Genomic DNA, 54,696 nt, shown 5'->3' with positions numbered 1-54,696 from the left:
GATGACCGCCGCGAAATGCTGGTGGCTGCCACCCTGCGTTGCCTGGGCCGCGACGGTCACGCCGGGATCTCCGTGCGCCGCATTGCCACCGAGGCCGGGGTGTCCGTGGGTTTGCTCAACCATCACTTCGGCAGCATCGAGGCCCTGATCGCTGAAACCTACCAGCGGCTCGCGAGCGAACTGACCGCTGCCCTGCTGCTGGAAATCGAGCAGGCCGAAACACCTGCGCAGAAGATCGATGCCTTCCTGGTCGGCTCGTTCTCGCCCAGGGTCATGGACCCGAAACTGCTCGGCGTGTGGGTGGTGTTCTGGAGCCTGATCCGCCACTCCGATCACGTCAGCCAGTCCCACGAAAAAAGCTACCGCGCCTACCTTGACCTGATCCGCCAGTTGCTCGACGGGCTGGCGGCCAGCGAAGGCTTCGTGATTCACGACACCCGCCTGGCGGCCATCGGCTTATCGGCGATGCTCGACGGTCTCTGGCTCGAGTGGTGCCTCAACCCCGAGACCTTCAGCGCCGCCAACGGGCTCCATATCTGCCGTTGCTGGATAAAGGGGCTGCGTCACGGAGCATTCGGCACCGACGACGTCCTGTGACGAGTGCCGGCCGAAGATCATCGCCAGGGTGCCGCTGACCGCGATCAGCCCGGCACCGATCATTAGCGACGTATCCATCAGCGTGCCCCAGACCAGGCTCGACAGCGCAAACGCCCAGATCAGCCCGGTGTATTCGAACGGCGCGAGCAAGGTCGCGGTGGCGCGGCGGAAACTGGCGAACAACAGGAACTGGCCGATACCGCCCACCAGGCCGGCGCCGAGCATGCCCAGCCAGGCGGGCGTCGGCGATGGTGTGTGGGTCCACGGCAACGCGACCGTCATGCAAATCACGAACACCACGTTGGTGATCAGCATCTGCTCCAGCACTGACGTCTGCTCATCCACCTGGCGCAACTGGATGTAGGTGAACGCCCAGCACATCGCCGCCAGCAGGGTCAGGACGATCGGCAACGGGTCGGTCATGTTGTCGGGGCGACAGGCAATGACCACCCCGACAAAACCGACGATCAGGCTGAACCACTGCCAGCCGCTGGCGCGCTCCTTGAGAATCACCGCCGCCAGCACCGTGACCATGATCGGCGCGGAAAAATACAGGGTGGTCATCTCGGCCAGGGTCAGGTCCCTGGCCGCCGTGTAGTACAGCACCCAGGCCACGATCGACAGCAAGCCGCGCACCACTAGCAGGCGCCGGCTCGGTGAGTGCCAGGCCTGCTGGATAACGCGCAAACGCCCCGCCAGCAACACTGCCACGACCACCACGGCGGCGCGCCAGAACAGAATGGTGACCACCGAATAGTCGGCCACCAGCCACTTGATGACCGCATCCTGCAGCGACAGGAATGCATAACCCAACGTGCACAGGCCAATGCTCTGCAGCGAGCGGTCAACTCTTGGCGAACTCATCAGGCTGACCTGCGCACGGGCGTCCCACGCCGCTCGGCAAAGGCAAACAGCGCTTCGATCAGGAACGTCAGGCAGACATACACACCGGCCACCAGCAGCAAGGGTTCGTACACCTGCAGGGTTTGTGCGCGGACCACGTTGGCGGCGCCGAGCAGGTCGATCACGGCGATGGTCGAGGCCAGAGCCGTGGACTTGAGCAGCATCACGGTTTCCCCGGCCAGGGTCGGCAGCAACAAGCGCATCGCCCGGGGCAAACGCACCCGCAGCAAGGACTGGCGCGCGGTCATGCCAAACGCCGAGGCCGCTTCCATTTCGCCCTTCGGCACCGCCAGCAGGCCACCGCGAATCACTTCGCCGACATAAGCCCCGACCGACACCACCAGGGCGAACACGATGTACCAGTATCCGTCGCGCAGGTACGGCCAGAGGAAGCTGCCGCGAATCAGCGGGAACTGGGCAAACAGGCTGCCCAGGCCGTAGTAGAAAATGTAGATCTGGATCAGCAACGGTGTCCCGCGGGTCACGCTGGTGTAGAACAGGCTGACCTTGGCGATCACCTTGTTTTTCGAGATCCGCGCCAGCGCCACCAGGATCGCCAACGCAAAACCCAGCACACTGGAAACCAACAGGATCGCGAGGGTGGTTTGCAGCCCCCGGCCCAACAGTGCCGCGTATTCAACTATCCACGCTGGAATCATTTCATTCTCTCTGCCGGTTCAGTCAACAAGAGGCATCCAGCGACGAATGCGTCGCTCCAACCGTCCCGAAAGGTAGTTCGACGCCAGCGTCACCGCGTAATACAACGCGGCAGCCGTGAGGTAGAACAACAGATAGTGGCGCGTCGACCCCGCGCCTTGCTTGGCGGTGTACAGCAGCTCGTTGGTGCCGACCACGCTGATCAGCGCACTGTCCTTGATCAGGTTGATCCACAGGTTGGCCATCCCGGCCATGGCGTAAGGCGCCATGATCGGCAGCGTGACCCGACGGAACAGGCCGAAACCGCTCAGGCCGAACGCCTTGGCCGCTTCGATCTGGCCGAAGGGAATCGCCTGGATCGCCGCGCGGAAAATCTCCGAGGCGTAGGCGCCCTGCACCAGCCCCAGCACCACGATGGCGGCCAGCGGACCGCTGACATTGACCACGCCGTAGCCGAGCCGGGTCATCAACGAATTGAGGAGCATGGAGCCGACGTAGTACAGCAACAGGATCAGCAGCAACTCCGGTACCGCACGGAACAACGTGGTGTAGCCGCGCATCAGCGCCGCAATCGGCTTCGGCGCGCCAAGCTTGAGGCAAGCCACCACCAGCCCGATGGCCAGCCCGAGCACAAAGGCCCCGGCAGAAATCTGCAGGGTCATCCAGAGCCCCTTCAACAGCGCACTGCCCCATCCCTGTTCGGTGAAATTGATCAGATCGAACATTGCCGGCATTTCACTCTCCAATTGGAGGACACGGCCCCCTGTAGGAGCGAGCTTGCTCGCGAAAAACGTCAACGATGACGCGGTCATTCAGAAAAACCGCGGCGCACTTGCGTTCATCGCGAGCAAGCTCGCTCCTACAAGGGGGTTGCGTTCAGTTCATCAGAACGCAGGTTTCACGCTGGTGCCGAAGTAGCTTTGGGAGAGGTCGTCGTAGTCCTTGCTCGCCAGCAATTGCTGGATGGCCTTGTCCAGTTTGGCCTTGAGTTCGGTGTCGTCCTTGCGCAAGCCAGCGCCCACGCCTTTGCCGAAGATCGGGTCATATGGCACGGTGCCGAGGTAGGCCAGGTCCTTGGCATCCGGGGTCTTGACGAACGCGGCCATGGCAGTGCCGTCGGCCATCATCAGGTCGATGCGGCCGGCAATCAGGTCGGCGTTGGCCGAGTCCTGGGTGTCGTAGTACTTAACGTCGGCGATTTTTTCGTAGTAGGTCTTCAGGTAACTGGCGCTCACGGTCGAGTTCTGCACGCCGATGATCTTGCCCTTGAGGTCATCCGGGTACTTCTTCACCGACGACTCTTTCGGGCCGACCACGGCAATCGCCGAATCGTAGTAGGCCTTGCTGAAGGCGATCTGTTTTTCGCGTTCTTCGGTCACCGACATCGAGGAAAAAATCACGTCGATCTTCTTCGCCAGCAGCGACGGAATGATGCCGTCCCACGCCACTTCCTTGATCTCGCAATCGGCTTTCATTTCGCTGCACAGCTTGTGGATCAGGTCGACTTCAAAGCCCTTCCATTCACCGTTGGCCTGCTTCTCTGTGTACGGCGGATAGGGTTCGGCTGCCACCGCGAACCTGATCGGCTGCGCCTGTGCCGCACTCATGCCAGCCAGCAATACGCAGGCCGCACCGGTCAACCAGTTTGCAAAACGTCGATTTCCCATGTTGTTTTCCCGTCTTTTTATGATGAGTTAGCGAGTCTGATGAGCGTTGACGAATTGTCGGCAGCGCTCGCTGCGTGGGTGTACGAACACTTCGTCCGGCGAACCGGTTTCCTCGATCAGCCCTTGATGCAGGAAGGCGACTTTGGAAGAGACATCGCGTGCGAAGGCCATTTCATGAGTCACCAGAATCATGGTCCGGCCTTCTTCGGCGAGGGAGCGGATCACCCGCAGCACTTCCCCGACCAGTTCCGGGTCGAGTGCCGAGGTGGGTTCATCGAACAGCATGACCTTGGGCCGCATGGCCAGGGCCCGGGCGATGGCCACCCGTTGTTGCTGTCCCCCGGAGAGAAACGCCGGGTACTCGTTGCGCTTGGCCGCAAGCCCGACGCGTTCGAGCAGGGCTTCGGCCCGTTCGGTGGCCTCCGCACGGCTTTCACGCAGGACCTGGGTCGGCGCTTCGATGAGGTTTTCCAGCACCGTGCGATGGGGCCAGAGGTTGAAGTTCTGAAACACCATGCCCAGGCTGGAACGGATGCGTACCAGCTGTTTGGCGTCCGACACCAGCGGTGCGCCGGGACGATTCTGGTTGAGGTGAATGCTTTCGCCATCGACCAGGATACGGCCCTGGTCCGGCACTTCGAGCATGTTGATGCAGCGCAGCAAGGTACTTTTGCCCGAGCCGCTGGCACCGATCAGGGAGATCACTTCGCCCTCGCGGGCGGTCAGGGAAACGCCCTTGAGCACTTCGATATTGCCGAAGCGTTTGTGCAGGCGATCGACCTCGATCATGGTCTTGGCCGCTGCCGGTTCGACGGTTGCGGTACTGGTCACCGTGCCGATCACTGGCCTCGGTGCTTCGCCGTTCAGCACCCGGACAAAGTCGCGAATGCGTTGGCATGCCTGGGCCAGTCGCTCTTCACTCAGGGTGAACGAAAGCCTTACAAAACCCTGGGCCGGCTCACCGAATGCCGCCGCATCCAGCACCGAGACACCGGCTTCGCGCAGCAGGCGCCAGGCGAACTCCAGCGACGTCAGGCCGGTAGCACGCACGTCGACCAGCACGAACATGCCGGCATCGGGGTTGAGCACGCTGATGCCCGGGCAATCGGCCAGGCCGGACACCACCAGATCGCGGCGCCGACGATAGATCTCGCGCATGCCGTGGGTGACTTCATCAAAGGCCTGCACGGCCTTGAGCGCCGCTTCCATGACAAACCCGGGCAGGCCGTAGAGCATGCTCAACACCAGGGTTTCGACATGATTGACCAGGGCTTCGTTGGCCACGACCCAGCCGATGCGCCAACCGGTCATGGCATGGGATTTCGACAGGCTGCCGATCACCACGCAGCGCTCGGCCATGCCCGGCAACGCTGCCAGGCTGAGGTGTTCGCGCTCGTAGGCGAGGCTCTCGTAGACCTCGTCGACCACCACCCACAGGTCATGGGCAATGGCGAGGTCGGCGATGGCTTGCAGCTCTTCGCGGTTGAGCACCACGCCAGTGGGGTTGTTCGGGTTGGAGAAGAAAATCGCCCGGGTGCGCGGGGTAATGGCCTTGGCCAACACGGCGGCATCGAGGCGGAAACCCGAGTCCGCCGCACAGGGCACCCGCACCAGCGTGGCGCCGGACGCCTTGAGCGTCGCTTCGTAGGTCACGTACATCGGATCGAAGGCGATCACTTCGTCGCCGGCACCAAGCAGGCACATTGAGGTGGCAAACAACGCGTTCTGCGCACCGGCCGTGAGAATGACGTTGGACGCCTGCAGTTCGCGGTCGGTCAACCGGCTGTAGCGGGCGGCAATGGCCTCGCGCAGGGCCTGGCGGCCGGCGATTTCGGTGTAGTGGGTATCCCCTTCGCGCAAGGCGTGGATGGCGGCGTCGGTAATGAAATCGGGGGTGGGGAAATCCGGGTCGCCGACGCTGAGGATGATCACGTCCTCGCCGTTGCGCTGCGCCGCATTGGCCGCGTAGTGAATATCCCAGGCGGCAACGCCTTGGCCACTGATCCGCTCAACAAAGGGTGAAAACCGCATGCCAGTGCCTCGTTCGAATTGAAGAAACGCAAGCCCGCAACCAGCCGGGGGAAGGTGGCCCCCAACATAGTCGAGACTGAACACTCGTTCAACAGAAAACTCGCGAGGCTTCGCGTTCAGCGCAAACAGGTCGTTTTCACGACAGTCGCGCCGTTTTTCAGCACGAGGTTGCCAGGCGCCGTGACCCCCATTGACTGAGCGTGCCGATGACCAGGGCCACGACAACCAGCGCCGCCGCGACGGCGAACGTGACCCGCATCCCCTGCGCGACCGCTTCCGGTGGTGCCTGCACAATGTTGCTGCTGGCCGTGGCGAAGGCGAACACCGCGCCCATCACGCAAGCGCCGGTGATCAACCCCAGGTTGCGTGACAGACCGAGCAGACCGGAGATCACGCCACGTTGTTCTGGCGCAATGTCCGACAGCACGGCGGTATTGTTCGCCGCCTGGAACAGCGCATAGCCGGCCGTGAGCACCACCAGCGGCGCGAGGTAGCCGAGTACGCCGAGGCTCATCGGCACGGCCGGCAGGATGGCTGCGCCGGCCAACATGGCAATCAACCCGACCGCACTCGAACGCTGCGCGCCCAGTCGGTCGACCAGCCGCCCGCAGGGCACACCGGCTAATGCCGCCACCAGCGGGCCGGCCGACATCACCAGCCCGACACTCACCGCCTTCAAACCCAGCGCACCCGACAGATAGAACGGGCCGACCACAAGGGTGGCCATGACGACCGTGGTCACCAGGGTGCTCATGGCGAACCCTGCGCTCAGCCGCGGGTTGCGCAACATCGTCAGTTTGACCAGCGGCGACGTGGCCGTCTGCTCGACCAACACGAACAGGATCAAGCCGATCACCGCGACCAGCAGCAGCGCGGTATTGAGCGGGCCGAAGCTGCCGTGCCCAAGGGTCATGGCCAGCGTGTAGGCCAGCAGGGTCAGGACCAATACCAGCGTGCCGAGTGCGTCGAAGTCTGGCCGATTGGACGTCATCTCGTGGCGATCCACTGGCAAAAAGCGCCAGGCAAGCCCGAGCGCCAGGACACCCAAGGGTACGTTGAGCAGAAAAATCCCCTGCCATCCCACTTGTGCGATCAGCACGCCGCCAAGTGTCGGCCCCAGGGAAGTGCCGACTGCCGACATCGTGCCGAGCACGCCCATCGCGCTGCCCATTTTTTCCTTGGGCACTGCCGCGCTCACCATTGCCATGGACAACGCCATCATGGTGGCCGCGCCGATGCCCTGTAACGCCCGGGCAGCAATCAACAGCCACAGACCGGGCGCCATTGCGCACAGGATCGAGGCAACGGTAAACAGCGCAATGCCGATCAGCAGCAACCGCCGCCGCCCAATGAGATCGCCGAGCCGGCCAACGCTGACGATCAACACCGTGATGCTCAGCAAGTAGGCGAGCACCACCCACTGCACGGCCTGGAACGACGCTGAAAACGCCTCGGCCAATGCCGGTAGGCCAACGTTGGCAATGCTGGTGCCCAGGGACGACAGCAACATGGATAACGACAGGCTGGCCAAGGCTCCCCGAATCGATATGGACTTCATTCTCTCGCGACTCCGCAAATAGGTTGTCCCAAGCCTAAGCTCGGCCATAACATGGCGGAAGACGCAGCATTTGCAGTTTATTCATGCACGAGACGCCACATAGCGACGAACCCATGTGGGAGCGGGCTTGCTCGCGAAAGCGGTGTGTCAGGCAATACACGTGTCAACTGACACACCGCATTCGCGAGCAAGCCCGCTCCCACAGGTATTTCCGATGCCAGACCTGAATCTGTTAATCACCCTGAACGTTTTGCTGGAGGAAGGCAGCGTGGCCCGGGCGGCGCAGCGTTTGCGCCTGAGCCCGTCGGCCATGAGCCGGGCGCTGGCGCGATTGCGCGAAACCACGGGTGATCCGCTGTTGGTGCGGGCCGGGCGCGGGCTGGTTCCCACGCCTCGGGCGCTGGAGTTGCGTGAACGCGTCGGTGTGCTCGTGCAGGACGCCGAAGCCGTCCTGCGCCCCGCCGAGGCGCTCGATCTCCATCAACTGACCCGCACGTTCACCCTGCGCACCAGCGACGGCTTCGTGGAAAACTTCGGACCGCAGCTCATCGCACGCATCCACCAGGAGGCGCCCGGTGTCCGCTTGAATTTCGTGCAGAAGCTGAACAAGGACAGCACCTTGCTGCGTGACGGCTCGGTGGACCTGGAAACCGGTGTGATCGGCGAATCGACCAGCCCGGAAGTACGCACCCGGATGCTGTTTCGCGATCGGTTCATTGGCGTCGTGCGCAAGGATCACCCACTGACAAAAGGTGCAATGACAGCTGTGCGCTATGCCGACGCCCGTCACATTCTGGTTTCACGCCGGGGTCACGAAAAAGGCGTCATGGACGACGCCTTGAATGAGCTGGGGCTGAAGCGGGACATCGTCACCATCGTTGCCGGTTTCTCTTCCGCGATTGCATTGGCGCGGGCTTCCGACCTGGTCGCCAGCGTACCGGAGCGGCACGCCGGCAACCTGTGCCAGGGGATGCATTGCTTTGCCCTGCCGTTCGCCACGCCACCGATCACGGTTTCGATGCTGTGGCACCCGCGCATGGACGCCGACCCGGCGCATCGCTGGCTGCGCGGGTGCGTGTGGGAGGTTTGCAGTCAATAACGCCACCGGAAAATTCAGTGTGGAACGCCAGGCTTGACCGCCACACCCTCCCCGGTCGAAGGCATTCAAGCGCTTTGTATCGAACTGTATTTCCCCCGGCCACCTTACACAGCGATACAAATCCGCCAGGTTCAGGACATATAGGCAGTACATGGCAATGAAAAAGTGGGGCGCATCGGAAAGCGCAGGTTTTCCGAGCATTCCAGCGACCCACTGACAGGAAAAACCACCATGATCAATGCAATCGAAACCGTGCTGTACACCGGCAAGACCCACACCACCGGCGGCCGCGATGGTCAGGCACGCAGCACCGATGGACGCCTGGACATCAAGCTTTCGCCTCCCGGCTCTTCGGGTGCCGGTACCAATCCTGAGCAACTGCTGGCGGCGGGTTGGTCGGCTTGTTTCATCGGGGCGATGGGCAAGGCGTGCGTCGCGCTGAAAGTGGCCTTGCCGAGCGACGTTGCGGTGGATGCCGAAATCGATCTGGGCAAGTCCGAAAACGCTTTCTTCCTTCAAGCCCGTCTGAATGTCAGCCTGCCGGGCCTGGACCCGACCATCGCACGCAAGGTGGTGGAACTGGCGCATCAGACTTGCCCGTACTCCAAGGCGACGCGCGGCAACATCGACGTCGAAATCAATCTGGTTTGACCGATGCAGAAAAGCCTGGCCTGACGTCTTGATACCGGTCAGGCCAGGCCTCTTGAACACCAAAATTGCTTGTAGGAGCGAGCTCGCTCGCGATGGTCTTGAGAGCGCCGCGTTTAGCCAGTAAGCACGCGTTATCGTTAACGACCATCGCGAGCAAGCTCGCTCCTACATTGCCTACTCCTTCAGGATCAGCAGCGGTTCGCCTTTCTTCACGATGTAGGTCGCCAGTTCCGAGGCCTTGCCCCCACCCACGTTCTTCGCCACATGGGCGACGCCTGCGGGAATGTACAACGAATCACCGGCCTTGAGCGTCACCGGTGCCCGCCCTTCCAGTTGATACTCGAAGGTGCCGCTGATCACGTGTGCCACCTCGACGCCCGGGTGGGCATGCTTGGGCGAAGTCACACCGGAATCGAAGTCCACGAGTACTTGCAGGACTTCGCGATCGGCGGCGCCCAGGTCTTCGTGTACCAGGTCGGTGCGATGCAGGCCCTGCTGCCAGCTTTTCATCGCCGGGGCCGGCTGTGCTTCCTGGGCTTGAGCGAGGCTCGCTGCGCTGGCAAGCCCTGCCGCGGCCAGGATCATGCCAAGCTTGCCGAGGGTGTGACGGGTGTGGGTACGCAACATAGTCTTTCCTCCAGTTGAACCACGCCAGGCCGCGCCGAAAGTGGCGCGATGCCGGTGGTTCCATTTGAAGGCCGCCGTGTATCGCCCGGGTGTCGGGAAACGGCGGTTTTGTATGCACGGGTAACGGCAGGCGTCGCCGATACCTATTGATACAAACCCACCGCTGCGGGCACGTCGCTGGTCTACTCCCCCGCCGCTCCCGAATCGGCCGCGCGACTGCCCTTGAACGCTTCGCGCCGGGCGTTGCGTTCGGCGACATAGGCAACACTCGGTTCACTGATCAGGTCGGCGCGGCGCAAGGGCTGCCCGCAATGCACGCACAACGGTCCGAGTCCGGCCGGCTCGCCGCAGCTGCGGTGGGTATACACCACCGCCAACCCTTCCTCGGGCGACTTGCACCAGGTTTCGCCCCAGGCCCGCAGCGCCAGGATCACCGAGTAGAACGCGTCGCCTTTTTCCGTGAGGTGATACTCGTAGCGTTTTGGCCGTTCGCTGTAGGCCCGACGCGCGATGATTCCGTCCGCTTCCATGCTTTTCAAACGCGCCGCGACCATTTGCGGCGTACCGCCGGTCTGCACCTGGATGTCGTCAAAACGATGGCTGCCCATGAACAGTTCGCGCAGCACCAGCACCGTCCAGCGGTCGCCCACGACGGATTCGGCCCGGGAAATCGGACACAGGGTTTCAGAAACGGTTTTTTTCACCGACATGCGGTATTGCCTCTTTCCTAGTTACTATGATTATCATATCTGCGTGAATTCCGAGCAACTACACTTCACCATCCACGGATATTTTGCGGAGAACCGTCATGTCCAACGCTACCTACCCTCTTGACCGGACTGCCTATCTGCTGGTCGATCCCTACAATGATTTTCTCTCCGATGGCGGAAAGATCTATCCCTTGATCGAGCCAATCGCCGAGCAGGTCGGTCTGCTCGACAACCTGCGTACGCTCGATCGCACCGTACGCGCGCTCAATATTCCAGTGGTCATCGTACCGCACCACCGCTGGGAAAAAGGCGACTATGAAAACTGGGACCACCCAAGCCCCACCCAGTGCAAGATCATGCATATGCATCACTTCGCACGCGGCGAATGGGGCGGCGAATGGCACCCCGACTTCGCACCGAAGGAAGGCGACATCGTCGTACAGGAGCATTGGGGGTCGAGCGGCTTTGCCAATACCGACCTCGATTTCCGCCTCAAGCAAAAGGGTGTCACCCACGTGATCATCGTCGGCCTGCTGGCCAATACCTGCATCGAGGCAACCGCCCGTTACGCTCAGGAACTCGGCTATCACGTCACCCTGGTACGCGATGCCACCGCGGCTTTCAAGCCGGAAATGATGCATTCCGCCCATGAGCTGAACGGACCGACGTTCGCCCATTCCATCGTGACTACCGAAGAACTCGTTGCCGTACTGGCACAGGCAGGTGCGTGATGCAGTTGACTGGCAACCTGCTGATCGGCGCCAGCGATGTCGCCGCCAGCGAAGGCACCCTGAAGGCGCTCAATCCTGCGACGAACCAACCGATTGATCCGGCGTTTGCGCTGGGGAGCGTGGCCGACGTCGACCGCGCCGCGGTCCTCGCCGACGAGGCGTTCGATGTTTATAGCCATACCTCGCTCGCCACCCGGGCGGCGTTTCTCGAGTGCATCGCCGACAACCTCGACGGGGTCCGCGAGGCGCTGGCGGCACGGGCCGCCCTGGAAACCGGCCTGCCCGAGGCGCAACTGGAAGGCGAGGCAATCAAGGCGGCCACCCAGTTCCGCCAGTTCGCCGATGTCGTGCGCAAGGGGCGCTTCCTGCAACTGGCCATCGACCCGGCACAACCCGAACGCCAGCCACGCCCGCGCATGGATCATCGCCTGCAAAAAATCGCCATCGGCCCGGTGGCGATCTTCGGTGCGAGCAATTTCCCCATCGCCTATTCGGTGGCCGGTGGCGATACCGCTTCGGCGCTGGCAGCCGGCGCGACCGTCATTCTCAAGGCGCACAACGCACATCCCGGCGCCTCGGAAATCCAGGCCCGCGCCATCCGCCAAGCGGTGCAAGACAGCGGACTGCCCGAAGGCGTGTTCTCCATGGTGCGTGGCAGCGGCAATGCCATCGGCGAAGCACTGGTCGATCATCCGCTGATCAAGGCCGTGACCTTCACCGGTTCCGAACAAGGTGGCATGGCGTTGTATCGGCGCGCGCAACAACGCCCCGAGCCGATCCCGGTCTTCGCCGAAATGACCAGCGTCAACCCGACCTTCATCCTGCCCCGGGCACTCGCCGAACGCGGTGCGCAGATCGGCGATGGGTTTGCCGAACGCATGCTGGTCAACGTCGGCCAAGCCTGCCTCAAACCGGCGATCCTGATTGCCATCGAAGGTGCAGGGTTTGCAGCACTGCGCCACGCCATGAGCAAACGCGTGAGCGAGGCTCCGGCACGCACGATGCTGACTCCGGGTATCCATGGCGCGTACCTGAAGGGCCTCGGCAACCTGGAGAACGCCGGCGCCCGCCTCGTCGCCGTTGGCTCGACTTCCACCGCCGAAGTCGATGGCCGCTCGGCGCTGTTCGAAGTCGATGGCCAACGCTTTCTCGCCGAACCGGCGCTTTCACAGGAAGTATTCGGCCCGTCCGCGCTGCTGGTGAAGGTCAGGGATGAGGAAGAGCTGTTACGGGTAGCGCGCTCATTCAAGGGGCAGCTCAGCGCGACCCTGCACCTTGAACAGGACGACTTGCCCCTGGCCCGTCGCGTGCTGCCAACCCTGGAGCGACGTACCGGGCGCATCGTGGTCAACGCCTTCGCCCATCCGCAGGAAGTGTGTTTTGCCACCGTGCATGGCGGGCCGTTTCCGGCCACATCCGACAGCCGTTTTACCTCAGTGGGCATGACCGCCATCGAACGCTTCCTGCGCCCGGTGGCCTACCAGGGTTTTCCGGATGCCCTGCTGCCAGAGCCTCTGCGCGAGGCAAATCCCTTGGGGCTGCCGCGCCTAGTGGACGGTCAATAAACAAAAATGCCTAAGCCGTACCATTAACTGTAGGAGCGAGCTTGCTCGCGATGGTCTCAAGAACGCCGCGCTGAGCCAGCAAGCACGCGTTTTCGTTGACGTCCATCGCGAGCAAGCTCGCTCCTACAACAACAACAACAACAACAACAACAACAACAACAACAACAACAGCAACAGCAACAACAGGTCAGTCAGTTGTTTTTCGCCAGCCGGGTTTCACCGCTGTCCCAACCGCCACCCAGGGATTTGTAGATCGCGACAATGGCCCGGTACTGGTCGGTTTCACCCAGTGCCTGGGCGTCCTCGGCGTTCAACCGTTCACGTTGTGCGTCCAGCAATACCAGATAGTCCACCACCCCTTCCTTGTATTGCGTCGCCGCCAGGTCGGCCGCCGCACGACTGGACTCGCTTTGCTTGATCAGCGACAGCAAGCGTTGCTGGCGTTTGCCGTAGTCGCTGAAGGCGTTTTCCGACTCTTCCAGGGCGAGCAGCACCTGTTGCTCATAGGTCGCCAACGCGCCCTCGGCTTCGGCGTTTGCGCCACGAATTCGCGCCCGCACGCTGCCCAGGTCAAACGCGGCCCAGGTGATGCTCGGCGCCAGGCTCCAGGCGCGAGCGGCACTGGAGCCAATCTGCGAACCACGCCCCGCCGTGAACCCGAGGAACCCGCTCAGGCTCACCCGGGGAAACAGGTCGGCGGTGGCCACGCCGACATCGGCCGTGGAAGCTGCTAACCGGCGCTCTGCCGCCAGCACGTCCGGGCGCCGGTGCAACAGCTCGCCGGGATCGCCAATCGGCAACGCCTTGGCGATGGCCGGCAAGTCCTTTGGACTCAAGTCGATGCTCAGCGTGTCAGGGCGTTCGCCCAGCAGCGTGGCGATGCGGTTTTTGTGGTGCACCTGCTCCGCCTGCAGTTGCGGCACGCTGGCCTCGACGGCCGCCAACCGGGCATCGGCACGCACCACGTCGAGTTCGTTACCCACGCCAGCGTCTCGCAGGCTCACCGTCACGGTGCGCGATTCACTCTGGTTCTTGAGGTTGGCCAGGGCAATTTTTTCCCGCAGTTGTGCTCCGCGCAGTTGACCATAGGCATCCACCAGTTCGGCGATCATGCTCACCCGCAGCTGGTACAGGTCCGCCGCCGTGGCGTCTTCCCGGGCATCGCTGGACTCCAGTTCGCGCTGGATGCGCCCGAACAGATCGATCTCCCAAGCCATGTCCAGGCCCAGATCGTAGCGCTCGGTGTTGACCCGATGCTCGGTCAGACCCGGCACCTGCGACTTGCCCTGCAGACTGCTGACACGGCTGGTGACCACCGGCAGATTATCGTTGCTGACGTCGTCGCGGATGGCCCGGGCGGCTTTCCAGCGAGCGAAGGCCACGCGCAGATCGCGGTTGCCGTCGAGCGCTTTGCCGACCAGCTGGTTCAGCGTGGTGTCATCGAACTGCTGCCACCACAGCGTTTCGAAACGCGTTTGATCGTAATTGGCCCCTTGTGCCGAAACGACATGGGCGGGTGCCGTGTCCGGGGTTTTGTAATCCGGCCCGACCGTGCATGCCGCCAACGCGGTGACCAGCAGACTCGGTAAAAACAGCTTTAACGCGTTCATCAGTGTGCCTCCGAATCAATAACCTTGAGCGAGTGAACCCGGGCCGCCTTGCGCGCGGCTTTACGCTCGATGTAGCGACGAATCAGGACGAAGAACACCGGCGTCAGCAGCAACCCGAAGAAGGTCACTCCGAGCATCCCGGAAAACACGGCGACCCCCATGGCCCGACGCATTTCCGAACCGGCTCCGGTGGACGTCACCAACGGGATCACCCCCATGATGAAAGCGATCGAGGTCATCAGGATCGGCCGCAGACGCATGCGGCAAGCATCGAGTACTGCGTCCAGCGGCGACAGGCCCTGGTCCTGCCGGTCCTTGGCGAACTCGACGATCAGGATCGCGTTCTTGCAGGCCAGGCCCACCAGCACGATCAAGCCGATCTGGGTGAAGATGTTGTTGTCGCCCTTTGAGATGATCACCCCGGCAATCGCCGACAACAGGGTCATCGGTACGATCAGGATCACCGCCAGCGGCAGGCTCCAGCTTTCATACAGTGCCGCCAACACCAGGAACGCCAGCAGGACGCAGAGCGGGAACACCAGCAACGCGGTATCGCCGGACAGGATCTGCTGGTAGGTCAGGTCGGTCCATTCGTAGGTCATGCCGTTGGGCAGTTCTTCCTTGAGCAGTTTCTCGATGGCTTTCTGGGCCTGGCCGGAGCTGAAGCCGGGCGCCGCCGCTCCGTTGATTTCCGCACTGATGAAGCCGTTGTAGTGCATGACCCGATCAGGCCCCGACGTCGGGCTGACCTTGATGAACGTGGCGAGCGGGATCATTTCCCCATGATCATTACGCACCTTCAACTGGCCGATCTGCTCCGGCTCCAGGCGGAATTGCTGGTCGGCCTGAACGTTGACCTGATAGGTGCGGCCGAAACGGTTGAAGTCGTTGGCATACAGCGAACCCAGGTACACCTGCAACGTATCGAAGATATCGCTGACGGCGACGCCGTGAGTCTTGGCCTTTTCCCGGTCGATCGCGGCGTCGACCTGCGGCACGTTCACCGTGAAGCTGGTGAACAGGTTGGCCAGCTCCGGAACGCTGCGGCTCTTGGCGATGACGTTCATGGTCTCTTTGTACAGGGCTTCATAACCCAGGTTGCCGCGGTCTTCGATCTGCAGTTTGAACCCGCCGATGGTGCCCAGGCCTTGAACCGGCGGTGGCGGGAACACGGCGATGTAGGCGTCCTGAATGCTGCCGAACTTGGCGTTCAGTGACGCGGAAATGGCCTTTGCCGACAGACTCGGGTCTTTGCGTTCATCGAAGGGCCGCAAGCCGATGAAGGCGATACCGGCGTTCGGGCTGTTGGTGAAGCCATTGATCGACAGGCCGGGGAACGCCACCGCGCTGTCGAAACCCGGCTCGTTCATGGCGATGGTGCTCATGCGCCGGATCACCGACTCCGAGCGATCAAGGCTGGCGGCGTCCGGCAGTTGCGCGAAAGTCACCAGGTATTTTTTATCCTGGGTCGGCACGAAACCGGTCGGCGTGGTACTGAAGCCCATGTACGTCATGGCGATCAGCCCGGCATACACCAGCAAGGCCACGCCGCTGCCACGAATGACCTTGGCGACGGCAACCACATAGCCATGGCTGGCCTTTTCGAATACACGGTTGAAGGGTTTGAACAGCCAGCCACCGAACAGACGATCCAGCACTTTGGAGAAACGGTCTTTCGGCGCGCCGTGGGCCCTGAGTAATACCGCGGCCAATGCCGGCGACAGGGTCAAGGAGTTGAACGCCGAGATCACCGTCGAGATGGCAATGGTCAGGGCGAATTGCTTGTAGAACTGCCCGGTCAAGCCCGAGATGAACGCTGCCGGCACGAATACCGCACACAACACCAACGCCGTGGCGATGATCGGTCCGGTCACCTCGCCCATGGCTTTCTTGGTGGCCTCGATCGGCTCGAGGCCCAACTCGATGTTGCGCTCGACGTTCTCCACCACCACGATCGCATCATCGACCACGATACCGATCGCCAGCACCAGGCCAAACAGCGACAGGGCATTGAGCGAGAAACCGAACAGGTGCATCACGGCAAACGTGCCGATCAACGACACCGGTACGGCGACCAGTGGAATGATCGAGGCGCGCCAGGTTTGCAGGAACAGGATCACCACCAGCACCACCAGGATCAGTGCTTCGAACAGCGTGTGAACCACCGCTTCAATCGAACTGCGGACGAAGATGGTCGGATCGTAGACGATCTCGTAGTCCATGCCCTCCGGGAAGCCCTTCTTCAGCTCGGCCATCTTCGCCCGCACCTGGTCGGAGACGTCGATCGCATTGGAACCCGGGCGCTGGAAAATCGGCATCGCCACCGCTTCCTGGTTATTGAGCAGTGCGCGCAGGGCGTACTGGTTGGAGCCGAGCTCAATCCGCGCAATGTCCTTGAGGCGAGTGATCTCGCCGTCCGGACCACTGCGGACAATCACGTTCTCGAACTCCTCCTCGGTGACGAGCCGCCCCTGGGAGTTGATCGACATCTGGAAGCTCGTGGCGTTGGGCGCAGGCGGTGCGCCCAATTGGCCGGCAGCGACCTGACGGTTCTGTTCGCGGACCGCGTTGACCACATCGGTCGCGGTCAGGTTGCGTGAAGCGGTCTTGTTCGGATCGAGCCAGATACGCAGCGAGTAGTCGCCGATACCGAACATCTTCACGTCACCGATACCGTTCAGGCGCGACAGCTCATCCTTGACGTTGAGGATCGCGTAGTTGGACAGGTACAGCATGTCGTAGCGCTTGTCCGGCGAGGTCAGGTGCACCACCATCGTCAGCTCGGGCGACGCCTTGTCCACGGTGATACCGATGCGCGTCACTTCTTCGGGAAGTTTTGGCTCGGTGCGCGTGACACGGTTCTGTACCTGCACCTGGGCGTTGTCCAGGTCGGTGCCCAGGGCGAAGGTCACCGTGAGGGTGAGCCGGCCATCGGCGGTAGACTGCGAATACATGTACAGCATGTTCTCGACGCCGGTGATGGCTTGTTCGAGTGGCGCGGCAACGGTTTCGCCAATCACCTTGGGGTTGGCGCCCGGGTAGTTGGCGTGAATGACGACGGTCGGTGGCACCACCTCGGGGTATTCGCTGATCGGCAACTGGAACAGCGCGATGGCACCGGCGATCAGGATCAGCAGCGACAGCACGGCGGCGAAGATCGGCCGCGTGATAAAGAACTGGGAGAACTTCATGGCTGTGTTCCTTTATCCGCGTGGTGAAACGGCAGCATCGGTTTTCACCAGCGCCGGTGACGGAGCGACGGGCTGATTACCCGCCTCGATGGCCTGCCGCTGACGGGCCAGGGTGGCGACGGTTTGCGCATCGGCCATTGGCGCATCCTGAGGCGCGACCACCGCGCCGGGACGAACCCGTTGCAGACCGTTGATGACGATCCGGTCGTCTTTCTGCAAACCGCTGCGCACAATGCGCAACCCTTCGAGCTTCGGCCCCAGATCGACGCTGCGGTACACGGCCTTGTTGTCCTGGTCGATCACCAGCACGAACTTCTTGCCCAGGTCGGTGCCCACTGCCTCGTCCTTGATCAGCAGGCCGGCATAGGCCGCGCTGCCCACCAGCTTCAATCGGGCATACAAGCCCGGGGTGTATTGGCCATCGGCGTTGTCGAACACCGCGCGACCACGAATGGTGCCCGTCTTGGGATTGACCTGGTTGTCGACAAAGTTCATCTGCCCCAGGTGGCTGTTGCCCTCCTCGTTCGACAGGCCCATGTACACCGGCGTGGACTGACTGCGCCGGCCTTCGCGGGAGAGTTGGCCGTACTTGAGGAACAGGCGTTCGTCGGCGTCGAAATAGGCGTAGACCTTGTCGGTGGAGACCACGCTGGTCAGCGCCGAGGTGTCGGCGGTGACGATGTTGCCAGCGGTGATTTCGGCACGGCTGACCCGGCCGGTGATCGGCGCGGTGACGCGGGTGAAGCTCAGGTTCAGGCGTGCGAGATCGAGTTGTGCCTGCACGGCATCGACGGCGGCCTTGGCTTCCTGGGCGGTGGTGCTGCGCGTGTCGGCCAGTTCCGCAGAAATGGCATTGCTGCTCAGCAGGCGCTGGCCGCGTTGCGCTTCGTTGCCGGTTCGAACCAGCGTGGCGCGAGTTTGCTGCAACTGCGCTTCAAGGCGATGCACTTCGTGCTCGAACGGCCGTGGATCGATCTGGAACAGCAAATCCCCTTTCTTTACCGACTCGCCATCCGTGAAGGCGACACGATCGATCTGCCCCGAAACCCGCGGGCGAACCACGACGGTTTCCGGCGCTTCCAGGCGGGCGGTGACCTCATCCCATTCAGTGATGGGTTGCTCGAGCACTTTGGCGACCGTGACATGCGGCGCACCCGGAGCCTGGGCGGCATCGGGTGCGTGGCCGCAAGCAGTGATGGTCGCCAACGCCAATGCAACAAGGGGATAACGCAAAGGTTTGAGTGACTGTTCCATGGGGGTGTCCGCCTGACGGTTTAGGGGTTGGAGAATTCTCGGCCGCACAGGGGGCAGCGACGAATTGAACGGAGTGAACTTGGCTATCATCATTAATGATGACTATCATGTTTAAGAACAAAAAAAACGAATACTCAGATCAAGCCTATGAATTAATTAGATTTTTTACTGGAAGCCGTCAGACTGACGACGGAACAGATGGAGTCCAATGCGGGCCCAAGCATTTGCGCCACCTGCAAGGCTCGGGTGGTCGGTTCCATTTTGTGGCCAATGCGTTTAAACAGAGGGTCGTTGAACAGCGTGCGCAAACGGCCCAATGCACCGCTGACCGCCGGTTGCCCCAGGCAAAGTCTTTCTGCGGCCCGACTGACATTGCGCTCCTGAATGAGCACCTCGAAAACCACCAGCAGATTGAGGTCGATACTGCGCAGATCATTACGTTTCATGGGCCAGCACCTTGTGAGGTGTTTTGACTTGAGCCACGGGCTCGGGACCGGCAAAGCCATTGCAGCGAATTTATATTACGACCATCATAAATACCAGCCCCCCCGCAAAAATTTGCCAGGGCGCTCGTCGGATGACAGGACCCACTCATGAAAGTGACAAAAGACCAGGCAGCGGCCAACAAGGAAGCGATCCTCGGCGCGGCCTCGAGGATGTACCGGGAAAAAGGCATCGACGGCATTGGCATCGGCGAGCTTTCACGCTCGGTGGGCCTGACCCATGGCGGCTTTTACGGACAGTTCCCCGGTGGCAAGGAGCAGTTGGCGTCGGAGGCCGTGAGCCGCACGTTCGAAACCAACATCGAAGACTGGCGAGCGGCCAAATCCATCCCCGAACTGCTCAAGGGTTACCTGACCCAAGCCCACCTGAGCAACTGGACCGAAGGCTGCCCGATCCCCGCCCTGGGTGCCGATGTCGCGCGCAACGGCGGAGCGGTCAGCCACTCGTTCACCAAAGGCGTGCAGACCCTGATCGAAACGCTGATGCCATTGGTCGACGGCGATACCTATGATGAAAAGCACCAGCAAGCCTTGCGCATCCTGTCATCGATCACAGGGGCAATACTGATCGCCAGGGCCCTGGACAACCCTCGATTGTCGGAGCAGTTCCTGCAATCGGTGATCGAGGCCTGGTCTGCCGACGCCCAGGCATGACAAGCCTGGTAAACCAGAGAGACACGTCATGAATGAGGAGTCGCCATCAGCGCTCCGGGCAACATCAACAAGACTGAACTAGCTTTACCCGCAACCACGGCCAACCGGCAAGGAGTTGTGATGCGCGCCTCAGCATTTTCAGTCGGTCAACCAGCCCCTTGGTTCTATTGCCGAACTCAACTAAGGGAACGCTTTTGTTTCGACACTATCGCCGGTCGGTATGTCGTGCTTTATTTTTTCGGTTCTGCGGCTGATCCGGCATCAATTAAAATTCTGGAAGGTATTCGGACCCATCGCCAGCGGTTCGATGACGATCACATTTGCTTCTTTGGTGTTTCCGTAGATCCGGATGATGAAAAGCTCAAGCGGGTAGAAAGTTCGATACCTGGCATGCGCTTCATTTGGGATTTCGATCGGTCAGTCAGCAAGCTCTACGGTACGTTGCAAACAGACGGCAGTATCAGGCAAATGACCTATGTGCTGGATCATGCGCTACGTGTCCTGGCCGTCGTCCCGATAGAAGCACCGGTTGATAACCATGTCCCCTTGTTGATGCGCTTTCTGGATAGATTGCCCGCACCGACTCCGCCACGCGCCGCCACTCCACACGCACCAGTCCTGGTGGTTCCCCGTATATTCGAGCCTTCGCTGTGTAAAGCACTGATACGTTATTACGACGAACGTGGCGGAGAGGAATCCGGGTTCATGACCGAGCAATCGGGTAAAACCGTCCAGATCACCGACCATAACCACAAACGACGTCGTGACTGCGTGATTGAAGATCAGGCTCTAACCAAAGCCTGTGTGTTGCGTATAGCCAACCGTCTGCTTCCACAGCTACATCAAGCGTTCCAGTTCAATGCCACTCGAATGGAGCGCTACCTGGTGGCCTGCTACAACAGCGAGGAAGGCGGGCATTTCCGGCCCCATCGGGATAACACCACGAAGGGTACGGCGCATCGCCGCTTTGCCGTTTCCCTGTTTCTCAATGCGGAAGAGTACGACGGTGGTTTTCTGCATTTTCCAGAGTATGGAAAAGTACTTTACAGCGCTCCAACAGGAGGGGCCGTGGTGTTTTCGTGCTCACTGTTGCACGAAGCCACCCCGGTAACCCAAGGTCGCCGTTATATGTTTCTGCCGTTTCTATACGATGATGCTGCGCGCGTCATTCGAGAAGAGAACCGCTCATTTATTGAAAGCTGACTCGCGCTAAACACCATTCAGCTTTCATCTGGGACCGGGCCATGACCGCCAAGGTTCATGGTCGCCGGACGCCCTCCGCTGAAGCAGGAGCCGGAGGGCGAGCCGGGGTACTTTTTTGCCGGCAATACCAACGTTACGACAACCTCCCCTATTTCAGATCGAATCGATCCAGGTTCATCACTTTGGTCCAGGCGGCGACGAAGTCCTTGACGAACTTCTGCTGCGCATCGGCGCAGGCATAGACTTCGGCCAGCGCACGCAACTGCGCGTTCGAACCGAAGACCAGGTCAACTCGGGTGCCCGTCCACTTCACTGCACCGGTTTTGCGATCACGCCCTTCATACTCTTGCTGGGCATCCGACACGGGCTTCCATTCCACGCCCATATCCAGCAGGTTGGTGAAGAAATCGTTGGTCAGCGTCTCCGGCCGTTGGGTGAACACGCCATGCCGGGTTTGCCCGACATTGGTGTTCAACACCCGCAGCCCACCCAGCAATACCGTCATTTCCGGTGCGCTCAGCGTCAGCAGTTGCGCCTTGTCGATCAGCAATTTTTCGGCCGGCACACGGTACTGTTGCTTCAGGTAATTACGGAAGCCGTCGGCAATCGGTTCAAGGTAGCCGAAGGAGTCGACATCGGTCTGTTCCTGACTGGCGTCCATGCGTCCCGGGCTGAACGGCACCGTCACACTGTGGCCGGCGTTTTTTGCAGCCTGTTCGACACCCGCACCACCGGCGAGCACGATCAGGTCGGCCAGGGAGATTTTCTTGCCACCGGTTTGCGCGCTATTGAACTCCTTCTGGATGCCTTCGAGTTTGGCCAGCACATTGGCCAGTTGCCCCGGCTGGTTGGCCGGCCAGGATTTCTGCGGCGCCAGGCGCAGACGCCCGCCGTTGGCACCGCCGCGCTTGTCGGAGCCACGGAAGCTGGAAGCCGCCGCCCAAGCTGTAGTTACAAGCTGCGAGACCGACAGGCCGGACGCCAGCACCTTGCTTTTCAGGCCCGCCACGTCGCTGTCATTGACCAGCGGATGATCGACGGCAGGGATCGGGTCTTGCCACAGAAGCTCTTCGTTCGGCATTTCCGGGCCGAGGTAACGCGAGAGCGGGCCCATGTCACGGTGAATCAGCTTGTACCAGGCACGGGCGAAGGCGTCGGCCAACTGGTCTGGATTGGCCAGGAAGCGCCGGGAAATCGGTTCATAGATCGGGTCGAAGCGTAGCGACAGGTCCGTGGTCAGCATGGTCGGATCGCGCCGTTTTGACGGATCGTGGGCATCCGGAATGGTGCCGGCGCCAGCGCCGCTTTTCGGCTTCCACTGGTTGGCCCCCGCCGGGCTCTTGGTCAGTTCCCATTCGTAACCGAACAGGTTCTCCAAGTAGTTGTTGCTCCACTGGGTTGGCGTGGTCGTCCAGGTCACTTCCAGGCCGCTGGAGATGGTGTCGCCGCCTTTACCGGTACCGAACGTGCTCTTCCAGCCCAGGCCCTGCAGTTCGAGGCCGGCGGCTTCGGGCTCAGGTCCGACATGATCGACGGTACCTGCACCGTGGGTTTTGCCGAAGGCGTGACCGCCCGCGATCAGCGCGACGGTTTCCTCGTCGTTCATTGCCATGCGCGCAAAGGTTTCACGGATATCTATCCCGGCGGAAACCGGATCAGAGTTGCCTTCAGGGCCTTCGGGGTTTACGTAGATCAGGCCCATCTGCACGGCTGCGAGAGGGGTTTCCAGAGTGCGCTCTACGGGATTTTGTCCGGCATCCTTGCCATAACGCACGTCGCCACCCAGCCACTTGCTTTCCGAGCCCCAGTAAACGTCTTCGTCCGGTTCCCAGACATCCGGGCGACCAGCGGAAAAACCAAAGGTCTTGAAGCCCATGGACTCCAGTGCAACGTTGCCGGCGAGGACGATCAGGTCGGCCCAGGAGATTTTGTTGCCGTACTTTTGCTTGATCGGCCAGAGCAGCCGACGGGCCTTGTCGAGGCTGACGTTGTCCGGCCAGCTGTTGAGCGGTGCGAAGCGTTGCTGGCCGGAACCGGCGCCGCCCCGGCCGTCACCGGTGCGATAGGTGCCTGCGGCGTGCCAGGACATGCGGATAAAGAAAGGCCCATAGTGACCGAAGTCCGCCGGCCACCAGTCCTGGGAGTCGGTCATCAGCGCAGTCAGGTCTTTTTTCAACGCCTGGAAGTCCAGGCTCTTGAAGGCTTCGGCGTAGTTGAAGTCGCCCCCCAACGGGTCAGACTTGGGCGAGTGTTGACTCAAGATCTTCAGGTTCAGTTGGTTCGGCCACCAGTCGCGGTTCGTCGTGCCACCGCCAGCGGCGTGATTGAACGGGCATTTCGATTCAGTTGACATGGCATCTCCTCTTTATTTTGTTTTCAGCTAACCACCTTTGAGCGTGGATCCGGATCACCGATTGATGAAATAGCTTTTCGGTATGGGATCCATAGCCTTAAGGCTATGATGGCCCCGTGATCAGTCGCTCCAGAACATCCATTAAAGTACCGCTCCGGGAAACTGTCGCTGCCACCGGGGAGATAGCTGATAAACAGTTCAAATCAGCACGAAGCTGCAGCAGCTCGCAAGAGCATCGGCAAGATCATGAACACCTGCCACAATGCATTATTGTTATTTGCTACAAGGATGTTGGCGATCGGAAGGATCGTTTGCCGCAAGAGGTTTCACCATGCTCCTCAAAATCATTGTCATCTGGATATTGCTGTCGATCATCGTCGCCGCCGTGTTCTGTCGCCTGATGCATAACGCCAAGGTTGCCGACCATGCGCTCAAGATCGCCAGGCCGGATCCTCAGCCCCAGGGTCAAAAGGTGGACAGCACTGCCATGACCCGGGATAAAAGTGGCGGCGACGATTCGGATTGCCACGCGGCCTGAAACATCCGGTGCGTTCCTGCACGCAATAAAAAACCGGCCTTTCAGCCGGTTTTTTTGTTTCGCTCAACAGCACTTCGGTCCGGCTTTACTGCCGTAACGGGCCTCCTGGCGCTCGCGGAAGAACGCCTCGTAGTCCATCACCGGTTTGTCCGGGTGTTTGGTCTGCATGTGCTCGACGTAGTTATCGTAGTCGGGCATGCCGACCATCAGGCGCGCGGCCTGACCGAGGTATTTACCGAGGCGACTCAGGTCATTGAACATGCTGCCCTCCTCGCCTATGCATTCGGCACGGCCTGGAATGGCGCTTCTTTATCCGTACGCTCCTTGCTGCCCCAGGCGGAGATACCGACCTTGAGCGCGAAGAACAGGATGCTGAACACCACGAACAGGAACAGCGCGGTCAGCGTTGCGTTGGTGTAGGCGTTGAAGATCACGTGCTGCATCTGGTCGATGCTCTTGGCCGGGGCCAGCACCTGACCGTTGGCCAGGGCATCGCTGTATTTTTTCGCCAGGGCGAGGAAGCCGATCGCCGGGTTGGCGTCGAACAGCTTGATGAAGCCGGCGGTGGTGGTGCAGATCAGCAGCCATGCCGCCGGCAGCAAGGTCACCCAGACATAACGCTGGCGCTTCATCTTGATCAGCACCACGGTGCCGAGCATCAGCGCGATACCGGCCAGCATCTGGTTGGAGATACCGAACAGCGGCCACAAGGTGTTGATACCGCCCAGCGGGTCGATCACCCCTTGGTACAGCAACCAGCCCCACATGGCCACGCAACCGGCGGTGGCGATCAGGTTGGCGGTCCAGGATTCGGTGCGGCGCAGGGCCGGCACGAACGAACCGAGCAAGTCCTGAAGCATAAAGCGCCCGGCACGGGTACCGGCGTCGACCGCGGTCAGGATGAACAGCGCTTCGAACAGGATCGCGAAGTGGTACCAGAACGCCATGGTGTTTTCACCCGGCAGAACACTGTGCAGGATCTGTGCGATCCCCACCGCCAGGGTCGGCGCACCACCGGCACGGGCCAGGATGGTGGTTTCACCGATGTCATGGGCCACCGCCTGCAACGCTTCCGGCGTGATGGCAAAGCCCCAGTTGCTGACCGCTGTCGCTACCGCCACCACATCACCGCCAACCACGGCAGCCGGGCTGTTCATGGCGAAGTACACGCCTGGCTCGATCACCGACGCGGCAACCATCGCCATGATCGCCACGAACGATTCCATCAGCATGCCGCCGTAACCGATATAACGGGCATGCCCTTCACTGGCGAGCAGCTTCGGCGTGGTGCCGGAGGCGATCAGCGCATGGAAACCCGACACCGCGCCACAGGCGATGGTGATGAACAGGAACGGGAACAGACCGCCCTTCCATACCGGGCCGGTGCCGTCGATGAATTGGGTCAGGGCCGGCATTTTCAGCTCGGGCATGGTCACCAGGATGCCGATGGCCAGGGCGACGATGGTGCCGATTTTCAGGAAGGTCGACAGGTAGTCACGCGGCGCCAGGATCAGCCATACCGGCAGAACGGCAGCGACGAAACCGTAGCCGATCAGCATCCAGGTGATCTGGATACCGGTGAAGGTAAAGGCTTTGGCCCACACCGGATCGGCGGCAATCTGCCCGCCCAGCCAGATCGAGCCCAGCAGCAACACAACGCCGATCACCGAGATCTCACCAATGCGGCCCGGGCGGATGTAGCGCATGTAGACGCCCATGAACATCGCGATTGGAATGGTCGCCATCACCGTAAACATGCCCCACGGGCTATCGGCCAGGGCCTTGACGACGATCAGCGCCAGCACCGCGAGGATGATGATCATGATCAGGAAGCAGCCAAACAGCGCGATGGTACCGGGGATGCGGCCCATTTCTTCACGGACCATGTCGCCCAGGGAGCGACCGTTGCGGCGGGTGGACATGAACAGGACCATGAAGTCCTGGACGGCACCGGCCAGCACCACGCCGGCGATCAGCCACAGCGTGCCGGGCAGGTAGCCCATCTGCGCCGCCAGCACCGGACCGACCAGTGGACCAGCACCGGCGATGGCCGCGAAGTGGTGACCGAAGAGTACGTGTTTGTTGGTCGGTACGTAGTCCAGACCGTCATTGTTGAGCACAGCCGGCGTGGCCCGGTTGGGGTCGAGCTGCATCACTTTATTGGCGATGAACAGGCTGTAATAGCGGTAGGCAACGAGGTAGATGGCGACGGCTGCGACTACGATCCACAAGGCGTTGATCGCTTCACCGCGGCGCAGGGCCACGACACTCAGCGCAATCGCTCCCAGGACAGCCACGGCAAACCAGGCGAGGTGTTTAGCCAGACGGGGCATAGAGGGTCTCCTGCCGACAGCTCGTGACTGCGGCGGTAATTTTTATAATTGTGTCCGCGGTGCGGAGCTGGCCCAATATCTGCGCATGCCGTCCACAAATAAATCCGCGTTACTACGTACGCGGCGTCTACGTAGTTCTACGTAGAACACGCCCTTCCCCCTTGTAGGAGCGAGCTTGCTCGCGATGGTATTCCAGGCGCTGAGTGGTGTCGGCTGTACCTTTTTCGCGAGCAAGCTCGCTCCTACAGGGCGTATCTTTGGCATATGATGCCGAGCCTTCGCGCGGGCAGGAGTCAACATGCAGCTCAAACACAAGATCGTCGCCCTCGGGATTCTGCCGCTGGTGCTGGCCATTGCCGTCATCTGCGCGCTGGTGATTTCCCTCAACCGCCAATTGGGCGATCAGCAGGCGCAGCTGATCGAAGACAGCATTCTGGCGAGCAAGCGCGCGGAACTGAAAAACTACGTGGAAATGGCGCAAAGCCTGATCGCGCCGCTGTACGACGACGGCCACGGCGACACCCATGCCCAGCAACAAGTGCTGGAAGAACTGCGCAAGCTCAGCTTCGGCATCAATGGCTACTTCTTTGTCTACGACCGCGAAGGCCGCAGCCTGATGCATGCACGGCAGTCGGAGCTGGTGGGGCAATACCTGTGGGACATGAAAGACCCCCACGGCCTGCCGGTGATTCAGGCGCTGCTCAAAAGCGCACAATCGGGCGAAGGCTTTCAACGCTACGCCTGGAACAAACCCTCCTCCGGCCAGGTGACCGACAAGCTCGCCTACGTGGTGATGCTCGATCGCTGGGGCTGGATGCTCGGCACCGGCATCTACCTCGAGGATGTCGAACGCGCCACCCAGCAGGCCCGTGCCGAAGTGGCCATGGGCATCCGCAAGACCATGATGGCGATTGCCGTGGTTGCCCTCGTCGCGGTGCTGTTCGTCTTCGCCACGGGCATGACCCTCAACGTCAGCGAGCATCGCCTGGCGGACAAGAAACTGCAGCGCCTGACCCAACGCATCGTCAGCCTGCAGGAGGAAGAACGATCACGGGTGTCCCGCGAGTTGCACGACGGCATCAGCCAGGTGCTGGTCTCGATCAAGTTTCAGTTCGAACTGGCCAGCCATCTACTGGAAAGCGGACAGGCCCACGACAAGGGCCTGAACACGCTGAAAGACGCCACCGAGCGCCTGGGCGATGCCATCGGTGAAGTCCGCAGCCTCTCTCACGACCTGCGCTCATCCTTGCTCGACACCCTCGGCCTGCCAGCGGCCATCGGCCAATTGGCCGCGGAATTCGAACAGCGCAGCGGACTGACCGTGACCTATGACGAAAATGAATTCGACTGCCAACTGGTCGACGGTGCCGCCGTCGCATTGTTCCGCATCGTGCAGGAAGGCCTGACCAATATCGAACGCCACGCCCGGGCCAGGCACGTGTCCATTACCCTGCGCGGCTGCGAACAATCAGTGCGGCTGACGGTGGTCGATGACGGCATCGGTTTCAACGTAGCCCAGGTCGAACGTCGCCAGGCCGGCATTGGCTTGCGTAACATCCGCGAACGCGTCGAACATTTTGGCGGGCGCTTCGATTTGATTTCGATGCCGGGCAGAAGTGAGCTGGACGTACGGCTGCCAATGAAACCGGACGCATAACGCTGACCCGGCCCAAAACTACAAGAGTGAATAGCTGCAATGAACCTGCCCTCCCCGATCCGCGTCGCCCTGGTCGACGATCACTCCCTGGTCCGCGACGGCATCAAGGCGCTACTGGCCGTGATGTCGCCCCTGGAAATGGTCGGCGAAGCGGAAAACGGCGCCGAGGCCATCGAGATGGTCGGACGCTGCCAGCCCGACCTACTGCTGGTCGACATCAGCCTGCCGGACATGAACGGCCTGGAACTGACCCGCGTGCTGCGCAGCCAGTACCCGTCGCTCAAGGTGCTGGTGCTGAGCATGTACGACAATTACGAATACGTCAGTGAATCGGTGCGCTCCGGCGCCAGCGGCTACGTGCTCAAGAACGCCCCTTCACGGGAAATCATCGCCGCCATCGAAGCCATCAGCAGCGGCGGAACCTTCTACAGCGCGGAAATCGCCCAGCGGCTGATCGCCGACAGGAACACCGACAACGAACTGACCCCGAGGGAAAGCCAGGTGTTGTCGAAGATGGCGCAAGGGCTGAACAACAAGGAAATGGCCCGGGAACTGGATATCAGCGTGCGCACGGTGGAGACACACCGCTTGAGCATTCGACGCAAGCTCAACATCGACAAGCCGGCGGCACTGGTCAAATACGCCATCGATCACGGGCTTATTTCCCGCTAACACCACGAACCCTGTGGGAGCGGGCTTGCTCGCGAAGAGGCCGGCACATTCAACATTGATGGCGACTGACACACCGCCTTCGCGAACAAGCCCGCTCCCACAAGGATCTGCGATCCATTGACTGCGTCGATAGTCACCATTGATTCAATGAAGTTCTCTTAAAAAATCCACGGCGTAACATCTGCTCCATACCAACCCATAAGCACCCCGGAGCACACCATCATGAAACGCCAGACCCTCCTCAGCATCGCTTTCTCGGTTTTCGCAGTTAACGCTTTCGCCGCTACCTCTGCTCAACCTGTGGTCGCTGAAGGCGGCTCGGATCGTCTGATTGAAAGCCGTGTGGCCGAGGGTGGCTCCGACAAACTTCTGCAAAACCGCGTCGCTGAAGGTGGCTCTGACAAGCTGCTGCAAAACCGCGTTGCGGAAGGCGGTTCCGACAAGCTGCTGCAAAACCGCGTCGCTGAAGGTGGTTCCGACAAATTGCTGCAAAACCGCGTAGCCGAAGGCGGCTCCGACAAGCTGCTGCAAAACCGCGTCGCTGAAGGTGGTTCCGACCGTCTGATCGAAAGCCGCGCTGTCTGAATGCAGTGCTTTACCGCAGGACTCAACGAAAAACCCGGCCTCATCAGCCGGGTTTTTTTACGCCTTTTATAAGTCCTTCCCGCCACCCATAGCGCCTCGCCGCACGCTTTTTATCGCCATCCAGCCAGAAACTCCATTAGGGGACTTGTGCTTCAGGTATTATGGTATACCATCAGACGCACAGACACCCAAACCTCTACGGAGCAGCTCATGAGTTTCGAAATCCGCAAGATCGTCAGCTATGTCGAAGAAACCTTTATTGAAGGCGGCAAAGCCACCGATAAGCCCGTGACCATGGTCGGTCTGGCCGTGGTGATGAAAAACCCCTGGCTGGGCAACGGTTTTGTCGAAGACCTGAAACCACAGATCCGCGCCAACTGCTCCGACCTCGGCGCGCTGATGGTTGAGCGCCTGGTGGGCATCATCGGCGGCGCCGAGAAGATCGAGGCTTACGGCAAGGCGGCCGTGGTCGGTGCCGACGGCGAAATCGAACACGCTTCGGCGGTGATCCACACCCTGCGCTTCGGCAACCATTACCGCGAAGCGGTCAAGGCCAAGAGCTACCTGAGTTTCACCAACAAGCGCGGCGGTCCGGGCACCTCGATCCAGATCCCGATGATGCACAAGGACGACGAAGGCCTGCGCTCGCACTACATCACCCTGGAAATGCAGATCGAAGACGCACCACGTGCCGACGAAATCGTCGTGGTCCTGGGTTGCGCCGACGGCGGCCGCCTGCACCCGCGCATTGGCAACCGCTACATCGACCTGGAAGAACTGGCAGCCGAAAAAGCCCAGTAACCGGCCAGCAGAACGACAACAAGAAGGCATTGCAGGAGCGCTCCATGATTCGGCTCACCGCTGAACTCACCCCGGCTGGCACCAGTTACCTGGCGACCGGCCAAGGCCAGCCCGTGGTCTTGATCCACGGCGTGGGCCTGAACAAAGAAATGTGGGGCGGTCAGATCGTTGGCCTGGCCACGAACTATCGCGTCATCGCCTACGACATGCTCGGCCATGGCGCCAGCCCGCGCCCGGAGAGCGGCACGCCGCTGCTCGGCTACGCCGACCAGTTGCTGGAGCTGCTCGACCACCTGCAATTGCCCAAGGCAACGGTGATCGGCTTTTCCATGGGCGGGTTGGTGGCGCGGGCCTTTGCCCTGCACTACCCGCAACGCCTGGAAGGTCTGGTGGTGCTCAACAGCGTGTTCAACCGCAGCGCCGAACAGCGTGCCGGGGTCATCGCCCGCACCAGTCAGGCTGCCGAACACGGGCCGGACGCCAATGCCGAAGCGGCGCTGTCGCGCTGGTTCAGCCGTGAATACCAGGCTGCGAACCCGGCGCAGATCGCCGCGATTCGCCAGACCCTGGCCGGCAATGACCCTCAGGGTTACCTGACCACCTATGAACTGTTCGCGACCCAGGACATGTACCGCGCCGACGACCTGGCCAGCATCCGGGTGCCGACGCTGATCGCCACCGGCGAACTGGACCCGGGCTCGACCCCGGAAATGGCCCGGCAACTGGCCGAACGCATTCCCGGCGCGACCGTTGCCGTCCTCGCCGAGCAACGGCATATGATGCCCGTAGAATCGCCGCGCCTGGTCAACCAGCTGTTGCTGGAGTTTCTGCAGACCGCGCACGCCAAACAAAACCAGATCAAGGGGATCGTTGCATGACACTCGCACGCTTCCAGATGTGCATCGGCGGTGAATGGGTCGATGCCCTGTCCGGCAAGACCTTCGAAAGCCTCAACCCCGCGCTGGCCAAGCCTTGGGCCGAACTGCCCGATGCTGACGAAGCCGATGTCGAACGCGCCGTGCAGGCTGCGCAGACGGCTTTCGACAGCCCGGCCTGGCGCGGCTTGACGGCCACCGCTCGCGGCAAATTGCTGCGACGCCTGGGCGACCTGATCGCCGATAACAAAGAACAACTGGCGCAGCTGGAAAGCCGCGACAACGGCAAGCTGATCCGCGAAACCCGTGGCCAGGTCGGCTATCTGCCGGAGTTCTTCCACTACACCGCAGGCCTGGCCGACAAGCTCGAAGGCGGCACCCTGCCGCTGGACAAGCCGGACCTGTTTGCCTACACCGTGCACGAAGCCATGGGCGTGGTGGCCGCGATCATTCCGTGGAACAGCCCGCTGTACCTGACCGCGATCAAGCTGGCCCCGGCGCTGGCCGCGGGCAACACCATCGTGATCAAGCCGTCGGAACACGCCTCGGCGACCATTCTCGAACTGGCTCGCCTGGCGCTGGAAGCCGGGATCCCGCCGGGGGTGGTCAACGTCGTCACCGGTTATGGCCCAAGCACCGGTGCCGCCCTCACCCGCCATCCGCTGGTGCGCAAGATCGCCTTCACCGGCGGCGCGGCCACCGCGCGGCATGTGGTGCGCAGCAGCGCGGAGAACTTCGCCAAGCTGTCGCTGGAACTGGGCGGCAAATCGCCGAACATCATCTTCGCCGACGCCGACCTCGACAGCGCGATCAACGGCGCCATCGCCGGGATCTATGCCGCCTCCGGGCAGAGCTGCGTCTCCGGTTCGCGCTTGCTGGTGCAGGACGAAATCTACGACGAATTCGTCGGCCGCCTGGTTGAACGCGCCCAGCGCATCCGCATTGGCAACCCGCAGGACGACAGCAGTGAAATGGGCCCGATGGCCACCGCGCAGCAACTGGCCGTGGTCGAAGGCCTGGTGGCCGACGCCATTGCCGAAGGCGCGCGTTTGCGCCTGGGTGGCAAGCGTCCGGATAACTTGGGCGACGGCTGGTTCTACGAGCCGACCTTGTTCGAGTGCGACCGCAATTCGATGAAGATCATGCAGGAAGAAGTCTTTGGCCCGGTGGCTTCGGTCATCCGATTCAAGGACGAAGCCGAAGCGCTGGCGATTGCCAACGACTCGCAATTCGGCCTCGCCGCCGGCATCTGGACCCGCGACCTGGGCCGTGCCCACCGCCTGGCCCGGGACGTGCGTTCGGGGATCATCTGGGTCAACACCTACCGTGCGGTCTCGGCCATGGCGCCGATCGGCGGCTTCAAGAACAGCGGCTATGGACGCGAAAGCGGCATCGATTCGGTGCTGGCCTACACCGAGCTGAAAACGGTGTGGATCAACCTGTCCCAGGCACCGATGCCTGATCCCTTCGTGATGCGCTAGGAGTCCTGGAAAATGATCGAACCCGGCATTTACAAAGACGTGATGAGTTCGTTTCCGTCCGGGGTCACGGTGGTCACCACCCTGGACCCGGCCGGCGGCATCGTCGGCATCACCGCCAGCGCCTTCAGTGCGCTGTCGATCGACCCGGCACTGGTGCTGTTCTGCCCCAACTACGGCTCCGACACCTACCCGGTGTTGCGCGACAGCAAGCAATTCGCGATTCACCTGCTGTCCGCCGAGCAGACCGCCGAAGCCTATGCCTTTGCCGGTAAAGGCAAGGACAAGGCCAAAGGCATCGAGTGGCACCTGAGCGAACTGGGCAACCCGATCCTGGCCAAGGCCACGGCGATCATCGAGTGTGAACTGTGGCGCGAATATGACGGCGGCGATCACGCGATCATCGTCGGCGCGGTGAAGAACCTGATCCTGCCCGAGCAACCGGTGACGCCGATGATCTACCACAAAGGCAAGCTGGGGCCACTGCCCACCCTGGCTTGACACAGACCCTGTAGGAGCGAGCTTGCTCGCGATGGTCGTGAACGATAACGCGTGCTGCCTGACAGCCCTTGGCGTTCTCGGGTTTTTCGCGAGCAAGCTCGCTCCTACAGGTAACCCTCTCTTTTCTCAGGAGCCGGCATGAGCCCAGCAGCCTCGCAATTGTTCCGTCAGCAGGCCTACATCAATGGCCAGTGGCTGGACGCGCCGGATGGCGCCTGTCAGGACATCTTCAACCCGTCCACCGGTGAACTGATCGGCCAGGTACCGAACCTCGGCGCCGAGCATGCGCGCCTGGCCATCGACGCCGCCAACAACGCCTGGCCAGCCTGGCGTGCGCTGACCGCCAAAGAGCGCAGCAATACGCTCAAGCGCTGGCACGCGCTGATGCTGGAAAACGCCGACGCCCTGGCCGAGATCCTCACCCTCGAACAAGGCAAGCCACTGGCCGAAGCCAAGGGCGAAATCCTCTACGCCGCGAGCTTCATCGAATGGTTCGCCGAAGAGGCCAAGCGCATCTACGGCGACACCATTCCCAGCCACAAGGGCGATGCGCGCATCGTGGTCAGCAAGGAGCCGATTGGCGTCGTTGCGGCCATCACGCCGTGGAATTTCCCGGCGGCGATGATCACCCGCAAGGCCGGCCCGGCACTGGCGGCCGGTTGCCCGTGCATCGTCAAGCCGGCTCCGGAAACACCGTTCTCGGCACTGGCCATGGCCGCGCTGGCGGAACAGGCTGGCATTCCGGCGGGTATCTTCAACGTGATTACCGGCGACGCCATCGCCATCGGCGGTGAGCTGACCGGCAGCAGCCTGGTACGCAAACTGTCGTTCACCGGTTCCACCGCCATCGGCAAACTGCTGATGGCCCAGTGCGCACCGACCCTGAAAAAAGTCTCGCTGGAACTGGGCGGCAACGCGCCGTTCATTGTCTTCGACGACGCCGATCTGGAACGCGCCGTCGACGGCGCGCTGATCGCCAAATTCCGCAACGCCGGGCAGACCTGCGTCTGCGTCAACCGCTTCCTGGTGCAGGCCGGAATCCACGATGCCTTTGTGAATCGCCTGGCCGAGCGGGTTTCGCAGCTCAAGGTCGGCAGCGGCTTCGACGCCGGAGTCACCCAGGGGCCACTGATCAACGAGCGTGCCGTGGCCAAGGTCGAAGACCACGTGCAAGACGCGCTGGCCCACGGTGCACAACTGCTGTGCGGCGGCGAGCGCCATGCGCTGGGCAACGGCTTCTTCCAGCCGACCGTGCTCACAGGCGTCACCACGCAGATGAAAGTCGCCCGCGATGAAACCTTTGGTCCACTGGCCGCCGTGTTCCGCTTCGATACCGAGGCCCAGGCCGTCGAGATGGCCAACGACACCGAGTTCGGCCTGGCTGCCTACTGCTATACCCGCGACCTGGGCCGCGCCTGGCGCATGAGCGAGGCGCTGGAGTACGGCATGGTCGGGATCAACGAAGGCCTGATTTCCACGGAGGTCGCGCCGTTTGGCGGGATCAAGTCCTCAGGGCTGGGCCGTGAAGGCTCGAAGTACGGCATCGAGGATTACCTGGAACTCAAATACACCTTGATGGGCGGCCTCTGAGCCCACGGGAGCTACGCAAATGAACAACGAAAAATACGAAAAAGGCCTGAAGATCCGCACCCAGGTTTTGGGCGAAACCTACGTCAATCGCTCCATCGAGAACGCCGACGACTTCACCCGCCCCCTTCAGGAAATGGTCACCGAATACTGTTGGGGTCATGTCTGGGGTCGAGAGGGTTTGTCGCTCAAGGAGCGCAGCATGATCAACCTGGCGATGATCTCGGCCCTCAACCGGCCGCACGAACTCAAGCTGCATGTGCGCGGCGCCTTGCGTAACGGCCTGAGTCGTGAGCAAATACGCGAAATATTGCTTCAGGTCGGCATTTATTGCGGTGTCCCCGCTGCCGTAGACAGTTTCCGGCTCGCCCGTGAAGCCTTCGCCGAAGCCGATGCCGAGGCCTCCAGTTAACCCTTGGCTGTTTGATCTGACCGAGCACATGGATTCCCGTAATCGCAGTGCTCCTTTTTGCATGGACAGCCACAATCAGAGCGGACCCCATGAAACGCCTGCCACTCGACGACAGCTTCAAGGTCAATCGCAACCCCGTCACCCTGCGCGAAATCGTGCTGGATAAATTGCGAAGCGCCATCATGAACTTCCAGCTTTTGCCGGGAGACCGTCTGGTCGAACGCGATCTGTGCGATCGCCTGGGCGTCAGCCGTACCTCGGTGCGCGAAGCCTTGCGTCACCTGGAATCCGAAGGCCTGGTGGAATTCGCCGATGCCAAGGGCCCGCGTGTCGCGATCATTACCCTGGCCGATGCCGTGGACATCTACGAGCTGCGCTGCGTACTCGAAGGGCTGATCGTGCAGTTGTTCACCCTGCGCGCCAAGGCCAAGGACATCAAGGCCCTGGAAAAAGCCCTGGAAGAAAACCGCAAGGCGCTCAAGGACGGCGAACTGCAACAGGTCATCGACTCGGTGCAAGGCTTCTACGACGTGTTGCTCGAAGGCTCGGGCAACCATGTCGCGGCCACTCAGTTGCGCCAATTGCAGGCACGCATCAGCTACCTGCGCGCGACCTCGGTGTCCCAGGAAAACCGTCGCGGCGCCAGCAACCAGGAAATGGAACGCATGGTCGAAGCGATCAAGAGCGGTGATGCGCTGGCCGCCCACCAGGCTTGCGTCGACCACGTGCGTGCGGCGGCTGCCGTGGCCCTGGACTACCTCAAGCGCAAGCAGGAAGAAACCGGCGCCACGCCGCAGATCACCCTGCCCATCGCCTTGAAAGAACCGCGCATAGGTCGCTGAGATGTTCAGCCCGAGCTTTTGCCCCAGGTGCGGCAGCGCTGATCTCGGTCAGCAGTTGCCGCCGGGCGATACGCACGAGCGCCTGATGTGCCGCGGCTGCGGCTACATCCATTACGTCAATCCGAAAATCATTGCCGGCTGCATCATCGAGCAGGACGGCAAGTACCTCTTGTGCCAACGCGCCATCCCGCCGCGCCCCGGCACCTGGACCCTGCCCGCGGGCTTCATGGAAAGCGGCGAGACCACCGAGCAGGCGGCCTTGCGCGAAGTCTGGGAAGAAAGCGGCGTGCGCGCGGAAATCGTCTCGCCCTACTCGATTTTCAGCGTGCCGAAGATCAGCGAGGTGTACATCATCTTTCGCGCCATCGCGCTGGAGATCACCGGGCAGTATGGTCCGGAAACCCTCGACTACCGATTCTTCGCGCCTGAGGACATTCCCTGGGACAGCATCTACTACCCGGCGATCCGGCAGATCCTTGAGCGTTATATCGAGGAGCGGCAGGCTGGGGTTTATGGCATCTACATGGGCAATGATGACAGCGGGAAGATTCACTTTATTCGCTGATAGTCTTTTTTTTCCGTGTGTATATCCATTTTTACGGTAACGGCAGCTAACGGTTCCGCCTTTACGGCGGGTTACTTGGAAAAGCGGAGCGCCGCCTGGCCCCAAGTAACCAAGGGCTCTTGCCCCTTTCGTTCGGTGCCTCGCCAAGGCTCGGCATGCCCTCGAGGGGGCAAGAAGATCAAAAAGTCAAAGCGAGGCGGCCTACCGGCCGGCCTGACCACAGATGAACGCGTTCCCCCTGTAGGAGCGAGCTGGCTCGCGAAAAACGCCGGGACACCGCGGGCATTCAGGCAGCCCGCGTCATCGTTGACGTCCATCGCGAGCAAGCTCGCTCCTACAAGGCCGAGCGTTAGCTCGGCAGGCTGAGCGGAGGCGTTCATCCGGGGATGGGCGCGTAGCGCCGTTCGACGCAGTCGAACCCATTGCATGTGGGTCGAGCGAAGCCGACCGGAGGGCAATGCCCCCGGATGAATGCCGGAGCGAAGGAACCCCGAGCCTTGGCGAGGGGCCGGACGTTCGGGGCGAGCGTTTTTTTGCTTACTTTTTTAGGCGCTTGTAAAAAAAGTGAGTCGCCGTAAGGGCGAAACCCAAAGTCGCCGTTACCGCAGCAACGGATATGTACACGCCTTCGCGAGCAGCTCAGATCACGATGGCATCAGAACGGACTCCCCGCTGAAACAATGTGAATCAGGGCTTTTCCGACTACCGTGTAGGATTCTGCGACAGCTTGGCGTTTGGTGATCCGGGAGCTGGCACGTATGATGCTTCACAAACTTCCGCAGATTAGAAGCCTATGTCCCTGATAGTTCTACTGCTTCTGCCTTTCATAGGCAGCTGTTTGGCGGCCGTGTTGCCGCACAATGCACGCAACGCCGAATCCCTGTTGGCCGGCCTGATCGCCCTTATCGGCACCATTCAGGTCGCGTTCCTGTACCCGCAGATCGCCCACGGTGGCGTCATTCGCGAAGAGTTTTCCTGGCTGCCCAGCCTGGGCCTGAACTTCGTCCTGCGCATGGACGGTTTCGCCTGGCTGTTCTCCATGCTGGTGCTGGGCATTGGCACCCTGGTTTCGCTGTACGCCCGCTACTACATGTCGCCGAACGATCCGGTGCCACGATTCTTCGCGTTTTTCCTGGCCTTCATGGGCGCCATGCTCGGGCTGGTGATCTCCGGCAACCTGATCCAGATCGTGTTTTTCTGGGAACTGACCAGCCTCTTCTCGTTCCTGTTGATTGGCTACTGGCACCATCGCGCCGATGCGCGGCGCGGCGCCTATATGGCGCTGATGGTGACCGGCGCGGGCGGTTTGTGCCTGCTGGCGGGGGTCATGCTGCTCGGGCATGTGGTCGGCAGCTACGACCTGGACAAGGTCCTGGCTGCGGGCGACCTGATTCGCGCCCATGCCCTCTACCCGATTCTGTTGCCCCTGATCCTGATCGGCGCCCTGAGCAAAAGTGCGCAATTCCCCTTCCACTTCTGGCTGCCCCACGCCATGGCCGCGCCGACGCCCGTGTCGGCGTACCTGCACTCGGCGACCATGGTCAAGGCCGGGGTGTTTCTGCTTGCGCGGTTATGGCCGTCGCTTTCGGGCAGTGAAGAGTGGTTCTACATCGTCAGCGGCGCCGGTGCCTGCACCCTGTTGCTCGGTGCGTACTGCGCGATGTTCCAGAACGACCTCAAGGGCTTGCTGGCCTACTCGACCATCAGCCACCTCGGCCTGATCACCCTGCTGCTCGGCTTGAACAGCCCGCTGGCCGCCGTGGCAGCGGTGTTCCACATCCTCAACCATGCGACGTTCAAGGCCTCGCTGTTCATGGCTGCTGGGATCATCGACCACGAAAGTGGCACCCGCGACATCCGCAAGCTCAGCGGCCTGTACAAGCTGATGCCGTTTACCGCCACCCTGGCCATGGTCGCCAGCGCCTCGATGGCCGGGGTACCGTTGCTCAACGGCTTCCTGTCCAAGGAAATGTTCTTCGCCGAAACCGTGTTCATCAATGCCACGCGCTGGGTCGAGTTGAGCTTGCCGATCGTGGCAACGATTGCCGGGACGTTCAGCGTGGCGTACTCCCTGCGTTTCACCGTGGATGTGTTCTTCGGTCCGCCCGCGACCGATTTGCCTCACACGCCCCACGAGCCACCGCGCTGGATGCGCGCGCCGGTCGAATTGCTGGTGTTCACTTGCCTGCTGGTAGGGATCTTCCCGGCCCAGGTGGTCGGCCCGCTGCTCGCGGCGGCGGCGCAACCGGTGGTCGGCGGCACGCTGCCCGAGTACAGCCTGGCCATCTGGCACGGCCTGAACGCGCCGATGATCATGAGCCTGATCGCATTGTCCTGCGGTACCGTGCTCTATCTGCTGCTGCGCAATCAATTCAAGCGCGGAAATTTCGACCGCCCGCCCGTCATCGGTCGCCTGGACGGCAAGCGCCTGTTCGAATACGCACTGGTCGCCATCATGCGCCTGGCCCGTCGCCTGGAGCCCCGCATTGGTACCCGGCGCCTGCAAATGCAGTTGTTCCTGGTGGTGCTCGCCGCCGTGCTGGCCGGGTTGATCCCCATGCTGCACAGCAGCCTGCACTGGGGTGACCGGCCGAAGATCCCGGGATCGATCGTCTTCGTCACCTTGTGGTTGCTGGCCATCGCCTGCGCCTTGGGCGCGGCCTATCAGGCCAAATATCACCGTCTCGCGGCCCTGACCATGGTCAGCGTCTGCGGCCTGATGACCTGCGTCACCTTCGTCTGGTTTTCCGCGCCGGACCTGGCCCTGACCCAACTGGCGGTCGAAGTGGTGACCACGGTACTGATCCTGCTGGGCCTGCGCTGGCTGCCACGACGGATCGAAGAAGTCTCGCCGTTGCCGGGCAGCCTGCGCCGGGCGCGGGTGCGGCGTATCCGCGACTTGCTGCTGTCGACCGCGGTTGGCGTCGGCATGGCGTTGCTGGCCTACGCCATGCTGACGCGCCAGACCCCCAACGACATTTCCTCCTTCTACCTGAGCCGCGCCTTTCCCGAAGGCGGCGGCAGCAACGTGGTCAACGTGATGCTGGTGGACTTCCGTGGTTTCGACACCCTCGGTGAGATCACCGTACTGGTGGCCGTGGCCCTGACCGTGTACGCCCTGCTGCGTCGCTTCCGTCCGCCGAAAGAAAGCCTGCAACTGCCGGCCCAGCAACGCTTGCTCGCACCGGACGTGGTCACCGACCTGGTCAACCCGCGTCACGCCAGCGACACCGCGCTCGGTTTCATGATGGTGCCGGCGGTGCTGGTGCGCCTGCTGTTACCGGTGGCGCTGGTGGTGTCGTTCTACCTGTTCATGCGCGGGCACAATCAACCGGGCGGCGGCTTTGTCGCCGGGCTGGTGATGTCGGTGGCGTTCATCCTGCAATACATGGTCGCCGGCACGCAGTGGGTCGAGGCGCAAATGAGCCTGCGGCCGCTGCGCTGGATGGGCACCGGCCTGCTGTTTGCCACGGCCACCGGCCTGGGTGCCATGGTGGTCGGTTATCCGTTCCTGACCACCCACACCTGGCATTTCTCGTTGCCGCTGCTGGGTGACATTCACCTGGCCAGCGCGCTGTTCTTCGACATCGGTGTGTATGGCGTGGTAGTTGGCTCGACCCTGTTGATCCTCACCGCCCTCGCCCACCAATCGGTGCGGGGTCACAAAACCGCTGCCCAGCCAAAATCCGTTACCGCCAAGGGAGCCGTCTGATGGAAGAAGTCATCGCAATCGCCATCGGCGTACTGGCCGCGTCGGGCGTCTGGCTGATCCTGCGCCCACGGACGTTCCAGGTGGTCATGGGCCTGTGCCTGCTCTCCTACGGGGTCAATCTGTTCATTTTCAGCATGGGCAGCCTGTTCATCGGCAAGGAGCCGATCATCAAGGACGGCATACCTCAGGACCTGTTGCATTACACCGACCCGTTACCGCAGGCACTGGTGCTGACCGCGATCGTCATCAGCTTCGCCATGACCGCGCTGTTTCTGGTGGTGCTGCTGGCGTCCCGGGGCCTGACCGGCACCGACCATGTGGATGGCCGGGAGCCTAAGGAATGATGGCGATGACCCACCTGATCGTCGCACCCATTCTGCTGCCGCTGCTGACCGCCGCGATCATGCTGATGCTCGGCGAGAAGCACCGGCCGCTCAAGGCGAAGATCAATCTGTTCTCCAGCCTGCTCGGGCTGGGCATTGCCGTGGCGCTGTTGCAATGGACACAAACCACCGGTGTGCCCGGTTCCATTGGCGTGTACCTGCCAAGCAACTGGCAAGTGCCCTTCGGCCTGGTGCTGGTGGTCGATCGCCTGTCGGCGCTGATGCTGGTGCTGACCGGCATCATCGGCGTCAGTGCCCTGCTGTTTGCCATGGCACGCTGGGACAGCGCCGGTTCGAGCTTTCACGCGCTGTTCCAGATCCAGTTGATGGGCCTTTACGGCGCGTTCCTCACCGCCGACCTGTTCAACCTGTTCGTGTTCTTCGAGGTGTTGCTGGCCGCGTCCTACGGGTTGATGCTCCACGGCTCGGGCCGGGCGCGGGTGTCGTCGGGGCTGCATTACATTTCGATCAACCTGCTGGCCTCTTCGCTGTTCCTGATTGGCGCGGCGCTGATCTATGGCGTGACCGGCACCCTGAACATGGCCGACCTGGCGGTCAAAATCCCCCTGGTGTCCGAAGCCGATCGCGGCTTGCTACACGCCGGCGCGGGAATTCTGGCCGTCGCATTCCTGGCCAAGGCTGGCATGTGGCCGCTGAACTTCTGGCTGGTGCCGGCCTATTCCTCGGCCAGCGCGCCGGTGGCGGCGATGTTCGCGATCATGACCAAGGTGGGCGTCTACACCTTGCTGCGCCTGTGGACATTGCTGTTCTCCGCCGAGGCCGGGGCATCGGCGTTCTTTGGTGGTGAGTGGCTGGTTTACGGCGGCATGGCGACCATCGTCTGCGCCGCCATCGCAATCCTCGCCGCGCAACGCCTGGAGCGCATGGCCAGCCTGAGCATTCTGGTGTCGGCGGGCATTCTGTTGTCGACCATCGGCTTCGCCCAGCCGAACCTGGTCGGCGCGGCGCTGTTCTATCTGTTCAGCTCGACCCTGGCGCTGAGCGCACTGTTCCTGCTGGCCGAACTGATCGAGCGCTCGCGCTCGGCCAACGAAGTCCTGCTCGAAGATGAAGCCGAACTGCTGCCCCGGCCACTGGAATCTCTGCATCCACCCAAAGGCACCAACCTCGACGACGAGCAAAAAGCCGTGGTCGGCCAGGTGATTCCCTGGACCATGGCGTTTCTCGGCCTGAGCTTCATCGCCTGCGCCCTGCTGATCATCGGCATGCCGCCGCTCTCCGGGTTTATCGGCAAACTCGGGCTGATCGGCGCCCTGCTCAATCCGCTCGGCCTTGGCAGCAGCGGCGACGAACCGATTTCCAACGCCGCGTGGGGCCTGTTGGTGTTGTTGATTTTGTCCGGGCTGGCATCGCTGATCGCGTTCTCGCGCCTGGGTATCCAGCGCTTCTGGACGCCAGCCGAACGCCCCTCGCCCCTGCTGCGACGCTTCGAATGCGTGCCGATCTTCGCGCTGTTGGGTTTGAGTATTGCGCTGACCTTCAAGGCCGATCCACTGCTGCGCTACACCCAGGCCGCCGCCGACGCCTTGTACAACCCGCAGCAATACGTGATGGCCGTGCTCGACACTCGCGTCGTGCCGAACCCGTCGGCCGCAGCGGCCCCGCAAGAGGTGCAGCCATGAAGCGCCTGTTTCCGGCACCGATGCTGTCGCTGGCCCTGTGGCTGCTGTGGCTGTTGCTGAATCTGTCGATCAGCCCCGGCAATCTGCTGCTGGGGGCGGCGCTGGGGTTTTGTGCGCCGCTGATGATGCGCAGGCTACGCCCGCTGCCGGTGCGCATCCGTCGTCCCGGGGTGATCCTGCGCCTGGTGCTGGTGGTCGGACGTGATGTGCTTGTGTCCAACCTTGCCGTGGCCTGGAGCGTGCTCAATGCCGGTCGCCGTCCGCCCCGCTCGCAATTCATCAAGGTGCCGCTGGACCTGCGCGATGCCAACGGCCTGGCCGCGCTGTCGATGATCACCACGGTGGTGCCCGGTACGGTCTGGTCGGAGCTGGCGCTGGACCGCAGCATTTTGCTGTTGCATGTCTTCGACCTGGACGACGAGGCGCTGTTCATCCAGCACTTCAAGGCGACCTACGAACGTCCGCTGATGGAGATCTTCGAATGAGCCCGTTGCTGTCGAACGCGATCCTGCTGAGCCTGTTCTTCTTTTCCCTGGCGATGATCCTGACGCTGATCCGCCTGTTCAAGGGGCCGTCGGCCCAGGATCGGGTCCTGGCGCTGGACTACCTGTACATCGTCGCGATGCTGATGATGCTGGCGCTGGGTATCCGTTATGCCAGTGACACGTACTTCGAGGCGGCGCTGCTGATAGCACTGTTCGGTTTCGTCGGCTCGTTCGCCCTGGCGAAATTCCTGCTGCGTGGTGAGGTGATCGAATGAATACGCCGTTGTCGTTGTGGGTGGAAATCCCGGTGGCGGTCCTGCTGGTGCTCGGCAGCCTGTTCGCATTGATCGGCGCCACCGGCCTGCTGCACATGAAGGATTACTTCCAGCGCATGCACCCGCCGGCCCTGGCCTCGACGCTCGGGGCCTGGTGCATAGCATTGGCTTCGATCATCTACTTTTCGGCGCTCAAGTCCGCGCCGGTACTGCACGCCTGGCTGATTCCGATCCTGCTGGCGATTACCGTGCCGGTGACCACCTTGCTGCTGGCCCGGGCGGCGCTGTTCCGCAAACGCATGGCCGGGGATGATGTGCCGGCTGAGGTGAGTAGTCGTCGAACCGAGAGCGGCAGTTAGACCAAAGATTTTTAGCGCCCGGACCGGCCCCTTCGCGAGCAAGCCCGCTCCCACATTTTGAGCTGTGTACGCAGATCAATTGTGGGAACGGGCTTGCCCGCGAAGGCGATAGACCTGTCAATACATCAGGACCGGCCTGTCTCAAACCCAGGCCACCGCCAACAACCCGGCCCCCAGTACCACACACAACGGCGAGTAAACCCAGGTGTCCAGCCGGGCAAACTCCGAGCCTTTGACCTCTTTGAAAAAACCCACCAGCTCCGAATCGCCAATGGCCCGGGCAAACAGCAAAATCGCGATCGCGCTGATCACCCACTGCAACGACCAGTGATGCAACGGTGGCAGCCACCAACCCACCCGCCAGCACACCAGCACGGCTATTGACAGCAGTAAAGCGGCCACCACCAGCGTGATCCAGCCTCGCGGCTTGAACGCCGGCCGCAGTTGTGCGCTGCCCTCCTGCGGTACTTGCGGGACCACCGCCACCGCTGCCCACTCACCACCCAACGCCCAATACACATGCACCAGACTGATCACGGAGAAGATCGTCACCAGCCATTGAGCCAACAACAAGGTCATGGTTCAGAGATCCTTGAAAGGGATTTGAACAGAACAGGCTAGCCGGCTTTTGCTGTAGTGCACGGGCAAGTGCAAGACCAAAAGTTCATACCGGCGGCCGCTCACATTCCGGCAGCGACTTTATCTGCCACGTCCTTGGGCAGCCAGGCCCGCCAGACATCCGGATGGGCCTTCATGAACGCCTGCGCAGCCTGACGCGGCGGAGTATGTTTCTCGCTCATTTCGGCCAGCGCCTTGTTCAGGGGGGCGATCGGAAAGTCGACCTTGGCGAAGAACTCGGCAATCTGCGGATATTGTTTCTGAAAGGGGGTGGACACACCGATCGACAGCTTGGAGGCCAGGGAACGGGTCGGCTGCGGATTGGGGTTGTCGGCGTCAGTCAAAGTCTTCCAGGCTTCGGCGTCGAACGGCGGCTCTTCGAGTTGAATCAGCTTGAAGCGGCCGAGCAACGGCGTGGGCGACCAGTAGTAAAACAGTACCGGCTTGCCACGATGAATTGACGAACTGATCTCTGCATCCAGTGCCGCGCCCGAACCGCTGCGGAAGTTCACGTAGCTGTCGTCCAGACCATACGCCTTGAGCTTCTGCTTGTTGACCACTTCCGAGGTCCAACCGATAGGGCTGTTGAGGAAACGCCCCTTGCTAGGAGCTTCCGGGTCCTTGAACACGTCTTTGTAACGCGGCAGGTCGCTGACGCTGCGCAGCTCCGGCGCCAGCGGCTTGATGCCCTTGGCCGGGTCGCCCTTGATCACATATTCCGGCACCCACCAGCCTTCGGTAGCGCCCTTGACCGTGTCGCCGAGGCTGACGACTTTGCCTTCGGCTTCCGCCTTGACCCAGACCGGGCTGCGCCCAGCCCACTCTTCGCCGATGACCTGGATGTCATTGTTGGCCAGCGCGGTTTCCAGGGTGATGGTGGTGCCCGGCAAGGTATCGGTCGGCAGCCCGTAGCCCTTCTCGACAATGATGCGCAGGACATCGGTAATCAGGCTGCCGCTTTCCCAGTTCAGGTCGGCGAAGTGGATTGGCGCCTGGGCGGCCAACGCCGGGGCCGGTGTCGCCAGCAAACCGAAAGTGGCCAGGACAGCAGCCAGCAACCGTCGAAATCCGTTCATGCTTTTGCACCTCGTGCTGTTCACAGCAATAGCAGGATGGCCTGGCAGCAGACCGCGAAGCCTCTGAATACTCAGTTCATTGACTGTAGTAGAGGTTCCCGCTTTCGAGGTGCGTGGATCAGTTTTCGGAAATTTCCTGCAAACGCATCAGCTCTCGCCTGACCATGCTGGCGTATTGCGCCGGTTGCAGCTGGTAAAGCTGTGACGCCACCCAATTCAGCCAGGCTCCCTGCAGAATGGTCTTCTGCCCGAACAGCCGCCGCGCGTCGTCTTGCGCGCTGGCCAGGTTCTGCTCGTGGAAATCGGCGCGGGCCTGGGTCATCACTCGCTGGCCTTGAAGGTCACCAGCTCGCCCTTGCGCCACTTGGCCGCTTTGGCGGTCACAGCTTTCAGGGTCTTGGTCAGGCCTTCCTGCAACTGTTGATGGGCGGCAAACACCGTCACCACGCTGTGCCCTTCCTTGAACACGATCCCCTGACCGTCAGCCGTGGTCACGAAGGCGTAATCGCCAATTCCGTAAACCGTCAGCTTGATGTCGCGGAACCTTATGTCCAGCTTGCCGCCTTCGCGACTGGGCAGCACCGAAGCGCTGAAATGATCGCCGACCTTGAGTTTGAGTCCGGGCTTGTCGTCCACCACCAGGGCTGATTCGGTGTCGATTTCGGCAATGTAGATGCCTTCAGCGTTCTGTTCGGTGATGTAAACGAAACGTGACTGAAACTGCTTGACCAGCTTTGCGCGCAAATCGCCCAGCACGAACAACGCATGCATATCGAGATTACTTACTGCCAAGGAAACATCCCCACATCTGAAAAATGGTGCCGTGCGCGAAAAATAAACGCACAGCCAAAAAAGCGGCAATGCCGAAGGTGTAGCCAAAGAACCCGGATTGATGTCCTGAATGAGTAGTGCACTCATTCATCACGAAGCTTGAGAAGACTACTGAAACGTCACTCGCATCGTCCTGGCTGGCGTTCGTCACAGGTTGAAGGAAAACACCCTTCCTGCTGCCAGAAAATTATGGACTATCAACTTCGGGGAAAAATCTCATCAAGAAAAAATCTTTTCCTACATATCGTGCGCAAAAAATTGCTTTAGATAAACATCATTCACCCACCAGTGAGGGTGATTCTAGAGCAGCGATGCTCTTGGAGACTAGCCAAAACGACGTACATACGTCGGTAAAACAATGAAAAGGACTTCATATGTGCACGCTGACCCACTTTGCCTATCCCTTGGTACCTGACTCGAAAACCGCGCCGAACTCGCCCCCGGTACGGTTCCGCCGCCATGAGCCGCTTCCCGATGTCCCGGCCCGCCCAAGATTTCAGGTGGTGATGGCGGGCATTGCCTTCTTTCATATCAAGGAAATTTCTACAGGCTGTGTAAGAGGTTTCCGAGCCAATCACAACGAAGCCTGCGCCCTCGCCCGGCTTCTGGAATCACACAGTTGACATGCCCTCCGCGCTCCTTTCCATAGACGTTTGGTCTGCCCGTCGACTTATCTCAGCCGTCGACGGGCAACTGCTGCCATACTGCCCGCCCAATAAAACGGATCCGGAAAAATCGGGTTACGTTGACAACAACAATGTATTTCCAGGGGAAGTCTGCAACGTGACGGAATTTGATATCGGCGAGTTTTTTATCCGGGGTGAAGCCAGAGAAATCGACGGCGAATTCCAGGCTGTGATTGTCATGCGTGCCAAACCACCGCTAAAGACCGTGACGTATCATCAGGTCGAAAAGGATCGCTGGTTCAAAACCCCGGATGTCGCCGCCATTGCGGCCCAGGAATCGGCCATGGAACTGAAGGCGGCGGTAGATGCGGGTGCACTGAAAGCCTGATTCTCGGGTTGGCGGTCTATGCTCACTGTTGCGCTTGAATATCGTGATCGAACTCCACCCGTGCGGCGCCCTTGAAGCCAGGGTACCGCGCCTCGCCCCTCGACCCGACTGACGACCCGCAAGGAGATGAAGATGGAATCACCGACACACGACTTGAAAGGCCTGTTCGACCAGCTCGGCCTGGACTCCAGCCAGAAAGCGATCGACGACTTCATTGCCGGCCATACCCTGCCTGACAACAAGAAACTCATTGACGCCGAGTTCTGGTCACCGCAACAGGCCGGCTTCCTCAAGGAACAATTACGCGAAGACGCAGACTGGGCGCGGGTGGTCGACGACCTGAACCTGCGCATGCACCAGACGCACTGACAGCCTCAATGCAGGCTGCCAGGTCTTTCGGCGTTCAATTGCGCCAACCAGGCAGCCCTGCACTCTTCCGCCTCGTCGCGACTGGAGAACGCCGTACCCCGGCGCTCGCCATTGAGCAACACCACCCAGCACACCTTGCGTCCCATGGAGCGCAGATTGGCAGGTACTCCGCTGCCGATCATGACCGCGACATCAACTTTGCCTTGCATGCTGCCCCCGAACTTCATTAGCAACCTAATTAATAGATATGTTAATTAGTCTTTCGCCGAGGAAACAGCAAAACCCTGCACAGATTAGTTGCAGAATGTGTAACAATCGCCCGACAGCCCGGGGGTCTAGCGCGGCTTTTCCGGTTTGTAGCCCAAGCGCAAACCGCCCCAATGCCGGCCCCTGAGCATGATCGGCACCGAAAGATCGTGCATCAACTCTCCGGTATCGCGGGTATAGGTTTGCAGCAGCACGGCCTTCTGATGGCTGCCACAGCGGATCCCGGTGCGGTCAGCGAACTTGCGTTTGGTCCGGTTCTGCAAGGCATCGAGTTGCGCGTCGCCCGTCAGCGGCTGGCTGAACGCTTGGTTGTGGGTCGGCACATAACCCTGCTGGGTGCAGGCGATGGCGAACACCAATCCTTCGTGACGCGGTAACAACGGTTCCTGGATGGTTGGCAAGACCTGATCGGTGTAGCGGTCGAAACGCGTCTGGTACTTGGCCGGACTGGTATCGGGGATGGCCTGGTAATTGCGGTCGAACAAATCGTCGAGACTGATTCGACCGGCGTCGATATCCGCCTCGAAACGCGCTGCGATCTGGCTCGCGCCTTCCCGGGCCAGGTCATAGATCCGCTGGTGATAGTCATCCAGCCCCACCTCGGCAAGACGCTCGCTGATGGTTTCGGCCTGCCCTTCCATTTGCACCGCCGCCTGGGCCAGACGTTGAGTCTGCTGGTCGCTGACCGCCAGGTCGCTGCGCATCTGTTCGATGGCGTGAAACAGGCTGTCGAGCTGTTCACGGTTGGTCTCTGCCCCTTGGGCGATTTCTCCGACCTGGGACTCGACACTGGCCGCCAGACGGGCAATGTTCTCCAGGTGCTGTCCCGTCCGCTCGACCTGCCCGACGCCGGTGTCGAGGTCGCTGGACAGTTGGCGGATCTGCTCCACCACCTGCGCCGTGCGTTGCTGGATATCGGCCACCATCTCGCCGACTTCACCCGTGGCGGTCGCCGTGCGCGCGGCGAGCCCACGAACCTCGTCGGCCACCACGGCAAACCCGCGACCGTGTTCCCCCGCCCGCGCCGCTTCAATGGCGGCATTCAACGCCAACAGATTGGTCTGGCTGGCGATGGACTGAATCACCAGGGTCACGCGCTGGATATCATCGCTGCGCAAGCTCAAGGCTTCGATCAGTTCACGGCTGTTGCTGGCGCGCTGGCTGAGCTGATGCATGCGCGCAATGGACTCGATCAGTTCCGTACGCCCGACCGCGCCACTTTGATGAGCCTCGCTGGCGGCACTCAACGCCTGGCGACTGAGCGTCGAGGCGGCGTGTTCGGTGGTGATCATGACCTCGGCGTTGCTGACGATCCGGGCCGCCGCCGAGAGCTGCGATTGCAGTTTTTCCGCCAGTTGCCGAACCGAAAACGCCACTCCGGCAGCCGATAGCGCGTTATGACTGGTCATGTAGGAAAGATCGCGAGTCAACTCGCCGATGGCATCGCAGTTGTCGGGGGAAGCCGCCTGCGGGGTCGCGCGCGAACGCAGGCGAGGCAGCCAGATAATCAATACGGCCAGGGGCAGGCCAAGGTAGAGCGACCAGTTGCCCAGCGTCATGCCACATAACAACAGCATCAGGGCGATGCTTTGCAGCGTCGGTGCCAGCCAGCGGTTTTTCGGCAACAGCACTGGTGCAGGCACTGCCGCAACCAGAGACCCGTCTCTCGTCATCATCGTCACCCCGGAAAGCTTCTAATTGTTGTCTTCGCATTAAACGCCACCATAAGGCCATTATCCATGAGCCTTTAGTCGCGAACGTTGCAGCAGATCTATAGAAGAACCGGGAAATCGAAGACGGCAGAAAACAAAGATCGCAGCCTGCGGCAGCACCTGCTTCCATGTGCAGGCGTTACCGCAGGCTGCGATCTTTTCAAGGCAGCCCGGATCAAAGGCGCTGCCTCGCAGAATCAGGCCTGACGCTGGTGCTTGTCGATTTGCTCGTGACGTTCCTGAGCTTCGATGCAGTACTTGGTGGTCGGGCTGATCAGCAGGCGCTTGAGGCCAATCGGCTCGCCGCTGTCGTCGCACCAGCCGAAGCTGTCTTCCTTGATGCGTTCCAGCGCTTGTTCCAACTGAGGCAGCATGCGCTGGTCGCGATCGATCGCGTTCACCAGCCAGGTGCGCTCTTCTTCTACCGAAGCCGCGTCTGCCGGATCGGCCGGGGTGTCCAGGCTTTCGATGGCGATGCGGTTCTGTTCGATGCGCTCATGGGTTTCGACTTTCATGTTCTGCAACAGCTCGGAGAAAAAAGCATGTTGCTCGGCATTCATGTAGTCATCCGCCGGCATGGCCAGCAACTTGTCCTTTGTCATTGATATCTCTATAAAAAAACGTGCATTAAGGCGAATAAGGGAGCGTTCCGGCAGACCTTGGCAGGCCATCGGAAAGGCGCCGTTTGTTCCAAGCGCCACCCGGCACTCAATTTACGAGGGGCGGCAGTCTAAGGCCGACTTGAGGCCTCAGCAACTGAAAAGACAGCGAATTTGTCCGACAAAGCCCTGAAAATGCTCTACGGCAGGCTTTGAGGCGGTAATCGGAGTGCGTTTATAGCAAGAAATTCAATCGAGCGGCTGTATATGGAAGACAAACGGCTCGCACAAGGCATTATTCACGGTCATTTGCAGGGTTGCGAACCTCAGCTAAGGTTGTCCCTCCCGAAATGGCCATATAAAGGAAAGGACCATGAAGCTGATCGGTATGCTCGACTCGCCCTATGTAAGGCGCGCCGCCATTTCTGCCAAATGTCTGGGAATCACGCTGGAACATCAGTCGGTCTCGGTGTTCCGCCACTTCGAACAATTCCGGCAGATCAACCCGGTGGTCAAGGCGCCCACGCTGGTGCTGGATGATGGTGAGGTGTTGATGGATTCGACGCTTATCATCGACTATCTGGAAACCCTGGCCAAAAAAAGCCTGATGCCTGCCGAACCGGGGCAGCGCCTGCGTGCGCTGCGCCTGATTGGCCTGGCGTTGGCCGCCAGCGAAAAGTCCGTGCAGCTTTACTACGAACGCAACCTGCGGCCGGCGGAGATTCAATTCGAATCCTGGGTGCAGCGGGTCGAAGGACAGTTGACGGCAGCCTATTCGGCGCTGGAGCGGGAGCTGGAAAAGCAGCCGCTGAAGACAGACGGTTCGGTTGAGCAGGACGGCATTACCCTCGCCGTGGCCTGGAGCTTTACCAACCTGGTGGTGCCGGATCAGGTGAGTGCGGCGCAGTTTCCGCGGATCGCTGCATTCACGGAGTATGCCGAGGGGCTTGAGGTGTTTGTCAGTACGCCGATTGAATAGATGGATTCGCCTCGCCTGACCTACCGCTTTCGCGAGCAAGCTCGCTCCTACAAGGGGATTGCCGCGAGCGGGCATGCTCAGAGGATTTCATGCATTGGCCGAAACCCGGAATGCCCATGAACTTTTATTTAGAAAGCCTGCGATCATTTCTTGGCAAAATGCCGCACAACGTTGTGAACATTTAATCAGGCCAGCCCTATGACCCGCATCTTAACCATCGAAGACGACGCCGTGACCGCCCGGGAAATTGTCGCCGAACTGAGTAGCCACGGCCTCGACGTCGACTGGGTCGACAATGGCCGCGAAGGGCTGGAGCGTGCGGTCAGCGGCAACTATGACCTGATTACCCTCGACCGCATGTTGCCCGGGCTCGATGGCCTGGCGATTGTCACCACGCTGCGGACCATGGGCGTGGCCACGCCGATCCTGATGATCAGCGCGCTGTCCGACGTCGATGAGCGCGTGCGCGGCTTGCGCGCGGGAGGCGACGACTACCTGACCAAACCCTTCGCCACCGATGAAATGGCCGCCCGGGTCGAAGTCCTGCTGCGCCGGCAGAATAACGTGACCGCCCAGGCCACCACACTGCGGGTAGCGGACCTGGAGCTGAACCTGATCAGCCACGAAGCCAGCCGCGACGGTCAACTGCTGACGCTATTGCCCACCGAATACAAACTGCTGGAATTCCTGATGCGCAATACCGGACAAATTCTCTCGCGGATGATGATTTTCGAGGAAGTCTGGGGTTACCACTTCGACCCCGGCACCAACCTGATCGACGTCCACATCGGCCGTCTGCGCAAGAAGATCGACCCGCCTGGCAATGTCCCACTGATTCGGACCGTGCGAGGCTCGGGTTATGTCATTGCCGAACCCGTCTAAAGGCTGGCGCTCCTCCAGCAGCCGTCTGCTGGCGCTCTACAGTTCGCTGTTCGTGATCTGGAGCGGGATTCTCATGGGGGTCATGTACTACGAGGTTTCCGCTTACCTGGACAACCTGGCCAAGCATTCGCTGATGCAACGCCAGCACCTGTTCTCGCGCTTCTCGGGCGAACAACTGGTGGACGCCCTCGCCGTCAGCATGACCTTCGACATCCGCGGCATCGACGCCTACGGCCTGTTCGATGCCCGGCACCGTTACCTCAGCGGCGCCCTGCGCTACATTCCGGATGGCTTGCCGCTCGATGGCAGGATCCACACGCTGCGCGACTGCGACGCCTCCGACGACAGTGGCGAGCAGACGCTGCCCGCCGACAGTTGCGATGCCGTGGCGACCCCCACCCTCGACGGCCGCTGGCTGGTGCTGGTGCGCGACAACGGTTCGCTGTTCGCCGTGACCCGAATCATCCTTCACGCCCTGTTCTGGGGTGTGACCCTGACCATCGTGCCAGGCATCGTCGGCTGGTATCTGCTGCGGCGCCGGCCGTTGCGCCGCATTCGCGCAATCCAGGCCAGCGCCGAAGCCATCGTCGCCGGCGACCTGAGCCGGCGTTTGCCACTGTCCAATCGGCGTGACGAACTGGATATGCTCGCCGCCATCGTCAACGCCATGCTCGAACGCATCGAGCGCTTGATGAACGAGGTCAAGGGCGTGTGCGACAACATCGCCCATGACCTGCGCACGCCCCTGACCCGCCTGCGCGCGCAGCTTTACCGCATGCAGCAGCAAGCCGGCGAAGGTTCACCGCAGGCCATGCAACTGGACCTGGTGCTGGCCGAGGCCGATACGTTGATGGCGCGTTTCCGTGGCTTGTTGCGGATTTCCGAACTGGAAGACCGCCAGCGCCGCTCCGGTTTCGTGCAGCTGGACCCGGTGCCGTTGCTGCAGGAACTGCATGAGTTCTATCTGCCCCTGGCGGAAGACGACGGCCTGGTGTTCCAACTGCACCTGCCCGCATCGTTGCCACCCCTCAATGGCGACCGGGCACTGCTGTTCGAAGCCGTGGCGAACCTGTTGAGCAACTCGATCAAATTTACCCCGCCCGGTGGCGCGGTGATCTTGCGCGGGGTCAATGACGGCGGGCACACGCGCATCGAAGTGCTCGACTCCGGCCCGGGCATTCCCGAGGCGGAACGCGAAGCGGTGTTCCAGCGCTTCTATCGCGCCGAGGCGGGCAATCAGAAAATCGGCTTCGGGCTGGGGCTGTCCATCGTCGCGGCGATTGTCAGCCTGCACGGGTTTACGCTGGAGGTGGGCAGCAGCGAGCTGGGCGGCGCGCGGCTGGTGCTCGATTGTCGGGAGAATTTGATACCGAAGGTCTAGCGTTCATCTGAAGAACAAAACAGATCCTCCTGTAGGAGCGAGCCTGCTCGCTAAAAACGCCGGGGCACCGCGGGGATTCAGACAGCCCGCGTTATCGTTGACGTCCATCGCGAGCAGGCTCGCTCCTACAGGGGATTGGTGTTTTGACGGTCAGGCCGGGTAGTTGGCCCGCAACGCCTCAAGCCCACCCTGATAGATGCCGGTAAACAACGCCACCACTTCCTCATTGCTCACACCCACCGGTTCGAAGCGACCGGACCAGGTCACCCGTGCGCCCTCGCCTTGTGCTTGAACCTTGATCGTCGCCAGATAATCAGTCGCCGGAAAAGGTGCCTGCAAAATCGAGTAGCTGTAGGTTTGGCCCGCGTTGTCGAAGGCTTGCAGGCGTTCGATGACCACCGCACCGTCCGCCGTTTGCAGGCTGCGCACGCGCCCGCCTTCGCTGAGTTCGCTCTTGGGAATGAACGGCAGCCAGTCCGGCAGCGAGTTGAAACCGCCGATCAATTGCCAGACCTGTTCGGCCGATGCCGGGATGTCGATGAAGGCTGATGCAGTTGCCATGTAATGCTCTCTCCAATCAATAAGGTTCAGATGGCCAGGCTGTCGACGACACCGCCGTCGACCCGCAAGGCAGCACCGGTGGTGGCCGAGGATAGCGGCGAAGCGATGTACGCCACCAGGTTCGCCACTTCCTCGACATCCGCTACCCGCTGGATGATCGACGTTGGCCGGGCGCTGCGCACGAAGGCGTCGGCTTCTTCGCGAACGCTGCGCCCCGATTCGGCAGTGGCGTCCTTGAGCATCTGCTCCACGCCGTCGGTCAATGTCGGCCCCGGCAGGATCGCATTGACCGTCACCCCGGTGCCCGCGAGCCGCTTTGCCAGCCCATGGGACACCGCCAGGTTGGCGCTTTTGGTCACGCCGTAGTTGAGCATGTCGGCCGGTATTGCGATCCCGGATTCCGAAGACAGGAAAATCACCCGCCCCCAACCCTGTTTGACCATGTCCGGCACGTAATGCCGGGACAGGCGCACACCGGAGATCACGTTGATCTCATAGAACCGCGTCCACTCGCTGTCGGGGGTGTCAAAGAAATCAACCGCGTTGTAAATCCCCAGGTTGTTCACCAGGATGTCGGCCCGTGGCTCGGCGGCGAACAGTTTTTGCGCACCTTCGAGCGTTCCGAGATCGGCAGTCAACCCACGCAATTGAGCACCCGGCACCTGCTGGCGAATGCTCGCCACCGCCTGCTCGACCTTGGCCGTCTCGCGGCCGATCACGACCACCGTGGCGCCGGATTCGGCCAGCGCCTTGCTGATGCCCAGGCCAATGCCGGCGGTGCTGCCGCTGACAATGGCGAGTTTTCCAGTCAGATCGATTTTCATACTCATGCTCCAATGATCGGCAAAGGTGCGCGCTCGGACACCAGTTTCGCTTCGCGCATTGCTTGCCAGAAGGCTGCTGGGATCACCGCTGACAGCGCGGCGACATCTTCGACAATCCGCCCAGGGCGGCTGGAACCGGGAATCACCGCCGCAACGGCGGGGTTAGCCAACGAGAACTGCAAAGCAGCCGCCTTGATATCAACGCCATGGGCAGCCGCGATACGCTTGATCTGCTCGACTTTATGGATGATGGCCGGGCTGGCTTTCTGGTACTCGAAGTGCGCACCACCGGCCAGAATGCCCGAACTGTAAGGAC

At 61.4% G+C, this 54,696-nt stretch carries 55 protein-coding genes and 1 pseudogene (1 of these 56 only partly in view); 31 read left to right on the top strand and 25 right to left on the bottom strand.

Features of this window, described 5'->3' with window-relative positions; all coding sequences use genetic code 11:
- Positions 1 to 15: 15 nt before the first annotated feature.
- A pseudogene (locus ACEN8Q_RS03470) lies at positions 16 to 501 on the top strand (TetR family transcriptional regulator C-terminal domain-containing protein); the annotation flags it as partial.
- Here the strand turns inward: ACEN8Q_RS03470 and ACEN8Q_RS03465 are convergent.
- The 6 genes from ACEN8Q_RS03465 to ACEN8Q_RS03440 all read right to left on the bottom strand — a co-directional run bounded on the left by ACEN8Q_RS03465 (position 457) and on the right by ACEN8Q_RS03440 (position 7,461).
- Positions 457 to 1,461, bottom strand: a complete 1,005-nt coding sequence (locus ACEN8Q_RS03465; RefSeq protein ID WP_413704512.1) for a DMT family transporter — start codon at positions 1,459 to 1,461, stop codon at positions 457 to 459. The pseudogene ACEN8Q_RS03470 and the gene ACEN8Q_RS03465 overlap by 45 nt on opposite strands.
- Positions 1,461 to 2,159 (bottom strand): ABC transporter permease, encoded by a 699-nt coding sequence (locus tag ACEN8Q_RS03460; RefSeq protein WP_413704511.1) that lies wholly within the window; start codon positions 2,157 to 2,159, stop codon positions 1,461 to 1,463. Before ACEN8Q_RS03460 ends, ACEN8Q_RS03465 begins: the two co-directional genes overlap by 1 nt.
- Positions 2,160 to 2,177: 18 nt before the next feature.
- Entirely contained in the window at positions 2,178 to 2,891 is a 714-nt protein-coding gene (locus ACEN8Q_RS03455) for an ABC transporter permease (protein ID WP_413704510.1), read from the bottom strand.
- 150 nt (positions 2,892 to 3,041) lie between these two features.
- Entirely contained in the window at positions 3,042 to 3,824 is a 783-nt protein-coding gene (locus tag ACEN8Q_RS03450; RefSeq protein WP_413428187.1) for a transporter substrate-binding domain-containing protein, read from the bottom strand.
- A 27-nt stretch (positions 3,825 to 3,851) separates the two neighbouring features.
- Positions 3,852 to 5,855, bottom strand: coding sequence for an aminotransferase class I/II-fold pyridoxal phosphate-dependent enzyme (locus tag ACEN8Q_RS03445; RefSeq protein WP_413428186.1), 2,004 nt, complete (start codon positions 5,853 to 5,855; stop codon positions 3,852 to 3,854).
- A gap of 157 nt (positions 5,856 to 6,012) precedes the next feature.
- Positions 6,013 to 7,461, bottom strand: a complete 1,449-nt coding sequence (locus ACEN8Q_RS03440) for an MFS transporter (protein ID WP_413428185.1) — start codon at positions 7,459 to 7,461, stop codon at positions 6,013 to 6,015.
- 166 nt (positions 7,462 to 7,627) lie between these two features.
- Here ACEN8Q_RS03440 and ACEN8Q_RS03435 point away from each other — a divergent pair, with 166 nt between their 5' ends.
- Positions 7,628 to 8,512, top strand: coding sequence for a LysR family transcriptional regulator (locus tag ACEN8Q_RS03435; protein ID WP_413704509.1), 885 nt, complete (start codon positions 7,628 to 7,630; stop codon positions 8,510 to 8,512).
- Positions 8,513 to 8,743: 231 nt separating this feature from the next.
- A complete protein-coding gene (locus tag ACEN8Q_RS03430) occupies positions 8,744 to 9,163 on the top strand; it encodes an organic hydroperoxide resistance protein (RefSeq protein WP_413704508.1) in 420 nt (139 codons plus the stop codon).
- Between the two features lie 174 nt (positions 9,164 to 9,337).
- Here ACEN8Q_RS03430 and ACEN8Q_RS03425 read toward each other — a convergent pair whose 3' ends face one another.
- Together ACEN8Q_RS03425 and ACEN8Q_RS03420 are read right to left on the bottom strand one after the other, a co-directional pair.
- A complete protein-coding gene (locus ACEN8Q_RS03425; protein WP_413428843.1) occupies positions 9,338 to 9,790 on the bottom strand; it encodes a cupin domain-containing protein in 453 nt (150 codons plus the stop codon).
- A gap of 182 nt (positions 9,791 to 9,972) precedes the next feature.
- Positions 9,973 to 10,500 carry a winged helix-turn-helix transcriptional regulator gene (locus ACEN8Q_RS03420; protein ID WP_413428842.1) on the bottom strand — a complete coding sequence of 176 codons (528 nt, stop codon included), beginning with the start codon at positions 10,498 to 10,500 and terminating at the stop codon, positions 9,973 to 9,975.
- Between the two features lie 98 nt (positions 10,501 to 10,598).
- On the opposite strand from ACEN8Q_RS03420, the gene ACEN8Q_RS03415 reads away from it, so the two are divergent.
- Positions 10,599 to 11,231 (top strand): isochorismatase family cysteine hydrolase, encoded by a 633-nt coding sequence (locus ACEN8Q_RS03415; protein ID WP_413704507.1) that lies wholly within the window; start codon positions 10,599 to 10,601, stop codon positions 11,229 to 11,231.
- The gene (locus tag ACEN8Q_RS03410) at positions 11,231 to 12,796 is read left to right on the top strand and encodes an aldehyde dehydrogenase (NADP(+)) (protein ID WP_413705467.1); all 1,566 of its coding nucleotides are present in this window, start codon (positions 11,231 to 11,233) and stop codon (positions 12,794 to 12,796) included. The genes ACEN8Q_RS03415 and ACEN8Q_RS03410 overlap by 1 nt, the downstream gene beginning before the upstream one ends.
- A gap of 191 nt (positions 12,797 to 12,987) precedes the next feature.
- On the opposite strand, the gene ACEN8Q_RS03405 is transcribed toward ACEN8Q_RS03410, so the two are convergent.
- From ACEN8Q_RS03405 to ACEN8Q_RS03390, 4 genes are all read right to left on the bottom strand, one after another.
- Positions 12,988 to 14,406: an efflux transporter outer membrane subunit gene (locus ACEN8Q_RS03405; RefSeq protein WP_413704506.1), complete on the bottom strand. Its 1,419-nt coding sequence runs from the start codon at positions 14,404 to 14,406 to the stop codon at positions 12,988 to 12,990.
- On the bottom strand, positions 14,406 to 17,597 hold the full coding sequence (locus tag ACEN8Q_RS03400; protein WP_413704505.1) for an efflux RND transporter permease subunit: 3,192 nt from the start codon (positions 17,595 to 17,597) through the stop codon (positions 14,406 to 14,408). The genes ACEN8Q_RS03405 and ACEN8Q_RS03400 overlap by 1 nt, the downstream gene beginning before the upstream one ends.
- Before the next feature lie 12 nt (positions 17,598 to 17,609).
- Positions 17,610 to 18,851, bottom strand: coding sequence for a multidrug efflux RND transporter periplasmic adaptor subunit MexE (mexE, locus tag ACEN8Q_RS03395; RefSeq protein ID WP_413427757.1), 1,242 nt, complete (start codon positions 18,849 to 18,851; stop codon positions 17,610 to 17,612).
- 152 nt (positions 18,852 to 19,003) lie between these two features.
- On the bottom strand, positions 19,004 to 19,297 hold the full coding sequence (locus ACEN8Q_RS03390; protein ID WP_413427758.1) for a LysR family transcriptional regulator: 294 nt from the start codon (positions 19,295 to 19,297) through the stop codon (positions 19,004 to 19,006).
- A gap of 147 nt (positions 19,298 to 19,444) precedes the next feature.
- Here ACEN8Q_RS03390 and ACEN8Q_RS03385 point away from each other — a divergent pair, with 147 nt between their 5' ends.
- Both ACEN8Q_RS03385 and ACEN8Q_RS03380 read left to right on the top strand, forming a co-directional pair.
- Positions 19,445 to 20,008 (top strand): TetR/AcrR family transcriptional regulator, encoded by a 564-nt coding sequence (locus ACEN8Q_RS03385; RefSeq protein WP_413704504.1) that lies wholly within the window; start codon positions 19,445 to 19,447, stop codon positions 20,006 to 20,008.
- Positions 20,009 to 20,128: 120 nt separating this feature from the next.
- A complete protein-coding gene (locus ACEN8Q_RS03380; RefSeq protein ID WP_413427760.1) occupies positions 20,129 to 21,211 on the top strand; it encodes a 2OG-Fe(II) oxygenase in 1,083 nt (360 codons plus the stop codon).
- A 148-nt stretch (positions 21,212 to 21,359) separates the two neighbouring features.
- On the opposite strand, the gene katG is transcribed toward ACEN8Q_RS03380, so the two are convergent.
- Positions 21,360 to 23,564 carry a catalase/peroxidase HPI gene (gene katG, locus ACEN8Q_RS03375; protein ID WP_413704503.1) on the bottom strand — a complete coding sequence of 735 codons (2,205 nt, stop codon included), beginning with the start codon at positions 23,562 to 23,564 and terminating at the stop codon, positions 21,360 to 21,362.
- 331 nt (positions 23,565 to 23,895) lie between these two features.
- Between katG and ACEN8Q_RS03370 the strand changes: the two genes are divergently transcribed.
- Positions 23,896 to 24,102 (top strand): hypothetical protein, encoded by a 207-nt coding sequence (locus ACEN8Q_RS03370; RefSeq protein ID WP_413427762.1) that lies wholly within the window; start codon positions 23,896 to 23,898, stop codon positions 24,100 to 24,102.
- A 63-nt stretch (positions 24,103 to 24,165) separates the two neighbouring features.
- Here the strand turns inward: ACEN8Q_RS03370 and ACEN8Q_RS03365 are convergent, their stop codons facing one another.
- Positions 24,166 to 24,363 (bottom strand): YbdD/YjiX family protein, encoded by a 198-nt coding sequence (locus tag ACEN8Q_RS03365; RefSeq protein ID WP_007976534.1) that lies wholly within the window; start codon positions 24,361 to 24,363, stop codon positions 24,166 to 24,168.
- A 14-nt stretch (positions 24,364 to 24,377) separates the two neighbouring features.
- Positions 24,378 to 26,435 (bottom strand): carbon starvation CstA family protein, encoded by a 2,058-nt coding sequence (locus ACEN8Q_RS03360; RefSeq protein ID WP_413704502.1) that lies wholly within the window; start codon positions 26,433 to 26,435, stop codon positions 24,378 to 24,380.
- Between the two features lie 298 nt (positions 26,436 to 26,733).
- Here ACEN8Q_RS03360 and ACEN8Q_RS03355 point away from each other — a divergent pair, with 298 nt between their 5' ends.
- From ACEN8Q_RS03355 to ACEN8Q_RS03275, 17 genes are all read left to right on the top strand, one after another.
- On the top strand, positions 26,734 to 28,092 hold the full coding sequence (locus ACEN8Q_RS03355; RefSeq protein WP_413704501.1) for a cache domain-containing protein: 1,359 nt from the start codon (positions 26,734 to 26,736) through the stop codon (positions 28,090 to 28,092).
- Between the two features lie 39 nt (positions 28,093 to 28,131).
- Complete coding sequence (locus tag ACEN8Q_RS03350; protein WP_057396633.1) at positions 28,132 to 28,764, top strand: response regulator; 633 nt, start codon at positions 28,132 to 28,134, stop codon at positions 28,762 to 28,764.
- Positions 28,765 to 28,986: 222 nt separating this feature from the next.
- A complete protein-coding gene (locus ACEN8Q_RS03345) occupies positions 28,987 to 29,349 on the top strand; it encodes a hypothetical protein (protein WP_223594173.1) in 363 nt (120 codons plus the stop codon).
- Positions 29,350 to 29,559: 210 nt separating this feature from the next.
- A complete protein-coding gene (locus ACEN8Q_RS03340; protein ID WP_007978708.1) occupies positions 29,560 to 30,150 on the top strand; it encodes an amino acid synthesis family protein in 591 nt (196 codons plus the stop codon).
- Positions 30,151 to 30,194: 44 nt separating this feature from the next.
- Entirely contained in the window at positions 30,195 to 31,028 is an 834-nt protein-coding gene (locus tag ACEN8Q_RS03335) for an alpha/beta fold hydrolase (RefSeq protein ID WP_413427766.1), read from the top strand.
- Complete coding sequence (locus ACEN8Q_RS03330; protein ID WP_413704500.1) at positions 31,025 to 32,506, top strand: aldehyde dehydrogenase; 1,482 nt, start codon at positions 31,025 to 31,027, stop codon at positions 32,504 to 32,506. Before ACEN8Q_RS03335 ends, ACEN8Q_RS03330 begins: the two co-directional genes overlap by 4 nt.
- Positions 32,507 to 32,518: 12 nt before the next feature.
- On the top strand, positions 32,519 to 33,004 hold the full coding sequence (locus ACEN8Q_RS03325; RefSeq protein WP_413427768.1) for a flavin reductase family protein: 486 nt from the start codon (positions 32,519 to 32,521) through the stop codon (positions 33,002 to 33,004).
- Between the two features lie 138 nt (positions 33,005 to 33,142).
- Positions 33,143 to 34,594 (top strand): NAD-dependent succinate-semialdehyde dehydrogenase, encoded by a 1,452-nt coding sequence (locus tag ACEN8Q_RS03320; RefSeq protein WP_413704499.1) that lies wholly within the window; start codon positions 33,143 to 33,145, stop codon positions 34,592 to 34,594.
- Positions 34,595 to 34,613: 19 nt separating this feature from the next.
- A complete protein-coding gene (locus ACEN8Q_RS03315; protein ID WP_154908677.1) occupies positions 34,614 to 35,003 on the top strand; it encodes a carboxymuconolactone decarboxylase family protein in 390 nt (129 codons plus the stop codon).
- A gap of 89 nt (positions 35,004 to 35,092) precedes the next feature.
- Positions 35,093 to 35,845, top strand: coding sequence for a GntR family transcriptional regulator (locus ACEN8Q_RS03310; protein WP_008019714.1), 753 nt, complete (start codon positions 35,093 to 35,095; stop codon positions 35,843 to 35,845).
- Position 35,846: 1 nt separating this feature from the next.
- Positions 35,847 to 36,410, top strand: a complete 564-nt coding sequence (locus tag ACEN8Q_RS03305) for an NUDIX hydrolase (protein WP_413427771.1) — start codon at positions 35,847 to 35,849, stop codon at positions 36,408 to 36,410.
- A gap of 793 nt (positions 36,411 to 37,203) precedes the next feature.
- Positions 37,204 to 40,122, top strand: coding sequence for a monovalent cation/H+ antiporter subunit A (locus tag ACEN8Q_RS03300; protein WP_413704498.1), 2,919 nt, complete (start codon positions 37,204 to 37,206; stop codon positions 40,120 to 40,122).
- A complete protein-coding gene (locus tag ACEN8Q_RS03295) occupies positions 40,122 to 40,466 on the top strand; it encodes a Na+/H+ antiporter subunit C (protein WP_160389639.1) in 345 nt (114 codons plus the stop codon). The genes ACEN8Q_RS03300 and ACEN8Q_RS03295 overlap by 1 nt, the downstream gene beginning before the upstream one ends.
- On the top strand, positions 40,463 to 42,148 hold the full coding sequence (locus ACEN8Q_RS03290) for a monovalent cation/H+ antiporter subunit D (protein WP_413704497.1): 1,686 nt from the start codon (positions 40,463 to 40,465) through the stop codon (positions 42,146 to 42,148). The genes ACEN8Q_RS03295 and ACEN8Q_RS03290 overlap by 4 nt, the downstream gene beginning before the upstream one ends.
- Positions 42,145 to 42,633, top strand: coding sequence for a Na+/H+ antiporter subunit E (locus ACEN8Q_RS03285; RefSeq protein ID WP_413428399.1), 489 nt, complete (start codon positions 42,145 to 42,147; stop codon positions 42,631 to 42,633). The genes ACEN8Q_RS03290 and ACEN8Q_RS03285 overlap by 4 nt, the downstream gene beginning before the upstream one ends.
- Positions 42,630 to 42,908 carry a K+/H+ antiporter subunit F gene (locus ACEN8Q_RS03280; RefSeq protein WP_007986253.1) on the top strand — a complete coding sequence of 93 codons (279 nt, stop codon included), beginning with the start codon at positions 42,630 to 42,632 and terminating at the stop codon, positions 42,906 to 42,908. Before ACEN8Q_RS03285 ends, ACEN8Q_RS03280 begins: the two co-directional genes overlap by 4 nt.
- Positions 42,905 to 43,267, top strand: coding sequence for a Na+/H+ antiporter subunit G (locus ACEN8Q_RS03275; protein ID WP_413704496.1), 363 nt, complete (start codon positions 42,905 to 42,907; stop codon positions 43,265 to 43,267). The genes ACEN8Q_RS03280 and ACEN8Q_RS03275 overlap by 4 nt, the downstream gene beginning before the upstream one ends.
- 141 nt (positions 43,268 to 43,408) lie before the next feature.
- Here the strand turns inward: ACEN8Q_RS03275 and ACEN8Q_RS03270 are convergent, their stop codons facing one another.
- From ACEN8Q_RS03270 to ACEN8Q_RS03255, 4 genes are all read right to left on the bottom strand, one after another.
- Positions 43,409 to 43,846 carry a DUF3995 domain-containing protein gene (locus ACEN8Q_RS03270; protein WP_413428397.1) on the bottom strand — a complete coding sequence of 146 codons (438 nt, stop codon included), beginning with the start codon at positions 43,844 to 43,846 and terminating at the stop codon, positions 43,409 to 43,411.
- Positions 43,847 to 43,947: 101 nt separating this feature from the next.
- Complete coding sequence (locus tag ACEN8Q_RS03265; protein WP_413428396.1) at positions 43,948 to 44,961, bottom strand: ABC transporter substrate-binding protein; 1,014 nt, start codon at positions 44,959 to 44,961, stop codon at positions 43,948 to 43,950.
- A gap of 118 nt (positions 44,962 to 45,079) precedes the next feature.
- Positions 45,080 to 45,283 (bottom strand): hypothetical protein, encoded by a 204-nt coding sequence (locus tag ACEN8Q_RS03260; RefSeq protein WP_413704495.1) that lies wholly within the window; start codon positions 45,281 to 45,283, stop codon positions 45,080 to 45,082.
- A complete protein-coding gene (locus ACEN8Q_RS03255) occupies positions 45,283 to 45,732 on the bottom strand; it encodes a hypothetical protein (protein ID WP_413428404.1) in 450 nt (149 codons plus the stop codon). The genes ACEN8Q_RS03260 and ACEN8Q_RS03255 overlap by 1 nt, the downstream gene beginning before the upstream one ends.
- Before the next feature lie 434 nt (positions 45,733 to 46,166).
- Between ACEN8Q_RS03255 and ACEN8Q_RS03250 the strand changes: the two genes are divergently transcribed.
- The 3 genes from ACEN8Q_RS03250 (at position 46,167) to ACEN8Q_RS03240 (ending at position 47,175) form a co-directional block, all read left to right on the top strand.
- Positions 46,167 to 46,415, top strand: a complete 249-nt coding sequence (locus ACEN8Q_RS03250; protein ID WP_413428394.1) for a hypothetical protein — start codon at positions 46,167 to 46,169, stop codon at positions 46,413 to 46,415.
- Positions 46,416 to 46,575: 160 nt separating this feature from the next.
- Entirely contained in the window at positions 46,576 to 46,806 is a 231-nt protein-coding gene (locus ACEN8Q_RS03245) for a hypothetical protein (protein WP_413428403.1), read from the top strand.
- 132 nt (positions 46,807 to 46,938) lie between these two features.
- Entirely contained in the window at positions 46,939 to 47,175 is a 237-nt protein-coding gene (locus tag ACEN8Q_RS03240) for a DUF2789 domain-containing protein (protein WP_413428393.1), read from the top strand.
- A gap of 5 nt (positions 47,176 to 47,180) precedes the next feature.
- Here the strand turns inward: ACEN8Q_RS03240 and ACEN8Q_RS03235 are convergent, their stop codons facing one another.
- From ACEN8Q_RS03235 to ACEN8Q_RS03225, 3 genes are all read right to left on the bottom strand, one after another.
- Positions 47,181 to 47,384 carry a hypothetical protein gene (locus ACEN8Q_RS03235; protein WP_322616633.1) on the bottom strand — a complete coding sequence of 68 codons (204 nt, stop codon included), beginning with the start codon at positions 47,382 to 47,384 and terminating at the stop codon, positions 47,181 to 47,183.
- Between the two features lie 126 nt (positions 47,385 to 47,510).
- Positions 47,511 to 48,734 carry a methyl-accepting chemotaxis protein gene (locus tag ACEN8Q_RS03230; RefSeq protein WP_413705466.1) on the bottom strand — a complete coding sequence of 408 codons (1,224 nt, stop codon included), beginning with the start codon at positions 48,732 to 48,734 and terminating at the stop codon, positions 47,511 to 47,513.
- 617 nt (positions 48,735 to 49,351) lie between these two features.
- Positions 49,352 to 49,756 carry a TraR/DksA family transcriptional regulator gene (locus ACEN8Q_RS03225; protein ID WP_007935965.1) on the bottom strand — a complete coding sequence of 135 codons (405 nt, stop codon included), beginning with the start codon at positions 49,754 to 49,756 and terminating at the stop codon, positions 49,352 to 49,354.
- 370 nt (positions 49,757 to 50,126) lie between these two features.
- Here ACEN8Q_RS03225 and ACEN8Q_RS03220 point away from each other — a divergent pair, with 370 nt between their 5' ends.
- The 3 genes from ACEN8Q_RS03220 (at position 50,127) to ACEN8Q_RS03210 (ending at position 52,995) form a co-directional block, all read left to right on the top strand.
- Entirely contained in the window at positions 50,127 to 50,732 is a 606-nt protein-coding gene (locus ACEN8Q_RS03220) for a glutathione S-transferase N-terminal domain-containing protein (RefSeq protein ID WP_413704494.1), read from the top strand.
- A 198-nt stretch (positions 50,733 to 50,930) separates the two neighbouring features.
- A complete protein-coding gene (locus tag ACEN8Q_RS03215; RefSeq protein ID WP_413704493.1) occupies positions 50,931 to 51,614 on the top strand; it encodes a response regulator transcription factor in 684 nt (227 codons plus the stop codon).
- On the top strand, positions 51,592 to 52,995 hold the full coding sequence (locus ACEN8Q_RS03210) for a sensor histidine kinase (protein ID WP_413704492.1): 1,404 nt from the start codon (positions 51,592 to 51,594) through the stop codon (positions 52,993 to 52,995). Before ACEN8Q_RS03215 ends, ACEN8Q_RS03210 begins: the two co-directional genes overlap by 23 nt.
- Positions 52,996 to 53,145: 150 nt before the next feature.
- Here the strand turns inward: ACEN8Q_RS03210 and ACEN8Q_RS03205 are convergent, their stop codons facing one another.
- The 3 genes in view from ACEN8Q_RS03205 to ACEN8Q_RS03195 are tightly spaced (at most 26 nt apart) and all read right to left on the bottom strand, a layout consistent with a single transcriptional unit that may run on beyond the window.
- Positions 53,146 to 53,556 carry an SRPBCC family protein gene (locus ACEN8Q_RS03205; RefSeq protein ID WP_413428089.1) on the bottom strand — a complete coding sequence of 137 codons (411 nt, stop codon included), beginning with the start codon at positions 53,554 to 53,556 and terminating at the stop codon, positions 53,146 to 53,148.
- Positions 53,557 to 53,582: 26 nt separating this feature from the next.
- Complete coding sequence (locus ACEN8Q_RS03200) at positions 53,583 to 54,380, bottom strand: SDR family NAD(P)-dependent oxidoreductase (RefSeq protein WP_413428088.1); 798 nt, start codon at positions 54,378 to 54,380, stop codon at positions 53,583 to 53,585.
- 2 nt (positions 54,381 to 54,382) lie between these two features.
- On the bottom strand, positions 54,383 to 54,696 hold the end of the coding sequence (locus ACEN8Q_RS03195) for an aldo/keto reductase (RefSeq protein WP_413428087.1). Its footprint extends 703 nt past the window's final position; 314 of the gene's 1,017 nt are visible here — the last part of the coding sequence; the start codon falls outside the window, past its right edge; the stop codon is at positions 54,383 to 54,385.

Origin of the sequence: Pseudomonas sp. Pseusp16 (assembly GCF_047324915.1) — a bacterium.
GTDB classification, from domain to species: domain Bacteria; phylum Pseudomonadota; class Gammaproteobacteria; order Pseudomonadales; family Pseudomonadaceae; genus Aquipseudomonas; species Aquipseudomonas fluorescens_CD.
The sequence above is the reverse complement of the archived record's forward strand: the minus strand, read 5'-3'. Positions and strand labels throughout refer to the sequence as shown.

What these genes read in the sequence shown, in the direction of transcription:
- ACEN8Q_RS03350 (WP_057396633.1), top strand. Translation starts at nt 28,132, where the DNA reads ATGAACCTGCCCTCCCCGATCCGCGTCGCCCTGGTCGACGATCACTCC.
- ACEN8Q_RS03320 (WP_413704499.1), top strand. Translation starts at nt 33,143, where the DNA reads ATGAGCCCAGCAGCCTCGCAATTGTTCCGTCAGCAGGCCTACATCAAT.
- ACEN8Q_RS03425 (WP_413428843.1), bottom strand. Translation starts at nt 9,790, where the DNA reads ATGTTGCGTACCCACACCCGTCACACCCTCGGCAAGCTTGGCATGATC.
- ACEN8Q_RS03280 (WP_007986253.1), top strand. Translation starts at nt 42,630, where the DNA reads ATGAGCCCGTTGCTGTCGAACGCGATCCTGCTGAGCCTGTTCTTCTTT.
- ACEN8Q_RS03360 (WP_413704502.1), bottom strand. Translation starts at nt 26,435, where the DNA reads ATGCCCCGTCTGGCTAAACACCTCGCCTGGTTTGCCGTGGCTGTCCTG.
- ACEN8Q_RS03460 (WP_413704511.1), bottom strand. Translation starts at nt 2,159, where the DNA reads ATGATTCCAGCGTGGATAGTTGAATACGCGGCACTGTTGGGCCGGGGG.
- ACEN8Q_RS03440 (WP_413428185.1), bottom strand. Translation starts at nt 7,461, where the DNA reads ATGGCCGAGCTTAGGCTTGGGACAACCTATTTGCGGAGTCGCGAGAGA.
- ACEN8Q_RS03300 (WP_413704498.1), top strand. Translation starts at nt 37,204, where the DNA reads ATGTCCCTGATAGTTCTACTGCTTCTGCCTTTCATAGGCAGCTGTTTG.
- ACEN8Q_RS03345 (WP_223594173.1), top strand. Translation starts at nt 28,987, where the DNA reads ATGAAACGCCAGACCCTCCTCAGCATCGCTTTCTCGGTTTTCGCAGTT.
- ACEN8Q_RS03235 (WP_322616633.1), bottom strand. Translation starts at nt 47,384, where the DNA reads ATGCAAGGCAAAGTTGATGTCGCGGTCATGATCGGCAGCGGAGTACCT.
- ACEN8Q_RS03230 (WP_413705466.1), bottom strand. Translation starts at nt 48,734, where the DNA reads ATGATCACCACCGAACACGCCGCCTCGACGCTCAGTCGCCAGGCGTTG.
- ACEN8Q_RS03285 (WP_413428399.1), top strand. Translation starts at nt 42,145, where the DNA reads ATGAAGCGCCTGTTTCCGGCACCGATGCTGTCGCTGGCCCTGTGGCTG.
- ACEN8Q_RS03445 (WP_413428186.1), bottom strand. Translation starts at nt 5,855, where the DNA reads ATGCGGTTTTCACCCTTTGTTGAGCGGATCAGTGGCCAAGGCGTTGCC.
- ACEN8Q_RS03400 (WP_413704505.1), bottom strand. Translation starts at nt 17,597, where the DNA reads ATGAAGTTCTCCCAGTTCTTTATCACGCGGCCGATCTTCGCCGCCGTG.
- ACEN8Q_RS03450 (WP_413428187.1), bottom strand. Translation starts at nt 3,824, where the DNA reads ATGGGAAATCGACGTTTTGCAAACTGGTTGACCGGTGCGGCCTGCGTA.
- ACEN8Q_RS03355 (WP_413704501.1), top strand. Translation starts at nt 26,734, where the DNA reads ATGCAGCTCAAACACAAGATCGTCGCCCTCGGGATTCTGCCGCTGGTG.
- ACEN8Q_RS03465 (WP_413704512.1), bottom strand. Translation starts at nt 1,461, where the DNA reads ATGAGTTCGCCAAGAGTTGACCGCTCGCTGCAGAGCATTGGCCTGTGC.
- ACEN8Q_RS03295 (WP_160389639.1), top strand. Translation starts at nt 40,122, where the DNA reads ATGGAAGAAGTCATCGCAATCGCCATCGGCGTACTGGCCGCGTCGGGC.
- ACEN8Q_RS03290 (WP_413704497.1), top strand. Translation starts at nt 40,463, where the DNA reads ATGATGGCGATGACCCACCTGATCGTCGCACCCATTCTGCTGCCGCTG.
- katG (WP_413704503.1), bottom strand. Translation starts at nt 23,564, where the DNA reads ATGTCAACTGAATCGAAATGCCCGTTCAATCACGCCGCTGGCGGTGGC.
- ACEN8Q_RS03340 (WP_007978708.1), top strand. Translation starts at nt 29,560, where the DNA reads ATGAGTTTCGAAATCCGCAAGATCGTCAGCTATGTCGAAGAAACCTTT.
- ACEN8Q_RS03225 (WP_007935965.1), bottom strand. Translation starts at nt 49,756, where the DNA reads ATGACAAAGGACAAGTTGCTGGCCATGCCGGCGGATGACTACATGAAT.
- ACEN8Q_RS03330 (WP_413704500.1), top strand. Translation starts at nt 31,025, where the DNA reads ATGACACTCGCACGCTTCCAGATGTGCATCGGCGGTGAATGGGTCGAT.
- ACEN8Q_RS03215 (WP_413704493.1), top strand. Translation starts at nt 50,931, where the DNA reads ATGACCCGCATCTTAACCATCGAAGACGACGCCGTGACCGCCCGGGAA.
- ACEN8Q_RS03265 (WP_413428396.1), bottom strand. Translation starts at nt 44,961, where the DNA reads ATGAACGGATTTCGACGGTTGCTGGCTGCTGTCCTGGCCACTTTCGGT.
- ACEN8Q_RS03325 (WP_413427768.1), top strand. Translation starts at nt 32,519, where the DNA reads ATGATCGAACCCGGCATTTACAAAGACGTGATGAGTTCGTTTCCGTCC.
- ACEN8Q_RS03240 (WP_413428393.1), top strand. Translation starts at nt 46,939, where the DNA reads ATGGAATCACCGACACACGACTTGAAAGGCCTGTTCGACCAGCTCGGC.
- ACEN8Q_RS03260 (WP_413704495.1), bottom strand. Translation starts at nt 45,283, where the DNA reads ATGACCCAGGCCCGCGCCGATTTCCACGAGCAGAACCTGGCCAGCGCG.
- mexE (WP_413427757.1), bottom strand. Translation starts at nt 18,851, where the DNA reads ATGGAACAGTCACTCAAACCTTTGCGTTATCCCCTTGTTGCATTGGCG.
- ACEN8Q_RS03430 (WP_413704508.1), top strand. Translation starts at nt 8,744, where the DNA reads ATGATCAATGCAATCGAAACCGTGCTGTACACCGGCAAGACCCACACC.
- ACEN8Q_RS03275 (WP_413704496.1), top strand. Translation starts at nt 42,905, where the DNA reads ATGAATACGCCGTTGTCGTTGTGGGTGGAAATCCCGGTGGCGGTCCTG.
- ACEN8Q_RS03255 (WP_413428404.1), bottom strand. Translation starts at nt 45,732, where the DNA reads ATGCATGCGTTGTTCGTGCTGGGCGATTTGCGCGCAAAGCTGGTCAAG.
- ACEN8Q_RS03435 (WP_413704509.1), top strand. Translation starts at nt 7,628, where the DNA reads ATGCCAGACCTGAATCTGTTAATCACCCTGAACGTTTTGCTGGAGGAA.
- ACEN8Q_RS03390 (WP_413427758.1), bottom strand. Translation starts at nt 19,297, where the DNA reads ATGAAACGTAATGATCTGCGCAGTATCGACCTCAATCTGCTGGTGGTT.
- ACEN8Q_RS03380 (WP_413427760.1), top strand. Translation starts at nt 20,129, where the DNA reads ATGCGCGCCTCAGCATTTTCAGTCGGTCAACCAGCCCCTTGGTTCTAT.
- ACEN8Q_RS03370 (WP_413427762.1), top strand. Translation starts at nt 23,896, where the DNA reads ATGCTCCTCAAAATCATTGTCATCTGGATATTGCTGTCGATCATCGTC.
- ACEN8Q_RS03250 (WP_413428394.1), top strand. Translation starts at nt 46,167, where the DNA reads ATGTGCACGCTGACCCACTTTGCCTATCCCTTGGTACCTGACTCGAAA.
- ACEN8Q_RS03210 (WP_413704492.1), top strand. Translation starts at nt 51,592, where the DNA reads ATGTCATTGCCGAACCCGTCTAAAGGCTGGCGCTCCTCCAGCAGCCGT.
- ACEN8Q_RS03310 (WP_008019714.1), top strand. Translation starts at nt 35,093, where the DNA reads ATGAAACGCCTGCCACTCGACGACAGCTTCAAGGTCAATCGCAACCCC.
- ACEN8Q_RS03420 (WP_413428842.1), bottom strand. Translation starts at nt 10,500, where the DNA reads ATGTCGGTGAAAAAAACCGTTTCTGAAACCCTGTGTCCGATTTCCCGG.
- ACEN8Q_RS03305 (WP_413427771.1), top strand. Translation starts at nt 35,847, where the DNA reads ATGTTCAGCCCGAGCTTTTGCCCCAGGTGCGGCAGCGCTGATCTCGGT.
- ACEN8Q_RS03365 (WP_007976534.1), bottom strand. Translation starts at nt 24,363, where the DNA reads ATGTTCAATGACCTGAGTCGCCTCGGTAAATACCTCGGTCAGGCCGCG.
- ACEN8Q_RS03410 (WP_413705467.1), top strand. Translation starts at nt 11,231, where the DNA reads ATGCAGTTGACTGGCAACCTGCTGATCGGCGCCAGCGATGTCGCCGCC.
- ACEN8Q_RS03220 (WP_413704494.1), top strand. Translation starts at nt 50,127, where the DNA reads ATGAAGCTGATCGGTATGCTCGACTCGCCCTATGTAAGGCGCGCCGCC.
- ACEN8Q_RS03200 (WP_413428088.1), bottom strand. Translation starts at nt 54,380, where the DNA reads ATGAAAATCGATCTGACTGGAAAACTCGCCATTGTCAGCGGCAGCACC.
- ACEN8Q_RS03405 (WP_413704506.1), bottom strand. Translation starts at nt 14,406, where the DNA reads ATGAACGCGTTAAAGCTGTTTTTACCGAGTCTGCTGGTCACCGCGTTG.
- ACEN8Q_RS03335 (WP_413427766.1), top strand. Translation starts at nt 30,195, where the DNA reads ATGATTCGGCTCACCGCTGAACTCACCCCGGCTGGCACCAGTTACCTG.
- ACEN8Q_RS03385 (WP_413704504.1), top strand. Translation starts at nt 19,445, where the DNA reads ATGAAAGTGACAAAAGACCAGGCAGCGGCCAACAAGGAAGCGATCCTC.
- ACEN8Q_RS03270 (WP_413428397.1), bottom strand. Translation starts at nt 43,846, where the DNA reads ATGACCTTGTTGTTGGCTCAATGGCTGGTGACGATCTTCTCCGTGATC.
- ACEN8Q_RS03455 (WP_413704510.1), bottom strand. Translation starts at nt 2,891, where the DNA reads ATGCCGGCAATGTTCGATCTGATCAATTTCACCGAACAGGGATGGGGC.
- ACEN8Q_RS03415 (WP_413704507.1), top strand. Translation starts at nt 10,599, where the DNA reads ATGTCCAACGCTACCTACCCTCTTGACCGGACTGCCTATCTGCTGGTC.
- ACEN8Q_RS03315 (WP_154908677.1), top strand. Translation starts at nt 34,614, where the DNA reads ATGAACAACGAAAAATACGAAAAAGGCCTGAAGATCCGCACCCAGGTT.
- ACEN8Q_RS03205 (WP_413428089.1), bottom strand. Translation starts at nt 53,556, where the DNA reads ATGGCAACTGCATCAGCCTTCATCGACATCCCGGCATCGGCCGAACAG.